The following is a 56,473-nucleotide window of genomic DNA, read 5'->3' as shown; positions in this document are numbered from 1 at the left end:
TCGAGCGCGTCGGCCCAGGCGCGGGTGGCGGTCGCGATACCGGAGAGGCGGCAGAGGAGGTTGAGCGCGCTGCGCTCGGCGGTGAGCAGGTCGCGGGTGTGGGCGGTGACGCTGAGCAGCTTCTGGCCGGCGGCGACGCGGTCGCCGTCCAGGACGTGCCGCTCGACCTCGAACTCCTCCGTGCAGACGAGGGAGAGGACGGCCTCGGCGATGTGCAGCCCGGCGACCGTGCCGCTCTCCCGGGCGGTGAAGTCGGCGGTGGCGACGGCGTCCTCGGGGACGGTCGCGACGGTCGTCACGTCCACGCCGCGGTCGAGGTCCTCCTCTATCGCGACATGGGCGATGTCCTCGACCTGGACGGGGTCGAGACCGGCGTCGGCGAGGAGCTGGGCGAGGGCGGGGTCGAGACCGCACTCCAGGCCGTCCGAGCCGTCGAGGGCGTATCCGTCCTCGCCGCCGCAGCCGCAGTGGTCACCGCAGCCGCCGGTGGTGGCCTCGGCGGGGGCGCCGATCTGGATGAGCGGTACGTCCACGGGCTCGGGGCGCGGACTGACTTCGGGCGTGCTCACGGTTACGGCTCCCTGGGGGCGTTGGCTGGGCGTGGGGCTACGTCGGAATCCGGGGCGACGTGGGAAGGAGGTTCGGCGGGGAGGTACGGGGGGTCGACGGGCGGGAAGGCCGCGGTCGGGGTACGGCGCAGCACCGGGCCGCGGTCGGGGTCGGGGTCGAGCCGGACGACGAGATGGGCACGCCAGTCGGTGTCGGCGCGCTCGGGGTGGTCCTCGCGCCAGTGGCAGCCGCGGGTCTCCTCGCGCGCCAGGGCGGTGGCGACCAGGACCCGCGCGACGCAGAGGAGGTTCGTCGTCTCCCAGGCGTCGACGCCCGGGACGGCGGCCTTGCCGGAGGTCTCGTCGGAGGTCTCGCCGGGGGTCTGGGCAGGGGTCTCGTCGGCCGGGTCGGCGGCCGGGGCGGACTCGGGGCTGAGCGCGTGCTGGGACACGGCCTCCAGGGCCGTCGCGGCGGCCCGGAGGCTCGCGGCCGACCGGAGCACTCCGGCGCCCCGGGACATGACGCGCTGGATGCCGGCGCGGGCCTCGGGGGCGATCAGCGGGAGATGGAGTGTGCCGGCCGGTTCGACGGGGAGGGCGGGGACGGCGGCGGACTCGGCGGGCTCGGCGGGCCCGCGCCGGGCCGGATCCCCGCCGGCCGCGGGCCCGGCCGTCATGCCGCCGGCGACGCCGTCCGCGATGTCGGCGGCGATGCGCTCCGCGAAGACCAGGCCCTCCAGGAGGGAGTTGGAGGCCAGCCGGTTGGCTCCGTGGACCCCCGTGCAGGCTGCCTCGCCGCTCGCGTACAGGCCCGGGACCGTCGTACGGCCGCGCAGGTCCGTACGGATCCCCCCGGAGGCGTAGTGGGCGGCGGGGGCCACCGGGACCGGCTCCGTCACCGGGTCGATCCCGTGGGAGCGGCAGGCGGCGAGGATGGTCGGGAAGCGGGTCTCCCACATCTCCGCGCCGAAGTGCCGCGCGTCGAGATACATGTGCTCGGCGCCCTGCTCCCGCATCCGGCGCATGATCGCCTTGGCGACGATGTCGCGGGGGGCCAGCTCCGCCAGTTCGTGCTGGTCGAGCATGAAGCGGACGCCGTCGGCGTCGACGAGGTGGGCGCCCTCGCCCCGTACCGCCTCCGAGACCAGCGGCTGCTGGCCCTCGGCCCCGGCGCCGAGGAACAGCACCGTCGGGTGGAACTGCACGAACTCCAGATCGGAGACCTCGGCGCCGGCCCGCAGCGCCAGCGCCACGCCGTCGCCGGTGGAGACGGAGGGGTTGGTCGTCGCGGAGAAGACCTGCCCCATCCCGCCGGTGGCGAGGACCACGGCGGGGGCGTGGACGGCGCCCACGCCGTCGTGCTGCCCCTCGCCCATGACATGGAGGGTGACGCCCGACGTACGGCCCTGGTCGTCGGTCAGGAGGTCCAAAACGAGCGCGTTCTCCACGGTGCGGAGCGCGGCGTCGCGGACGGCCCCGACCAGGGCGCGGGAGATCTCGGCGCCGGTCGCGTCGCCGCCCGCGTGGGCGATACGGCGGCGGTGGTGGCCGCCCTCGCGGGTGAGGTGGAGCGCGCCCTCGGCCGAGGTGTCGAAGTGCGCGCCGGTGTCGATGAGGCGCCGTACGGCGGCCGGGCCCTCGGTGACCAGGGTGCGTACCGCCTCCTCGTCGCAGAGCCCGGCGCCGGCGACGAGCGTGTCGTCGAGATGCTGCTCGGGGGTGTCGCCCTCGCCGAGGGCGGCGGCTATGCCGCCCTGCGCCCAGCGCGTGGAGCCGTCGTCCAGCCTGGCCTTGGTGACGACGACGGTACGGAGGCCGGCGGCGGTGCAGCGCAGGGCCGTGGTGAGACCGGCGACGCCGGAGCCGACCACGACCACATCGGCGTCGACGGCCCAGCCGGGCGCGGGGGCGGTCAGCCGTATTCCGGTTCCGGTCGGGCGTCCGGTCACTGGGGGGCTCCGAAGGTCAGGGGGATGTTGTCGATCAGCCGGGTGGTGCCGACCCTCGCGGCGACGGCGAGGACCGCCTCACCGGTGTGGCCGTCGGGGACCTCGGTGAAGTCGGCGGGGTCCACGAGGGCGACGTAGTCGAGCTCCAGCGGCGGCGCGGCGCGGGCCGCCTCGTCGAGGACGGCCCGGGCGGCGGCCCGCACGGCGTCGGCCCCGCAGCCCCGGCCCGGTGCGCCGGGGCCGCCCGCCGCGGTCCCGGCGGGATCCGGCGTGCCCGGCGTACCGGCGGCGGCCACCGCGTGGGCGTCGGCCGCGAGACGGGCCTCGCCGAGGGCGGAGAGACGGGCGGCGCGGGCGCCGGGCGCCGGGGCGGACGCGGCGCGGGCGCGCAGCGCGTGCTGGGCGGCGAGGCGGTCGCGGGCGGCGAACAGGGCCCGGGAGAGCGCCAGTGCGGTACGGCGCTCGGCCACGGACAGGTAGCGGTTACGGCTGGAGAGCGCGAGGCCGTCGTCCTCACGGACCGTCGGTACGCCGACGATCTCGACCGGGAAGTTCAGGTCGCGGGCCATCCGGCGGACCAGAGCGAGCTGTTGGGCGTCCTTGAGGCCGAAGAAGGTGACGTCGGCGCGGGTGAGGTGGAGGAGCTTGGCGACGACGGTGAGCATGCCGTCGAAGTGGCCGGGGCGTGAGGCGCCTTCGAAGTGCTCGCCCATGGGGCCCGCGGAGAGGGTGATCTGGGGGGCGCCGTCGGGGTAGACCTCGTCGGCGCCCGGCGCGAGGACGACATCGGCGCCGGCCTCCCGCGCGACCTTCAGATCGGCGTCGAGGGTGCGCGGATAGCGGTCCAGGTCCTCCCCCGCGCCGAACTGGAGCGGGTTGACGAAGACGGTGACCACGACCAGGCCCTGGGGGCCGACCCGGGTGCGGGCGGCCCGTACGAGCGTCGCGTGGCCTTCGTGGAGCGCCCCCATCGTCAACACGACGCCGATCCGGGCGCCGGGGGCGCGGCGGTCCAGGACGCGGTCGAGTTCCGCGCGCGTGGCGGCGAGTTCGAGGCCCTTGGGGGCCGTGCTCGCGGGATCCATGCGCGCGGGATCCGTGCCCGCGGGCTCTGTGCTCATGGGGTCCGTCTCTCCGGTCTCACTGGTCTCCCCGGCTCGGGCGGGCTCTCCGTCGCGGGCGCTCGTTCCGGCTCGGGCGGGCTCTCCCGTTCGGCCGGGGGTCTCCGTTCGGCCGGGGGTCTCCGTTCGGGCGGGCTTCTCCGTTCGGGCGGGCTCTTCCGCCGTCGGGCCGGCGGGGCTGATCACGCTCATCGGGTGCCTCCCGCGCCGCCGCCGCGGGTGTCCCCGAGGCTCTCGCCGCCCGCGAGCACGTCGAGCAGGTCCTCCGCCAGCTCCGGCTTGAGCAGGCCGTGCGCGAGCGCCCGGTCCGCGGTCGTACGGGCCATCGCGAGGTAGCCCGCGACGGCGCCGGGCGCGTGCGTGCGCAACTCGGCGACATGCGCGGCGACCGTGCCCGCGTCGCCGCGCGCCACGGGTCCGGTCAGGGCCGCGTCGCCGGAGCGCAACGCGTTGTCCAGGGCCGCGCCGAGCAGCGGCCCGAGCATCCGGTCGGGGGCGGCGACTCCGGCCGCGCGGAGCAGCTCCATGGCCTGCGCCACCAGCGTGACCAGGTGATTGGCGCCCAGGGCGAGGGCCGCGTGGTAGAGCGGACGGGCCTCCTCCGCGATCCACTCGGGCTCGCCGCCCATCTCGATGACCAGCGCCTCGGCGGCCAGCCGCAGCTCCTCCGGCGCGGTGACCCCGAACGAGCAGCCCGCCAGCCGCTGGACGTCCACGGAGGTGCCGGTGAAGGTCATCGCGGGGTGCAGGGCCAGCGGCAGGGCGCCGGCCCGCAGCGCGGGGTCGAGGACCTGCGTGCCGTACCGCCCCGAGGTGTGGACGAGGAGCTGTCCCGGCCGTACGGCACCGGTCTCGGCCAGCCCTTCGACCAGCCCGGGCAGCGCGTCGTCGGGAACGGTCAGCAGGACGAGCTCGGCGCGGGCCAGCACCTCGGCCGGGGTGACCAGCGGGACGTCGGGGAGCAGGGCGCCCGCCCGCCGTACGGAGGCGTCCGAGACACCCGAGACGGCGACCGGGCGGTGCCCCGCGAGCTGGAGGGACGCGGCGAGCGCCGGTCCGACGCGGCCCGCCCCGACGACACCGACCGTGAGCCGGGCGGGGCGGTCCCGGGGATCGAAGGACTCTTGAGCTGATGCGTTCACGCGAGGGCCTTCCGTTCCAGTCCGCAGGGGGTACCGGACGATTTCTCGCCATGCTACGCCAGCGTTTCGTACCGGCACCCGAGTTGTCCACAGGCCGTGAGGGATATCCACAGGGCCGGCCGAGGCGGGAGCGGCGTGGGCGATGATCGGCGCATGAACGAGACGAGCGGGACGGCCGGAGCGGCCGAGAAGTCCGGGCGGGTGGCCGAGGAAACCGGCCCCGCGGCCGAGGAGAGCGGTCCTCCGGCCGAGGCGGCGGACGCGGCGGAGGCCGTACGGCGGCGGAGGGTGGCCGCGTGGCGGGCGTCGCGTCGCGCGCTGGCGCGCCCCGCCATGGATCTGCGGCTGGGCGAGCGGCTGGCGGCCCTCGCGGCGGACGCGGGCGAGGTGCACGACCTGGACGAGGACGCGGACCTGTACGGGAACGGGGTCGTCGCCGAGCTGGAGCGGCGGGTGGCCGGGCTGCTCGGCTTCCCGGCCGCCGCGTTCTTCCCCTCGGGGACGATGGCGCAGCAGGTGGCGCTGCGGTGCTGGGCGGGGCGTACGGGCAACCGCACGGTGGCGCTGCATCCGCTGGCCCACCCGGAGGTCCATGAGCGTGACGCGCTGTCGGCCGTGAGCGGGCTGCTCACGGTCCGTCCGACGACGGAGCCGCGGCTGCCGACCGCGCGGGAGATACGGGAGCTGGCCGAGCCCTTCGGGACGCTGATGCTGGAGCTGCCGTTGCGGGACGCGGGCTTCGTCCTCCCTTCCTGGGACGAGCTGACCGCCGTCGTGGCGGCGGCGCGCGAGCGGGACGCGGTGGTGCATTTCGACGGCGCGCGCCTGTGGGAGAGCGCCACGCACTTCGGGCGCCCGCTCGCCGAGGTCGCCGGTCTGGCGGACAGCGTGTACGTGTCCTTCTACAAGTCCCTGGACGGTCTGTCGGGCGCGGCGCTGGCAGGCCCCGAGGAGCTGGTGGAGGAGGCGCGCACCTGGCGCCACCGCTACGGGGGCCAGGTCTTCCAGCAGTTCCCGGCCGCCCTGTCGGCGCTGCTGGGGCTGGAGCGCGAGCTGCCCCGCCTGCCCTCGTACGTCGCGCACGCGCGCGTGGTGGCCGAGGCGCTGGCGGAGAGCCTGGCCGCGGCGCCGGTGCCGTGGTTCCGCGTCCACCCCGAGCCGCCGCACACCCATCAGTTCCAGGTGTGGCTGCCGTACGCGCCCGAGGTGCTGAACGAAGCGGCGGTGCGGCAGGCCGAGGAGACAGAGGTGACGCTGTTCCGTGCCTGGCACCCGGCGCCCGCCGGGCCGCCGGGGGTCGCCTTCACGGAGGTGACCGTGACGCGGCCGGGTCTGGAGTGGTCGGCGGGGGACATACAGGCGGCGGTCGGAGACTTCGTGGACCGCGTGCGGGAGGAACAGGAGAGGCGGGACGAGGAGGTGGGCGGCGGAAAGCGGAACGGGCGGCGGCCGGACGCGGCGGCGTGACGGTCGGTAGCCGCCGGGGCGGCGGCACGGGGCGCCGTCACGGGGCGGCGGCACGGGGTGGCGGCACGGGCAGGCGGCACCAGGCGGCGTACAGGCCGACGTCACCGGGCGCCGTACAGGCCGGCGGCACCGGGCCACGTCACCGGGCGGCGACACAGGTCGGCGTCGGCCGGGCAGCATCACCGGGTGGCGGCGCCCCGTGGTGAGCCCCTGCGGGGCAGGCGCGGGAGCCGGGTGAGCCGGGTGTACCAGGCGGTGTGCGGGGTGGCCCGGTGCGTACGGCGGTACTCCCGGATCGTGCGCACCGTCTCGCGGTCGTACCTGCCGGGCAGTGGTGGGGCGGTCTCGCCCCGACGGGCCGTGCGGTAGCTGTCGAGCATGTGCTGCTGGATGGCGTCCATGCGCCCACCCTGCGCCGGGCGGCGCCCCGCGGGCCCGTCGATTGACGGGCATCGTCAATCGACGGACGGATGGCCACGGAGGGAGGGCAGCATGGGGTCATGAGCGTGTTCATCGATGTCACGGGACTCCCCCAGGAGCGGGTCGCCTTCGGCCCCTCACCACTGGCCGAGCTGGCCGCCGCGCTGCACGCGCTGTCCGAGCCCGCCCACCACGCCCGGCTGCACGGCTGGATCACCACCACACAGGCCGCGCTCAAGCCCGAGCTGGCCGACCGGCTGCATGAGGCGGACTTCATGTGGCGTTCGGCGCGCGCGGACATCCTGCTGCCCGCCACGCCCCGGGAGACGCTCGCGGAGGAGCTCGACGACCTCGACCGGCTGGACGACGAGCGCTATGTCGGGGCGGCCCTGGAGATCTCCTGCGCCGCCCCGAACGCCCGCGAGGAGGACGCGTACTCCCCGCTCACCGACGAGGGCGCCCGGCGGCGCGCCCTGGATCTGGCGGCGGCGCGCGGTCCCGCCCAGGCCGCGTTCGTCCAGCGCATGCTGGCCGATCCGCCCGCCGTCCGGGCCTGGATACGGCGGCTGGTGGAGGACTGCGACGAGGCGTTCTTCGCGGACACCTGGCGGCGGGTGCGGGGCCAGCTCGCCGCCGACGCCCGCCACAAGACGGAGATCCTGCGTCACAAGGGGCTCGCGGAGGCGCTCGCCGCGGTCTCCCCCGCGATGACCCTGGAGGAGGACGGGCCACGGCGGCGGATCGTGGTGGACAAGCTGGCCCACGCCCGTACGACCGCGCAGGGTTCGGGGCTGACGTTCCTGCCCACCGCGTTCGGCCGGCCGCATCTCGTCGCGCTCTACGCGCCGGGGTGGCAGCCCGTCGTGCAGTATCCGGTGGCGAGCCGTGAGCTGGCCGACGTCACCCCGGTGGAGACGGTCAAGCTGCGGCTCGAAGCGGTCGCCCACCCCACGCGCATCCGGCTGTGCCGCAGCCTCTCCCGCGGCGACCACACGACGAGCGAGCTGGCCGACGCCCACGGGATCACGGCGCCCGAGGTCTCCCGCCATCTCGCGGTGCTGCGGAAGGCGGGGCTGCTGACGACGCGGCGGCGCGGACGTTATGTGATGCACCAGCTCGACGTCACCGTGGTGGCCAGGCTCGGCAGCGACTTCCTGGAGGGACTGCTGCGCTGACCCGCGGCGGGTCAGCCCGCCCCGCCGCCCGCCCTGACCAGTCCCGACTCGTAGGCGAGGACGACCACCTGGACCCGGTCGCGCAGCCCGAGCTTGGTGAGGATCCGGCCGACGTGTGTCTTCACGGTCGCCTCGGAGAGCACGAGACGGCCGGCGATCTCACCGTTCGACAGGCCCTGCGCGACCAGCATCATGACCTCGCGCTCCCGGTCGGTCAGCCGCTCCAGTTCCCGGTGCTCCGGCTTGCCGCTGCTGGGCAGCATCGGCGCGAAGCGGTCGAGGAGCCGCCGTGTCGTGGACGGCGCGACGACCGCGTCGCCGCTGTGGACGGCGCGGATCGCGTTCAGCAGTTCGCCCGGCGGCACGTCCTTCAGCATGAAGCCGCTGGCCCCGGCCTTGAGCCCGGAGAAGGCGTACTCGTCGAGGTCGAAGGTGGTGAGTATCAGGACCTTCGGGGCGTCGGGCACGGCGCAGATCCTGCGGGTCGCCTCGACGCCGTCCAGCCGGGGCATCCGTACGTCCATGAGCACGACGTCCACGTCGGTGGAGCGCAGGTTCTCGATCGCCTCGGCGCCGTCCCCGGCCTCCGCGACGACATCCATGTCCGGTTGCGCGGCCAGCACCATACGGAAGCCGGTCCGCAGCAGCACCTGGTCGTCGACGAGCATCACGCGGATCGACATCGGGGGTCCTTGTCCGTAGGGGGCATCAGAGGGTGGCTGGTACGGCGGGTCCGGGAGGAGTCCGGGGTCCCGAGGTCCGGAGGGGGCCGGGGTCCGGGGTCCGGATCGTGCGGAGGGGCCGGGCAGGGCGTCCGCGGCCAGGACTCCGGCCCGGACACTAGTGTGCTGCCTTCAGCGGCAGCAGCGCGCTGATCCGGAAGCCGCCGCCCGGCCTCGGGCCCGCGTCCAGCGTGCCGCCGACCATACCGACCCGCTCCCGCATGCCGATCATCCCGTGGCCCCGTCCGTCGGCACCGCCGTCCTCGTACAGCTCGTGCGCCGCGCCCCGGCCGTCGTCCTCGACGAGCAGGCCGAGCCCGTCGTCGAAGTAGACGAGCCGGACACTGGCCCCGACGTCCGGGCCGCCGTGCTTGCGCGAGTTGGTGAGGGCCTCCTGCACGATGCGGTACGCGGTCAGCTCCACGCCGCTGGGCAGCGGCCTCGGGGTGCCCTCGATCTTGAAGTCCACGGCCAGGCCCGCCGCCCGTACGTTCTCGATCAGGTCCTCGATCTGCCCGACGTCGGGCTGCGGAACGTACTCGCCGCTCTCCTTGGCGTCGCCGGTGCGCAGCACGCCCAGCAGCCGGCGCATCTCCGCGAGCGCCTGCCGTCCCGTGGTCGAAATGGTCTCCAGGGCCTGTTTGGCCTGGTCGGGCGCGGCGTCCAGGACATAGGCGGCGCCGTCCGCCTGGACCACCATCACCGATACGTTGTGCGCGACGACGTCGTGCAGCTCGCGGGCGATCCTGGCGCGTTCGGCGGCGACCGCCACCTTGGCCTGTGCCTCGCGCTCCTTCTCCAGCCGGGTGGCCCGCTCCTCCAGCTGAGCGAAGTAGGCGCTGCGGGTCCGCATCGAGTCGCCCAGCACCCAGGCCAGCACGAACGGCACCGTCAGCACCACGGCGAGGAAGACCCGGCCGGCGATGCCCTCCTCCGTCATCGGCCAGCGGAGCTGGGACAGCGGCGCGGCGAGCAGGCCGCCGACCAGCGCGAGCCGGGGGGCCCAGCGCGGTCCGCCGCGCGCGGCGACGGTGTAGATGACGACCAGCATCGCGAAGTCGGCCGGCCCCGGGGGCACGCCGAGCACGAGTTGTGCGACGCCCACGGCCGCCACCAGCAGCAGCATTCTCTCGGGCGCGCGCCGCCGCAGTGCCACGGCGAGGGACAGCGGTACGGCCACCGCCATCGCGACCAGCCGTCGCTCGACGCCGAGATTCTCCTGGACCGCCCACAACAGCGAGATCCCGAAGAGCAGGACAGCCCAGAAGCTGTCGACGCCCGTCGGGTGTCGGCGGAGAAACTCGTAGAAGCGCTGCACGTAACCCAGCGTAGGGAAGCGGATAAGCCTGAGGGTCAACCGGAGGATCGATCCGGTCGGCGGAAGCGTACTCCCCAAGGTGGAGACTTGGCGCCGTGACGGATGAGACGGGTAAGTCGGCAGGTGAATCGGCGGTCGGGCCACGGGGCGCGAGCCCCCTCCCGGGTGGCCCGGGACCGGTGCGCTGGCGCCCCGCGGCGGAGGCGGCGCTGTACGGCCCCGGGGGCTTCTATCTGCGCCCCGAGGGCCCCGCGGGACACTTCCGTACCTCGGTGCACGCCTCCCCGCTCTTCGCCGCCGCCGTCGCCCGGCTGCTGGTGCGGACCGCGCGGCTGCTCGACCGCGACGAGGTGGCGTTCGTCGATGTCGGCGCGGGCCGGGGCGAGCTGCTGACCGGCGTGCTGGGGGCGGTTCCGGAGGGGCTGACCGTGCACCCGTACGCCGTTGAGCGCGCCCCGCGTCCGCCGGGGCTCGACCCGCGCGTGGAGTGGTGCGCGGAGCCGCCGCCCGGGGTCCACGGGCTCCTCTTCGCCAACGAGTGGCTGGACAATGTGCCGCTCGACATCGCCGGGACGGATCCCGGGGGGACCGTACGGTACGTCCTGGTGCGGCCGGACGGCTCCGAGGAGCTGGGCGGGCCGGTCGGCGGCGCGGACGCGTGCTGGCTCGACCGCTGGTGGCCGCCGGCCGGGCCCGGCACCCGGGCGGAGATCGGCCGCCCCCGCGACGAGGCCTGGGCGGCGGCGGTCGGGTCGCTGGAGCGGGGGCTCGCGGTCGCCGTGGACTACGCGCATGTACGGGGCGCCCGGCCGCCGTTCGGCACGCTCACCGGCTTCCGCGCGGGCCGGGAGGTGGCCCCCGTACCGGACGGGACGGGCGACCTGACCGCACATGTGGCGCTGGACGCGTGCGCGGCCGCCTGCCCGCTGCCCGGCGCCGAGCTGCTCACCCAGCGCGAGGCGCTGCGCCGGCTGGGCGTGCGGGGCGACCGCCCGCCGCTCGCCCTGGCGGTGTCGGACCCGGCGGCGTACGTGCGGGCGCTCGCCGGGGCGGGCGAGGCGGCGGAGCTGACGGCGCGCGGCGGTCTCGGGGACTTCGGCTGGCTGACGCAGCCGGTCGGGATCGCGCCCCGGGACGTGTGGGGGACTTCGCGCCCCTCTGAGAGACTGTCGCCATGACGGAGACCACCCGGACGACGGTCGGCATCGGCGGCGCGGCGGAGAGCACCGACATGGTGCTCAACATCGGTCCGCAGCACCCCTCCACCCACGGGGTGCTCCGGCTGCGCCTGGTGCTCGACGGCGAGGTGATCCAGCACGCGGAGCCGGTGATCGGCTATATGCACCGGGGCGCGGAGAAGCTCTTCGAGGCGCGTGACTACCGGCAGATCGTGATGCTCGCCAACCGCCACGACTGGCTGTCGGCGTTCTCCAACGAGCTGGGTGTGGTGATGGCCGTCGAGCGGATGCTCGGCATGGAGGTCCCCGAGCGCGCCGTCTGGACCAGGACGCTCCTCGCCGAGCTGAACCGGGTCCTCAACCACCTGATGTTCCTCGGCTCGTACCCGCTCGAACTGGGCGGGATCACCCCGGTGTTCTACGCGTTCACGGAGCGCGAGAAGCTCCAGGCGGTGATGGAGGAGATCTCCGGCGGCCGGATGCACTACATGTTCAACCGGGTCGGCGGCCTCAAGGAGGATCTGCCCGCGGGCTGGCCGGGCCGGGTCAGGCAGGCGATCGCCGACGTGCGCTCGCGGATGGACGTGTACGACCGGCTGGTCCTCGGCAACGAGATCTTCCGGGGGCGCACGGGCGGCGTCGGGGCGCTGTCGCGGGAGGCGGTGCACGCGTACGGGGTGTCGGGGCCGATCGCGCGCGCCTCCGGGGTCGACTTCGACCTGCGCCGCGACGAGCCGTACCTGGCGTACGGCGAGCTGGCGGACGTGCTCACGGTGGTGACCCGGGAGGACGGCGACTGCCTGGCCCGTTTCGAGTGCCTGCTGGAGCAGACGCACAACGCGCTGGCGCTGGCCGACGCCTGTCTGGACCGGCTCGCGGAGCTGCCGCCGGGGCCGGTCAACCAGCGGCTGCCGAAGGTGCTGAAGGCGCCGGAGGGCCACACGTACGCCTGGACGGAGAACCCGCTCGGCGTCAACGGCTACTACCTGGTGTCGAAGGGCGAGAAGACCCCGTACCGGCTGAAGCTCCGCTCCGCCTCGTTCAACAACATCCAGGCGCTGACGGAGCTGCTGCCCGGGACACAGGTCGCCGACATGGTGGCGATCCTGGGGTCGCTGTTCTTCGTCGTCGGCGACATCGACAAGTAGCCCGGCGCAGAGGGGTGGGCGGGACGTGACCTGCCCACCCTCGCGTCACGAGCTGATCGCGCCGCGCAGCCCCCTCAGGGGAAGCGGCTCCGTCTCGTCGTGCGCGGTCAGGTCGATGACCTGGCCGACCCCCCGCTCCTCGGTCCTGCGCCGCTCGGCGAGCGCCTCCTCGCCCACCACGTCGGCAAGGTCCTCCCGCGCCACCCGCGCCAGCCGGTCCAGGGGTACGGGGGCGTCCTCCGGGGCGGGGATGTCCGCCGGTACGGGGGCGTCCGCCTCGGCGGCCGGGGCCCGCGCGGGGTCCGGGGCCTCCGGCTCCTCGCCCGGGGCCGTCCCCGCGCCGGTTCCGGTGCTCGTACCCGTACCGGCACCGGTACCGGTGCCCTCCGGGTCCGCGGGCTTGTCGCCATTCTGGTCGTGCTGGTCGTGCTGGCCCTCGACGTGCGCGCACTGGGCGCCGAAGAAGTCGAAACCGCCCTCGGGGCGCCGCGCGGGCCGGCCCGCCGGGGAGTACGGGACGATCGCGGAGGCGACCGGTACGCGGGGAGCGGAAGGCGCGAGGGCGGCGGACGACGGGCGGCTGTGCTGCTCGGCCCCGGCGGCCGCCGCGTGCTTCCCCTGCGGCTCCTCCTCCGCCTCGGCGGCGCGCTCCGCCAGATCGCGGGCGCGGGCCGCCTCGACGGTCCGCTTCACCTGCTGGGCCACGCCGTTGCGCGTCAGCTCGTCCAGGGCGCGCGCCGCGCCGACGTACGCGGCCTTGCCCGGCCCACTGCTCGCGGCGGTCAGCGCCTTGGGCTCGGCCGCCGCCTCCAGGGCGAGCTGACGCCGCCCCTCCAGCGCGGTGGCCCGCTCCGTCTCGGCCGTGGCGTACCGGCGCAGCAGCGCGGCGTGCTCGCCGCGCAGGCCCGCCAGTTCGATCCGCTTGGAGCGGAGCTTGGCCTCCAGCTTGGCGCGCACCTCGCGCGACTCCTCGACGTCGGCCTCCAGCTCGGCCGTACGCTCCTCGGTCTTCCAGTGGTCGCTCTCCCGGCCGCGTGTCAGCTCGGCGACACGGCGGCCCGCGTTCCGGTCCCAGCTCCGCATGAAGACCGCGCCGCCGACCGCGGCGGCGGCCGCCGCCGCGGTCAGTCCACGGAGCACCAGGGGATCCGCGAAGAGCCAGGCACCCGCGGCGCAGAGGACCGCGGCTCCGGCGACCGCCGTCGGCGGCAGAAGCTTGTGGAGAGGTGGGGAATGGCGGTGGCGTCCACGTGGCATGGCCTGAAATTTACCGTGCGTGGAGGCCGATTGGGGAACCGGTCGGACAATCTTTCTCCGCCTGTTGTCGGCCCTCCGCCCCCTTACCTCCCGTGCGTCTCCTGTTTCCTCTACAGAACTCCGTTTTGCCGGTTGCCGCTTACCCCGCGTTTACCGATCACGCGGCGCGCTTCGGCTACTTCTTGACCAGACCTTTGGACTCCAGATACTCCTTGGCCACGTCCTCGGGCTTGGCGCGCTCGGCGTCGACCTTGAGGTTCAACTGCGCGAGATCCGCGGTCGTCAGGGCGTCCGTCAGCTTGCCGAGGGCATCGGCTATCTCCTGCGCACCGGCGTCCTTGGCATTGAGCACCGGCAGTACGTTGTCCGCGTTCTGGAGCTTCTTGTCGTCCTCCAGCACCACGAGTCCGTAACTGTCGAGCGTGCCGTCGGTGGTGGAGCTGAGGGCCATCTGGTCGACGCCGTCCTTGACCGCCTGCTTGGACTGCGGCGTGCCGACTCCCTTGGGGTCGATGCCCGCCACGTCGATGCCGTAGGTCTTCTTGAGTCCCGGCGCGCAGAAGGGCCGTACCTCGCACTCGTCGCCTGCGGCGATCTTGACTTTGATCTTGGATTTTCCAAGATCGGAAAGGGTCTTGAGGTTGTTCTTGTCCGCGAATTCCTTGCTGACCGCGAAGGCGTTCTGGTCCACGGCCCGACCGGCGGGGAGCACCTTCAGCCCACGCGGCTCGGCGAGCTTCTTCAGCTCGGCGACGGTCGCGGCGGCGTCGCTGGAGGCGAGGGGCTTCTCCTGCGCCGCGTCGGCCCCGTTGACCTTGGCGTTGAGGAATTCGGTGATCGTCGCGGCGTATTCGGGCACCACATCGATCTCGCCCTTCTCCAGGGACGGTTCGTACAGCTCACGGTTCTTCACGGTCGTGACGGACGTGGCGTAGCCGGCGTCGCCCAGGATCTGGGCGTACAGCTCCGCCAGCACCTTGGACTCCGTGAAGGCGGCGGCGCCGACGACGAGGGAGCCCTTCTTCCCCGACCCGGCCGCCGCGTCGGATCCGGAACCGGAGTCGGTGCCGCTCTTGTTCTTCTCCAGGCTGTCACCGCCGCACGCGGCGAGTGACACGGTCAGCGCGGCGACGGCCAGTACGGCGCTCGCGAAACGCGAGGTTCTGCTCATGATGGTCCACTCTCCAAAGGGGCGAAAAGCCTGTCTCACACGGTCGTCGTCGCACCGTGGTCGGTCGCACGGTCGGGCGTGCGCGCGGGGGTCCCGCCGTCGGCGGGGGTGCCGGCGTCCGGGTCGGCCGGGGTTCCGGCGAGGGACGGCGCCGGGTCGATCAGCCGGTCCAGCGCCACCAGCGCGCCCTCCACGAGCAGCGCCAGGAGGGCGACGAGGAGCGCGCCCGCGACCACCTGCCCGGTGTCGTACGTGTTGAACCCCGCGGTGATGATTCGGCCGAGCCCACCCTGGCCCACCATCGCGGCGATGGTGGCCGTGGCCACCACCTGGACGGCGGCCGACCGGAGCCCGGTCATGATCATCGGGTAGGCGAGGGGCAGCTCCACGCGGACGAAGACCTGGCGCCCGGACATCCCCATGCCCCGCGCCGCCTCCACCACCGCGGGATCCACCTCGCGCATGCCCACATAGGCGTTGGTCAGCAGGGGCGGCACCGCGAAGAGCACCAGCGCGATGATCGTGGGCACCGAGCCCGAGTTGCGCAGCGGCGAGACCATGAAGAGCGCGAGCACGGCGAAGACGGGCACCGCCCGCCCCACGTTGGAGATGTTGATCGCGAGCGCGCCGCCCTTGCCGAGGTGTCCCAGCAGAAGGGCCAGCGGCAGGGCTATCGCGCAGGCGATCGCCAGCGCGACCCCGCTGACGACGACATGCTCCTCCAGCCGGTGCCACACCCCGCCGTCGCCCGACCAGTTGGCGCCCGCCGTCAGCCAGCCCCACGCGTCCCCGAGGACACCCATGGTCACCCCACCGCCTTCGCCGCGCGCGTGCGTATGCGGGTCCAGGGCGTCAGTGCCCGCTGGACCCCGAGCAGCAGCAGGTCGGCGGTGACGGCGAGCAGCACGCACAGCACGGACGCCGTCAGGACCTGGGCCTTGAAGAAGCTCTGCAAGGCGTCCTCGATGAGATTGCCGAGCCCGCCGCGCCCCACGATCGAGCCGACCGTCGTCAGCGCGACCGTCGACACCGTGGCGATCCGCACACCGGCCATGAGCGCGGGCAGCGCGAGCGGCAGCTCGACCTCCCACAGCAGCCGGCCCGGTCCGTATCCCATCCCGCGGGCCGCTTCCCTGGCCTCTTCGGGCACCGATGCCAGCCCCGCCATGATGTTCCGGACGAGAATGGTCAGCGAATAGAGCACCAGGCCCGTGATCACCAGACCGGCCGAGAGCCCGAAGAGCGGCAGCAGCAGCGAGAACATCGCGAGCGAGGGAATCGTGTAGAGCAGGGTCGTCAGGCCCAGTACGGGGGCGGTGAACGACGGCCTGCTACGCGCGAGCAGCGCGAGCGGAAAAGCGACCAGCACTCCGATGACGACCGAGACGACCGTGATCCACACGTGCTGGACCGTGGCGTCGATCAACTCCTGGCTACGGGAGCGCAGATATTCTCCGCAGATCCAGTCGTTCGCCGCCAGGCATCCTTGCGTACCCATCCACCCCCGCCTCCCCCGTCCGGCCGCGCGCACACGCGCCGGCCTCCACAACCTCCAACTCCGGCGACCCTATCCCCGACCTCTGACATTCGCGGAAGCCCGCCACATTCCAGCAACATTGCCTTCACACAACGCGCCGCACAATGGGGAACCATGATCCGATTCGAGCATGTCACCAAGCGGTACCCGGACGGCACCACCGCGGTGGACGATCTCTCCTTCGAGGTCTCCGAAGGCGAACTGGTCACGCTCGTCGGACCTTCCGGCTGCGGCAAGACCACGACCATGAAAATGGTCAACCGCCTCATCGAACCGTCGGAGGGGCGGATATTCCTCGACGGGGACGACATATCCGCGATCGATCCGGTCAGCCTCCGGCGCCGTATCGGCTATGTCATCCAGCAGGTCGGCCTCTTTCCGCACAAGACGGTCCTGGAGAACACCGCGACCGTCCCGCATCTCCTCGGCTGGCAGCGCGCCAAGGGCCGGGCGCGCGCCGCCGAACTCCTCGACCTGGTCGGACTGGACCCGTCCGTCTACGGCGACCGCTACCCCGAGCAACTCTCGGGCGGCCAGCGCCAGCGCGTCGGGGTGGCCCGCGCCCTCGCCGCCGACCCGCCCGTCCTGCTGATGGACGAGCCGTTCGGCGCGGTCGACCCCGTCGTGCGCGACCACCTCCAGAGCGAGTTCCTCAGGCTCCAGGCGGCCGTGCGCAAGACCGTGCTGTTCGTCACGCACGACATCGAGGAGGCCGTCCGGCTCGGCGACCGTATCGCCGTCTACGGACAGGGCAGGATCGAGCAGTTCGACGCCCCGGCGGCGGTGCTCGGCGCCCCGGCCACCCCGTACGTCGCGGACTTCGTCGGCGCGGACCGCGGCCTGAAGCGGCTCTCGGTCACCCCCATCGAGGAGGGCGACCTCGAACAGCCGCCCGTCGTCCATCTCGACGACCCGCTCGCCCGCGCCGCGGCGAAGCTGGCCGAGCAGGGCGCGCGCTGGGCCGTCGTCCTGGACTCCGACGACAACCTGCACGGCTGGCTCGCCGCCGAACAGGCCACCCGGGCCGCCGGCGGTCGCCCGGCCGCCCCGGGAGCGGCGGGGACCGTACGGGAGCACGCCCGCCGGATGGAGGCGTGGCTGCCGGTCGGCGCCTCGCTCAAGCAGGCGTTCGCCACGATGCTCCAGCACGACGCCGGATGGATAGCGGTCATCGACCGGGAGGAGACCGGGCGGTTCCTCGGGGTCCTCACCCCGGCGCGGCTGCACGAGGCGCTGCGCCGGTCGATCGACGCGGACGCGCAGGCCATCGACCGTACGGAGGTCGAGCTGGAGACCGTCAGCAAGCTCGTCGCACCGTGAGGAGCCGCCCCGGCCCGCGGAGGAGCCGCCCCGGTCCCCGGAGGAGCCGCCTCGGTCCGCGCTGAGCCCGCTCAGTTCGCGCTGAGCCTGCCGGACATCCACTCCAGGGCGGGCGGGATCTCCCGGCGCCAGGTGTTGAAGTTGTGCGCGCCGCTCCCGAGGATGATCGACGACACCTGCGCGGGCGCCTTGACCTTCCGGATGAACCGCTCGGTGTCCTGAAGGTTCCGCTCGCCCTTCCGGGAGCTGGTGACGAGCAGCGACGAGTCGCCCTGGCGCACATGGTCCAGGCTCCACAGCAGGTCGGCGCGGTCCCGCAGCCGCTGGTCGCCGTGGAAGAGATCGCCGGTCGTCGGGTCCTCCGCCGCCTTGTAGTAGGCGGAGAGCCCGGCGCCCACCGAGTACTGCTCCGGGTGGTGCAGGGCGATCTTCAGCGCGCAGTAACCGCCGGTGGAGTTGCCGATGATGCCCCAGTTGCGGGGCGCGGCCTTGACCCGGTACGTCGCCGAGACGGCCCGGGGCAGGTCCGCGCCGAGGAACGTCTCGGTCTGCGGGCCGCCGGGCACGTCGACGCACTCGGTGTCGCGCGGCGGCGCCACGGTGGGCCGCAGCATCACCAGGATCATCGGCTGCATCGAGCCGCGCCTGGCGAGCTGCCAGGCGGTCGTCGGGTAGTTCAGGCCCTTGATCAGGTTCTCGGCCACGCCCGGGTAGCCGGTGAGCACCACCGCGGCCGGGAACGTCTGCTTCGCGAACTGCGGCTGGAAGTACTCGGGCGGCAGATAGACGTACGCGGTGGAGTCGATCCCCGACACCGCGCCCGCCACGGCGACCTTCTGGATCTCCCCCGCCACCGCCGGCCGGACCGCGCCGGGCACGGCCGTGCGCTGCGTGTCCATGATCGTCACATGCCTGCCGTCCGCCACCGCGTGGCCGACCACGGAACCCAGCTCCTGCTCCTGGCCGAAGAGATCTCCCCAGGTGCCGTAGAACAGGAAGTACTGGTTGGCCGCCAGCCCCACCGCGGTGAAGATCGCCACCTGGGTGGCGAAGGTGAGGCCGATCCTGCCGAGCACGGCCCGCGCCGTACGCCGCGACAGCCGCGGCCAGAGCCAGATGGTCGCGACGAACAGCGCCACGGCCAGCAGGACGGCCAGGGCCAGGACTTTACGACTGGTGAGACCCATGTCGACCGAGCTTTCTTCGTCGAGATTTTCCCGGATGCAGAGGAACCCTCCCCCCGAAAGCCCCGTCCTAGAGAGCGCAAAATGTCCGGGCCCGCGAAGAAGAAGCGGACTCGGGCCCACTCTCTCTCGCGGAGCCATGGGAAGCGATGTCTGTGACGCTAGATGGGGATAAATCAGGATCGGTTCCGGATCGGGCGGGGCAGTCCACCGGAGCGCCCTCCAACAAGTCACCGCGCCGCCTGCTCCGCGGTCCGCACCCCGAGTCCGTTCCCTGGCTCGTCGGCACGGCCTGTGCCTTCATCGGTCTCGTCGACATCGCCGCGGGCGTCTTCCCGCGCTTCCGCCACAGCCGGATGCACTCCCTCGCCGAGGTGCTGCCGGGGGCGCTCGGCCCCTTCGCCGCCGCGCTCTCACTGAGCGCCGGCGTACTCCTGCTGCTGCTCGCGCACGGGCTCAAACGGCGCAAGCGCCGCGCCTGGCGGGCCACCGTGTTCCTGCTGCCGGTGGGCACCGTCGCCCAGTTCGGCTACCGGCACTCCCTCATCGGCGCCCTGCTCTCGCTGGGGCTGCTCGCCCTGGTGGTGCGCCACCGCGGGGAGTTCGCCGCCCTGCCCGACCCGCGCAGCCGCTGGCGGGCGCTGGCGAACTTCGTCGTGATGGGCGCGGGGTCCATCGGCCTCGGCCTGGTCATCGTCAGCGTCCACCCGCACCGCACCATCGGTAACCCCGGCCTGTCGGAACGGCTCGAACACGTGCTGTACGGGCTGTTCGGCGTCGACGGCCCCATCGACTACCGGGGGATGGTCAGCGGTACGGTCGGCTACTCCCTCGGCGCGCTCGGCCTGCTCACCGCGCTCACCACCGCCTATCTCGCCTTCCGGCCCGCGCACCCGGTCGCGCACCTCACCGCGGACGACGAGCGGCGGCTGCGCGCCCTGCTCGACCGGCACGGCGGCCGCGACTCGCTGGGCCACTTCGCGCTCCGCCGCGACAAGGGCGTGGTCTTCTCGCCCAGCGGCAAGGCGGCCGTCTGCTACCGCGTGGTCTCCGGGGTGATGCTCGCCAGCGGCGACCCCATCGGCGACGTGGAGGCGTGGCCCGGCGCCATCGAACGCTTCATGGACGAGGCGAAGGCCCACTCCTGGACCCCGGCCGTGATGGGGTGCAGCGAGACCGGCGGCGCGGTCTGGACCCGCGAGACGGGGCTCGACGCGCTGGAGCTGGGCGACGAAGCGGTGGTGGACGTGCCGGATTTCTCCCTGCGCGGCCGCGCGATGCGCAACGTACGCCAGATGGTGACGCGCATCGAGCGGGCCGGCTACGTCACCCGGGTACGGCGCGTCGGTGACCTCTCCGGCGACGAGGTGGAGCGGATCCGCGAGGCCGCCGACGACTGGCGCGGTACGGACACGGAGCGCGGCTTCTCCATGGCGCTGGGCCGGATCGGCGACCCCGCCGACCGCGACTCGGTGATCGCCACCGCGCACCGGCCGGACGAGGAGGCGCCGGGCCCGTACGGCGACCTGAAGGCCGTGCTCCACTTCGTCCCGTGGGGGACGGACGGGATGTCCCTGGACCTGATGCGCCGCGACCGCTCCGCCGACCCCGGCATGAACGAGCTGCTGATCGTCGCCGCGCTGGCCGCCGCGCCCGCGCTGGGCGTGGTGCGGGTCTCACTCAACTTCGCGATGTTCCGCTCGGCCCTGGCCCGCGGCGAACGCCTGGGCGCGGGCCCCGTCCTGCGCGGCTGGCGCGGGCTGCTGGTCTTCCTCTCGCGCTGGTTCCAGATCGAGTCGCTGTACCGCTTCAACGCCAAGTTCCAGCCGCGCTGGGAGCCGCGTTACGTGGTCTTCCGCTCCCCCGGCGACCTGCCGCGGATCGGGTTCGCCGCGATGCAGGCGGAGGGCTTCGTGACGCTGTCGCTCCCGCGCCCGCTGCGCCGCCTCGGCCGCATCAGGCGCCACCCGCCCGGCGACGGCCGTGCTCCGGAGGGCCGCCCGGCCGGCGGCATCCCGGCCGACGGCCGTCCCACCGGCTCCGCCGTCCCGCCCCGGGGTCCGTACGACGCGGAACGTCCCCGGGTGGCCTCCGAGCCGGCCGGGTCGGGGCGGGTCCCCGGACCTCCCTCGACGCCGTAGGGGCCCCGGCGGACCGGGACCCCTCGGGGGACCGTCAGAACATCACCGGGGACTGCGGCTGCGCCTGCCGCCGCTGTCATAGCCGTCGTCGTAGTGGTCGTCCGTATTCTGCGACCGGATACGGTACGTCCTGCGACGGGAGGACGATCCGGCGTGACGGTCCTGCGTGGTCTCCCGGTGGTCGTAGCCGTCCTCCTCGCGGTACATCTCGTCAGGGCCCTCGTCGTAGATCTCCCTGCCCCGCGGCACAGCGTTGCGGTTCTGCATTCCGTAGCGCTGGTTGTGCGTGGCGGGATGGGGATAGTTGCCCGGATGTGGCGTGGTGACGCTGGTGGAGTAGTCGGGACGGCCGGCGCGTTCCGGCAGCCGGTTGGCGTCCCTGACAAGACGCTGGGTCGAGTAGCCACTCGTTCCGCGGGGCACACTCGGCATCTGCATGTGCAGGTTGGCGTGGGGAGCGAGATTGCCGATACGGTCCGCGCTGCGCGCCGGGTCGCTGATGTCGAAGTCCGGCAGCACGGGCGTGCCCGTGCGATGCATGTCGTCGAGGTTGCCCGGGGCCTGCCCGTAACTGACGGGCCGGGCGTCGAACGTGGTGACGGCCATGGACCCTGCGCGGCCTGGGTCACGGCGCATGATCCCGCGGGCCCCGGAGAGATCGCCCTCGGACATCAGCAGGGTGTCCCGGCCTTCGAGGTTCTCCTCGGGCGGCCGGCGGCGACCCGGCGGATGCATTCCGCCGTGGGTGGCCCGGATCCCCCTGATCTCGTGCGGATACACCCGCACCTCCTCGCCCCGCACCCGGAAGATCTCCTCGCGCCCGTTGCTGGACGCGCGCACGTACGTGCCGATCTCCGGCCTGCCGTTCAAGTCGAGCTCGAACCGCTGCCCGATATCCCCCGGGTACATCTTCCTGCCGCCCGGCGCGCGCTGGATCTGCATCCGCTGCACCGAGACCGCCCCCGCGGGCGCGGCGGGCCGGAGCTGCCCGTCCGCCACGGCGCGGGATGTGTTCCGGTTGCCCGCCTGGCTCTGCAGCGCCCTCATCCGGCCGGCCTGACCGGTGCCGGAGACGGGACGGGCGACGTCCCGCTCACCCGCCTGCCGATTGACCTGCGATCTGCTCGCGTACACGGCGCCCCTCCCACCAAGCGAACATGGAATCCGGACAACGTTACTCGGCGACTCCGCGCGGGGGAATGACCGGCGGGGCAACAGGAGGGGCGGAATGGTGCCGCGCGCTGTGCCCTCGCGGCACCACCGCCCCGGCGGATCCCACGTATTCCGGACGGAAGGCTCGGACTCAGTAGGGTCGGGCATATGAGTACGTTGCGTGGACGCGGCACGGTCCAAGGGCTGCCGGAGTGGGACCGGTGTGCCGTAATGGGGGTCATCAATGTGACGCCCGACTCCTTCTCCGACGGCGGCCGCTGGTTCGACACCACCGCCGCCGTCAAACGCGGCCTGGATCTCGTCGCCGCGGGCGCCGACCTGGTCGACGTCGGCGGCGAGTCGACGCGGCCCGGCGCGACACGGGTCGACGAGGACGAGGAGCTGCGGCGCGTCGTCCCCGTCGTGCGGGGCCTGGCGTCCGAGGGCGTCACCGTCTCCGTCGACACGATGCGCGCCTCCGTCGCCGAGCGGGCCGTCGCCGCGGGCGCGGCGCTGGTCAACGACGTCAGCGGCGGGCTCGCCGACCCGGCGATGGTGCCCGCGGTCGCCGCCGCCGAGGTGCCGTTCGTCGTGATGCACTGGCGCGGTTTCAGCGAGGAGATGAACAGCCGCGCGGTCTACGAGGACGTCGTCGCCGAGGTCCTCGCCGAACTGCGCGCACGGATGGACGCGGTGGTCGCGGGCGGTATCGCCCCCGAGCGCCTCGTGGTCGACCCCGGGCTCGGCTTCGCCAAGCGGGCCGAGCACGACCTGGAGCTCCTCTCCCACCTCCCCGAGCTGCGCTCGCTGGGCAGGCCGCTGCTGGTCGCCGCCTCCCGTAAACGGTTCCTCGGCCATGTCCTCGCGGGCGGTGACGGCGCCCCGCCGCCCGCCCGGGAGCGCGACGCCGCCACCGCCGCGGTCTCCGCGATCGCCGCCCACCGGGGCGCCTGGGCGGTCCGGGTCCACGAGGTACGGGCGACCGCCGACGCGGTCCGGGTGGCGCGCGCCGTCGAAGGAGCCCACGGCCCGGCCCGGGAGGACCGCGGGGCCGGGGCCGAGCGATGACCGCGCGGAGGGAGAGCGGGATGCCGGACGACGGCGGGCCCACCGACAGCGAGCGGGTCGAGCAGGCCAACACGACGTTCTACGAGGCGATGGAACGCGGCGACATCGAAGCCCTGTCGGGGCTCTGGCTGGACGGCGAGGACTCCGTCGTCTCCTGCGTCCACCCGGGCTGGCCGGTGCTGAGCGGGCGCGGTGACGTGCTGCGCTCGTACGCCCTGATCATGGCGAACACCGAGTACATTCAGTTCTTCCTCACCGATGTCGAGGTCTCCGTGAGCGCCGACACCGCCCTGGTGACCTGCACCGAGAACATCCTCAGCGGCGGCCCCGCCGAGGACGGCAACGAGCTGGGACCGCTGGTGGGCCAGCTCGTCGTCGCGACGAACGTGTTCCGGCGCACACCGGAGGGGTGGAAGATCTGGTCGCACCACGGTTCACCCGTTCTGACCGAAACCGAAGAGGACGGCGAGAACGGCGGGGGCGGCGGGAACGGCGACAACGGCGACACCATGGACGACGTGCCACCCGCGTGAGTGGGTAAGGGGTGCGTGTGGATTGACCGCGAGAACCCGCGGGTAGGGGCGCCTACCAGTTGTGCGGCGCCCTTCCCCGTCACCCCGCGGGGCGGGGCTGTCGGTGCCCGCAGGTAGATTCAAATGTGGGCACAGGGCCGCACCCGTTCGCGACCGGGTGCCCCGACGACAAACGACAGCAGGAGTGATTCGCGTGGATCGTGTCGCGCTGCGCGGCCTCAAGGCCCGCGGGCACCATGGCGTCTTCCCCCGGGAGCGCGAGGAGGGGCAGACCTTCATCGTGGATCTGGTGCTCGGCCTCGACACCCGGCCCGCGGCGGCCGACGACGACCTGGCGAAGACCGTCCATTACGGCATCGTGGCGGAGGAGGTCGTGGAGGTCGTCCAGGGAGAGCCCGTCGACCTGATCGAGACCCTGGCGGAACGCATCGCCCAGAGCTGCCTGAAACACGACGGCGTCCAGGAGGTCGAGGTGGTCGTGCACAAACCGGACGCCCCGATCACCGTGCCCTTCGACGACGTGACCATCACCATCACCCGGAGTCGAGTATGAGTCTGTTTCCATCGAACGGGCCGCAGAGCGACCCCACGGTCCAGCCGGTGCCCGCCTCCGTGGTCGCCCAGGTGGACGCCGCGGACAGCACACTGTCCAACCCGCAGCGGGCCGTGGTGGCCCTCGGCTCCAACCTCGGGAACCGGCTGGAGACCATCCAGGGCGCCATCGACGCCCTGGAGGACACCCCCGGCGTCCGGGTCAAGGCGGTCTCCCCGGTGTACGAGACGGAGCCCTGGGGCGTCGACGCCGGCTCCCAGCCGTCGTACTTCAACGCGGTGGTGGTCATCAAGACGACGCTGCCGCCGTCCTCGCTGCTGGAGCGCGGCCAGGCCATCGAGGAGGCCTTCGACCGGGTCCGTGACGAGCGCTGGGGGCCGCGCACGATCGACGTGGACATCCTGACGTACGCGGACGTCGTCTCGGACGACCCGCGGCTCACCCTCCCGCACCCCCGCGCCCACCAGCGCGCCTTCGTCCTCGCCCCGTGGCACGACGTGGATCCGGAGGCACAGGTCCCGGGCCTTGGCCCGGTGGCCGACCTGCTGACCGATGTCGGCCAGGAGGGTGTGCAGCCCCGCTCCGACCTGGAACTGCGCCTGCCCGAATAGTCGTACGGGGCGGCCCGTTAGGCTCTGCGAGACGGGCCGGCTCGTGCGGGTCCGGGTCGGGGCGGGCCGGTTCGGGGCGGATCGGGTCGGCGGAGCGAAGTGAAGGGCGGCTTTCTCGGTGAAGCAGTTGCGGATCGGCGTCCTCGCCGGGCTGTTCGTGGTGGCTGGCGTGCTCTCCTGGGCGGCCGCCCGCCTCTGGGACGCGTTCGGCACCCTGCCGAGCGTGCCGCTCGCGGCGCCCATCGTGCTCGCCGCGATCGCCGCGGTCCTCGCCGCGACGGCCCTCTCCCTGCGCTCCCGGCTCAAGGCCCAGCGGGAGCGCCGCCCCGGCGCGCGGGGCGTCGATCCGCTGATGGCGGCCCGCGCCGTGGTCTTCGGCCAGGCGAGCGCGCTGGTCGCGGCCCTGGTCTCCGGGCTGTACGGGGGTACGGGCGTCTTCCTGCTCGGCTCCCTCGACATCCCCGCCCGCCGCGACCAGGCGATCTACGCGGCCTTCTCCGTACTGGCGGGCATCGCGGTGATCGTCGCGGCGTTCTTCCTCGAACGGGTCTGCAAACTCCCGGAGGACGGCAACGGCGAGAACCACAAGAACGGCCCCGCCCCGGCCGGGCCCGCCTGACCCGGACCCCGGGCCGCGGCAGCGCCCGCTAGCGGGCCAGGATCAGGCTCATCGCCTCGGCGCGGGTCGCCGGATCGCGGAGCTGGCCGCGTACGGCCGAGGTGATGGTCTTCGCGCCCGGCTTCCGTACGCCACGCATCGACATGCACATGTGCTCGCACTCGATGACCACGATCACCCCGCGTGGCTCCAGGATCTCCATCACGGACTCGGCGATCTGCGTCGTCAGCCGCTCCTGGACCTGCGGCCTGCGGGCGTAGACGTCCACGAGGCGGGCCAGCTTCGACAGTCCGGTGATCTTGCCGTCCGTCGACGGGATGTAGCCGACGTGCGCGACCCCGACGAACGGGACGAGATGGTGCTCACACGTGGACGTCACCTCGATGTCCTTGACCATGACCATCTCGTCGTGGCCCAGGTCGAACGTGGTCGTCAGCACGTCCTCGGGGTTCTGCCACAGCCCCGCGAATATCTCCTTGTACGCGCGGGCCACCCGGCCCGGGGTGGCCCGCAGCCCCTCGCGGTCCGGGTCCTCCCCGACCGCGATCAGCAGCTCGCGCACGGCATTCTCGGCCCGCTTCTCGTCGAACTCGCGGACCAGGTTCTCCCCGTCCAGCGTCACCGGGTCGGTCATGTGTGCCTCGTTCCTGTGCCGTCCTCGTGTGCGGTCATACGAATGCCGCGCCCCCACAGGCTAAAACCTGGGGGACGCGGCATCCATTCCGGGCCCTCGGACGGCCCGGTCCGCTGTCAGCTCTCCGGACGTTCCTCCGGAACCGCCTCGGTGGGCGTCTCGCCGGAAGTCACGGCGGGCATCCCGCCGTTGGACCCCGAGGCGCCGTTGGTCAGCGCCAGCTCCTTGGGCGAGAGCACCGGCGGACGCGTCGACGGGGTACGCCTCGACGAGCCGGTCCACGCCGGACGGGACGGGCGCTTCACGATGGTCGAGAAGATCTCCGCGATCTGCTCCTTGTTGAGCGTCTCCTTCTCCAGGAGCGCCAGGACCAGATTGTCGAGTACGTCACGGTTCTCGACCAGGATCTCCCACGCCTCGTTGTGCGCGGTCTCGATGAGCTTCTTGACCTCTTCGTCGACGAGCGCGGCGACCTCTTCCGAGTAGTCGCGCTGGTGCGCCATCTCCCGGCCGAGGAACGGTTCGGTGTTGTCGCCGCCGAACTTGATCGCGCCGAGCCGCTCGGTCATGCCGTACTGCGTGACCATCGCCCGCGCCGTGGCCGTCGCCTTCTCGATGTCGTTGGCCGCGCCGGTGGTCGGGTCGTGGAAGACCAGCTCCTCCGCCGCGCGCCCGCCCATCATGTAGGCGAGTTGGTCGAGCATCTCGTTGCGCGTGGTCGAGTACTTGTCCTCGTCGGGCAGGACCATGGTGTAGCCCAGGGCCCGGCCGCGGGACAGGATCGTGATCTTGTGCACCGGGTCGGAGTTCGGAGACGCCGCGGCGACCAGGGCGTGACCGCCCTCGTGGTACGCGGTGATCTTCTTTTCCTTCTCGGACATGATCCGGGTCCGCTTCTGCGGGCCCGCCACGACGCGGTCGATCGCCTCGTCCAGGGCGTGGTTGTCGACGAGCTTCGCGTCACCACGCGCCGTCAGGAGCGCGGCCTCGTTCAGCACGTTCGCCAGGTCGGCACCGGTGAAGCCGGGCGTACGACGGGCGACGGCGCCCAGGTCGACGTCCGGGGCGACCGGCTTGCCCTTCTGGTGGACCTTGAGGATCTCCAGACGGCCCTGCATGTCCGGGCGGTCCACGGCGATCTGCCGGTCGAACCGGCCCGGGCGCAGCAGCGCCGGGTCGAGGATGTCCGGCCGGTTGGTGGCGGCGATCAGGATGACGCCGCCCTTCACGTCGAAGCCGTCCATCTCCACCAGGAGCTGGTTCAGCGTCTGCTCGCGCTCGTCGTGCCCGCCGCCGAGGCCCGCGCCGCGGTGCCGGCCGACGGCGTCGATCTCGTCGACGAAGACGATCGCCGGGGCGTTCGCCTTGGCCTGCTCGAAGAGGTCGCGCACCCGGGAGGCGCCGACACCGACGAACATCTCGACGAAGTCGGAGCCCGAGATCGAGTAGAACGGCACTCCGGCCTCGCCGGCGACGGCGCGGGCCAGCAGCGTCTTGCCCGTACCGGGCGGGCCGTAGAGCAGCACACCCTTCGGGATCTTGGCGCCGACGGCCTGGAACTTCGCCGGTTCCTGGAGGAATTCCTTGATCTCGTGGAGTTCCTCGACCGCCTCGTCGGACCCCGCCACGTCGGCGAAGGTCGTCTTCGGGGTGTCCTTGGTGATGAGCTTGGCCTTGGACTTCCCGAACTGCATGACGCGCGATCCGCCGCCCTGCATCTGATTCATCAGGAACAGGAAGACCACGACGATCAGCACGAAGGGCAGCAGCGAGAACAGCACCGAGAGGAACGGGCTCTGCTTCGAAGGCGAGACCGTGTAGCCCTTGGTGATGTCACCGTTCTGGAACTTCGTTTGGAGCGTTGCGGCCAGCGAGGATCCCTGATTGCCGATGTAGCTGGCCTGGATCTTGTCGCTGCCCTTGACCTTCAGGCCGTCCTTGAGGTCGACCTTGATGATCTGGTCGTCGCCGGTGGTCAGTTTGACCTGCTCGGCCTGGTTCTTGTCGATCGCCTGGACGACCTCACCGGTGTCCACCGTCTTGTAGCCGCCCGAAGAGCCGACGACCTGCATCAACACGACCACGGCGAGGACGGCCAGCACGATCCACATGACCGGCCCACGGAAGTATCGCTTCACGTCCATCCATACGGAGCGAAGTCGCCCCGTCCCTCCTGCCCGTAGGTAAATGCTGCTGTGAGAAAAGACTGTTCCTGGGAAGGTACCCCAGCATCATGGCCCGCGACCGCACGGGACGGCTGACGAACCCGTCTTCCCCTGCTCCAACGGCGCGCGCCGGGGAGAGGTTCCCGGCGGCGTTCGCCGCGGCCCGTCCCAGGTCCCGTGTCAGCCGCCGTAGACATGTGGTGCGAGAGTGCCGACAAAGGGAATGTTGCGGTACTTCTCCGCGTAATCCAGGCCGTATCCGACGACGAACTCATTGGGAATGTCGAAGCCGATCCACTTGACGTCGATCGCGACCTTTGCGGCATCCGGCTTACGGAGCAGGGTGCAGACCTCCAGCGAGGCCGGCTCCCGCGAACCGAGGTTGGAGAGCAGCCACGACAGCGTCAGTCCCGAGTCGATGATGTCCTCGACGATCAGGACGTGCCGGCCCTTGATGTCCGTGTCCAGGTCCTTGAGGATCCGGACCACGCCCGAGGACTGGGTGCCCGCCCCGTACGAGGAGACGGCCATCCAGTCCATCGTCACGGGGGTGGACAGGGCCCGCGCCAAGTCCGCCATGACCATCACGGCGCCCTTGAGGACACCGACGAGAAGCAGATCCTTGCCTGCGTACTCCGCGTCGATCTTCGCGGCCAGTTCGGCCAGCTTCGCGTCGATCTCTTCCTTGGTGATGAGCACCGACTGGAGGTCGCTGCCCATGTCCTTGTCGTCCACCCGCATCACTTTCGTTGTCGGCCAGGGGTCCGGGGCCGGACGGAAGTGCTCGAACATGTCCTGGCGGCCCGGGAGACACAGCCGTAGTGCATCAGCGCTTCAGCCCTGCCGGATGACCAGTCTGCCACCCTGCCTCCTGGCCTCCACGCGGCCGGGCAGATTGATGGCTCCCTGGCCGCGCCAACCCGTGATCAGGCGGTCGACCTCTTCGATGTGACGGGCGAACAGCGAACCGGCCGGGGCGCCCGCGGCGATGGCCGCCCGGCGCAGCACCCGGCGGCGGACGGCGGGCGGCAGCGCGTACAGCCCCGCGCAGGCGAGCTGTCCCGTCTCGTCCCGTACGGTCCCCTCCGCGTCGGCGGCCCAGGCGTCGAGGGCATCGGCGTCGTCGCGGGAGAGCTGTGCGGTACGGGCGAGGGCCTCGACGACGCCCTTGCCGAGGGCCTTCTCCAGGGCCGGCAGTCCTTCGTGGCGCAGCCGGGAGCGGGTGTAGGCGGGGTCGGCGTTGTGCGGGTCGTCCCAGACGGGGATGGACTGGACCAGGCAGGCCTTGCGGGCGGTCTGCCGGTCGAGGTGGAGGAAGGGGCGCCGGTAGCGTCCGGCCGTCCCCGAGACGGCCGCCATGCCGGACAGGGAGCGGATGCCGGAGCCCCTGGCGAGGCCGAGGAGGACGGTCTCCGCCTGGTCGTCCCGGGTGTGGCCGAGGAGGACGGCGGCGGCGCGATGGCGTTCGGCGGCGTCGTCGAGGGCGGCGTAGCGCGCGTCCCTGGCGGCGGCCTCGGGGCCGCCCGCGCGCCGTCCGCCGCCTCCCGCGTTCGGGGCGCTGTGCGCCACCCTCGTCGATTCGAGTCCCACGGTGACGGCGACGGACTCGACGGGGTCGAGGCGCATGGCGCGGAGCCGGGCGACGACCTCGGCGGCGCGGAGGTCGGAGCCGGCCTGGAGGCCGTGGTCGACGGTGACGGCGCCCGCCCGTACACGGAGCTTGGGCGCCTCGAAGGCGAGGGCGGAGGCGAGCGCCATGGAGTCGGCGCCGCCGGAGCAGGCGACGAGCACGAGCGGGTACGCGTCGTCGTCGAGGGGGGAGTGCGGGGTCGGGGAGGCGTGCGGGGTCGGGGAGGCGTGCGGGAGCGAGGAAGCGTGCGGGAGCGGGGAGGCGTGCGAGGTGGCGGAGAGGAGTTCGGCGTGGTCGGTGAGGACCTCGTGAAGTACGCGGCGGACCGCCAGGCGTATCGCCGCGACCGCAGGATGGGGACCCATATCCGGTGCCCTTCGTGATGTTATTTGGGGGGTGCCTCGGTCGGAGTAAGGACGGAGAACGTCACTCAGAGTGCGTCGATGGTGACAGAACCGAGCCATTACCCGAGCATTGCACGCCTATCCCTCACCCACGGTCCCTCGGATGGGTGATACGTGAGGCGTCCTCCTGCCACATGTCAGCTCCCGCTCACGAATCCGCCTTACGGTGCACCCGCGCGACCCAGTCCGCGGGTTTGGCGATCTCCGCCTTGGTGGGGAGGGTGTTCGGCGAGGTCCAGACCCGGTTGAAGCCGTCCATGCCGACCTGGTCGACCACGGCCCGTACGAACCGCTCCCCGTCGCGGTACTGGCGGAGCTTGGCGTCGAGGCCGAGCAGCTTGCGCAGCGCGAGGTCGAGCCGGCTGGCGCCGCGGGCCCTGCGCTGCTGGAACTTCTCGCGGATCTCGGCGACGGAGGGCACGACCTGCGGCCCCACGCCGTCCATCACGAAGTCGGCGTGGCCCTCCAGGAGGGACATCACGGCGGTGAGCCGGCCCAGGATCTCGCGCTGGCCCGGGGTCTGCACCAGCTCGACGATGCTCCTGCCGTCCTCGTCCCGCTCGCCCTCGGGACGGCCGCCCGCGAGGGACTGGGCGGCTTCGCGCAGCCGCTCGACGACAGTCATCGGGTCGACGTCGGTCTGGTCGAGGAACGACTGGATCTCGCCCTGGAGGTGGTCGCGCAGCCAGGGCACGCCGGTGAACTGCGTGCGGTGGGTCTCCTCGTGGAGCGCGACCCAGAGCCTGAAGTCGTGCGGGTCGACGTCCAGTTCCCGTTCGACGTGGACGATGTTGGGGGCGACGAGCAGCAGCCGGCCGCCGTCCGCGGCCGCCGGGAGATCGCGGGTGGCGGGCGCGAACGTCTCGTACTGGCCGAGGACCCGGGAGGACATGAAGGAGAGCAGCATGCCCACCTCGACGCCGGTCACCTTGCCGCCGACCGCGCCGATGACGGCGCCGCCGGGACCGCCGGGGCGGCGCTCCAGCATCTTCTCGAACAGCGGCTTCAGCAGCTCGCGGAAGCCGGCCACGTTGGCCTTGATCCAGCCGGCCCGGTCGACGACCAGGACGGGGGTGTCCGGTGGCTCGTGTCCCTCGGGGATCAGTTTCGTGTACCCGCGAACGTGGTCCTCGGCCGCCTTGGCGTGCCGCCGCAGCTCCGCGACGATCTCGCGCGCCTCGTCGCGGGTGACCTCGGGTCCCGGCCTCGCGAGGCGGGTCGCGGTGGCCACCGCGAGGTTCCAGTCGACCATCTCTGCACCACCGATGCTCGTCATGCGTCAACCGTACGTGGTCGGCCCGGAGAGCGGTGAGGTGTAGGGCGCCCGGTTCTTCCCTTGGTTCGTCCCCTAGGGGACGGGCGGCCGCCCGGCTAGGGGGCCGCCGATTCCCTGGCGGGGAGCGGTGCCGGCGGCTCCGAGGCGGCCGTACGCGGGACCAGCGCGGCGGAGAGCCGGTCCAGGGCCGTCTGGGCGGTGTCGGGGGCTTGTGTCCGCCCGGCCAGGAAGGCGAAGGCGAGGAGCCTGCCGTCGCCGTCGACGACCGTGCCGGCCAGGGCGTTCACGCCGGTGAGCGTGCCCGTCTTGGCCCGGACGAGCCCGGCGGCGGGCGAGGCGTCCCCGTACCGGCTCCTGAGGGTGCCGGTGAACCCGGCGACCGGCAGCCCGGTGAGGACGGGGCGCAGCTCCGGGTGGTGCGGGTCGGCGGCGCGGGTCAGCAGGGCGGTGAGCAGCGCGGCGCTGGCCTTGTCCTTGCGGTTCAGTCCGCTGCCGTCGGCGAAGCGCGTCCCCTTGAGGGGCAGCCGGAGCCGTGCGAGCTCCGCCGTGACGGCCCGGCCCGCGCCCGCGAAGCTCGCGGGTTCGCCGGCGGCGATCGCGGTCTGCCGGGCGAGGGATTCCGCGATGTCGTTGTCGGACTCGGTCAGCGCGCGTTCGACGAGGTCGGACAGGGGCGCGGAGAAGGTGCGCGCGATCCGTTCCGAACCCTTGGCGGCCCTGCCCGCGGAGGGCGGCTCGGCGGTGCGGACGCCCCGGTCGCGCAGCAGGCTCGCGAAGGTCCGGGCGGCGTCGCCCGCCGGGTTGCCGCTGCGGGGCGCGGGGCCGGTCGTGGACGCGTCGAGCCGCCCCTGTCCGGCCATCAGGGGGACCACGGGAGCGATGTTGTCGTTGGGGCCGATGGGGTGTTCGCGGGGGCCCGTGTAGAGCGAGGTGTCGTAGCGCAGCTCGACCTTGGTCACGCCGCTGTCGCGCAGCGCCCGGGCGGTGTCGCCGGCGAGGGCGGCCAGCCGCTTCCGGTCGAGGGTGGCGTCCCCGCCGCCGACCAGGGTGAGCCGGCGCCGGTCCTGGGTGGCCAGGACGAGGGTGGGGATGCGGTGGTCGGGGCCGAGCGCGGAGAGCGCGGCGGCCGTGGTCGCGATCTTGACCGTGGAGGCCGGGGTCATCGGGGTGGCGGCGCCCCTGCCGTACAGGACCTCGCCGGTGGCCGTGTCGACGACGGAGGCCGTACGGGAGGGGCCGAGCGCGTCCGCGTCGAGCAGCCTGCCGAGCGTCCGGCCGAAGTCGGGGGAGGCCGTCCCGCGCGCGGCCTCGGGGCGCGTGGACCGCGGGTGCGCGGACTCGGGGTGCGCGGTGCCGGAGCGGCCGGTGCCGGGACGGGTGGTGTCGGGGGCGGCGAGCGCGTTGAGCACTCCGGCGGCGCTGGGGGCGGGCGCGGGCGTGCGCGGCGCGGACGGACCGTGATGTGCGCCACCCGCGCGGCCCTGTGCGACCGCCCACTCCCGCTCGGCCTTACGCTGTCCGGAGTCCCAGGGGCCCGCCGCCACCACCGCCACGGCGGCGAGGGCGAGACCGATCGCGGCGGAACCCGCCGTGACCTGCCATGCTTTCGGCTCAACCACGGCTGACCAGCCCCTTTCGCGATCACACTGCTGCGTGGGGGACACTTAACCACTGCGCCTCGCCCCGAGCATGCCAGCCCGGCCAGTAACGGCCTGTCAGGCCGGGGGTGAGGGCCGGTAACCGCAGCACCACCCGGACATTGTGTTGATCATGGAGGAGCCACCCGTGGAGTTCGACGTCACCATCGAGATCCCTAAGGGTTCGCGGAACAAGTACGAGGTGGACCACGAGACCGGTCGGATCCGCCTTGACCGTCGTCTCTTCACCTCGACCAGCTACCCGGCGGACTACGGATTCGTCGAGAACACCCTGGGCGAGGACGGCGACCCGCTGGACGCCCTGGTCATCCTGGACGAGCCGACCTTCCCCGGGTGTCTCATCAAGTGCCGCGCCATCGGCATGTTCCGGATGACGGACGAGGCCGGCGGCGACGACAAGCTGCTGTGCGTCCCGGCCTCCGACCCCCGGGTGGAGCACCTGCGCGACATCCACCACGTCTCGGAGTTCGACCGCCTGGAGATCCAGCACTTCTTCGAGGTCTACAAGGACCTGGAGCCCGGCAAGTCCGTCGAGGGCGCCGACTGGGTCGGCCGCGCCGAGGCCGAGGCCGAGATCGAGGCGTCGTACAAGCGCCTGGAGGCGCAGGGCGGCGCGCACTGACGCGGCGTTCCACCGTGTGACCGGCGGACAACCGCCGGGCGGACGACGGGCGGCGTACCCCTCGGGGGGTGCGCCGCCCGTCCGCGTGTGCCCGCCCGCTTCCCGTGCCCATACTGAGCGGACAGCGGACAGCAGGCCGTGGGCCACGGACAGCGGGCCGTGGGCCGTGGGCCGGTCGGCCGGCCCTCCGGAGGGGTATGAGGCGCCGTACGTGCCGTACGCCGGAACCCGTACACCGGAAACCGTATGCCGCCCAGGACGAGCGGTCCGGCGACGAGTGGGTACGAGACAGCGGTACGACGAACAGCGGTACGACAACCAGCGGTACGACAGGGAGTGAGGACGCAGACCGTGGTGGCCGAGCCGGACCGGTCCGAGGACCGTAAGCCTCCGTCGGACGAGGCACACAGCGCGTTCACCCCGCCGCTCGGGGTGGGACAGCCGCCGGTCCCCGAGGACGACCATCCGACGTCGGAGTTCGCGCTTCCCGACGGCACCACGACCGAGCCGCCCGCAGAGCCCGAGGGCTCCGCGTTCGACCTGCCGGGCGGGACCCGCCCCCAGCCGGGGGCGGGCGCGGGGGCGGGACTGAGCGGGAGCACGGCGTTCACACCGGCGCACGGGGTGCCGATGCTCGCGCTGAGCCGGGAGGCCCCCTGGCAGGACCGGATGCGGACGCTGCTGCGGATGCCGGTCGGGGACCGCCCCGTACCGGAGATTGTGCAGCGCCACGACGACCAGGGGCCCGCCGTCCCGCGCGTCCTCGACCTGACGCTGCGCATCGGCGAGCTGCTGCTCGCGGGCGGTGAGGGCGCCGAGGACGTCGAGGCCGCGATGTTCGCGGTCAGCCGGGCGTACGGGCTGGACCGCTGCGAGCCGACCGTCACCTTCACCCTGCTGTCGATCTCGCACCAGCCGTCGCTGGTGGAGGACCCGGTCACGGCGAGCAGGACCGTACGGCGGCGGGGCACCGACTACACCCGGCTGTCGGCCGTCTACACGCTCATCGACGACATCACCACCGAGGACACGGACACCACGCTGGAGGAGTCGTACCGGCGGCTCGCGGAGATCCGCCGCAACCGGCACCCGTACCCCGGCTGGGCACTGACCGTGGCGAGCGGGCTGCTGGCCGGTTCCGCCTCGGTCCTGGTCGGCGGCAGTGTGCTGGTGTTCGTGGTCGCGGCGCTCGGCGCGATGCTCGGCGACCGGCTGGCGTGGCTCTGCGCCGGGCGCGGGCTGCCGGAGTTCTACCAGTTCGTGGTGGCGGCGATGCCGCCCGCCGCGATGGGGGTGGCGCTGACCCTGCTCGGCCCGCACGTGCCCTGGGAGGGCCGCCCCTCGGCGGTGATCACCGGTGGTCTCTTCGCGCTGCTCCCGGGGCGGGCGCTGGTGGCCGGCGTCCAGGACGGGCTGACGGGGTACTACATCACGGCGGCGGCGCGGCTGCTGGAGGTCATGTACTTCTTCATCGCGATCGTCATCGGCGTCCTGCTCGTGCTCTATCTCGGCGTCCAGCTCCACGCCGAGCTGAACCCGGAGGCGGCGCTGCACGCCGACGTACGGCCGGTGGCACAGACCCTGGCGGCGGTGACGCTGAGTCTCGCCTTCGCGATCCTGCTCCAGCAGGAACGTTCCACCGTGCTGATGGTCTCGCTCAACGGCGGCGTCGCCTGGGTCGTGTACGCGGCGATGCACGACATCGGCCGGATCTCCCCGGTGGCCGCCACGGCGGTCGCGGCCGGGGTGGTGGGCCTGTTCGGACAGCTCTTCTCGCGCTACCAGTTCGCCTCGGCTCTGCCGTACGTCACGGCGGCGATCGGACCGCTGCTGCCGGGTTCCGCGACCTACTTCGGTCTGCTGGGCTTCGCGCAGAACGAACTGGACCGCGGGCTCGCCTCGCTCTCCAAGGCGGTGGCGCTGGCGCTGGCGATCGCGGTGGGGGTGAACCTCGGCGGGGAGATCTCGCGGCTGTTCCTCAAGGTGCCGGGCTCGGGCCGGGCGTCGAGCCGCCGCGCGGCCAAGCGGACGCGCGGCTTCTAGTACGAGGAGCGGCTGACGGACCGGCCGAGGACCGGCTAGCGGTGCTGTTCGACCGCCTCGACGAGCCGGGGGTCCACGGCCAGCGCGTGCAGCGTCTCCCACGGCAGGCCGCCCGTCACCTCGGGAGCACCCGCGCCCGACGGATAGCCCGTTCCGTCGAGGCCCCCGTCGGTCCCGTCGCCCCCGTCGCCCTGCGGATTCGCCGGGGTCGACCCGTCGGTGGCAGCCCGGCTCGGATCGTCCCGCGGTGACCGGGTGGCGTCGGAGGACTGCGGGGCGCCGCCCGCGAGGATCTGGACGGTCCAGCCGTCGGCGGTCAGCCGGGTGATCCCCATGGCAGGGGGGAGCCCGGGGGCGTCGACGTAGTAGGCGAGTACGTCACCGTCGGGGCTTCCCGGCCCGTTGGTCTTCCCTTTCCCGCTGTTCGGGTCGGCGGTGCCGGTGGTGCCGTCCGTGGCATCGGTGCCGTTCGGGTCGCTCTGTACCGGGCGGCAGTTCTTGACGGAGCCGTCCCATGGCGTGCCGACCGGGGTGCCACCGGCGGTCCGGCACGCGGCCGCCGTGTCGCGCGCCCCCGCCGCGTCGGCCGTCTCCGCGGTCCTGGTGACGGACACGTACATCCAAACCGCGTCCCCCTCCGGCCGGACCAGCCGGAGGTAGCCACCGGGAACCGGCGGCTCCCGCGGCGTCCACGTCTCCAGGGTGCCCAGGTCCCGTACGAGGGGCCGCAGCGACGCGAGCGGGGGGAACCGGCTCTCCCCCGCTCCCGAGGACCCCGACGCGGCGGGCTCCACGGGCCCGTGGAAGGAGCCCAGCAGCGAGGGCAGCGTGGCCGCTCCGCCCGCCAGGACCACCACGGCCGCCGCGGCGCCCAGCGCCGTACCGATCCGGCGCCGCCGCCTGAGCCGCCGCCCCCGGACGATCGCGCCCGGCACCAGATCCGGCATCGGCGGCTCCGCCCCGACGCTCAGCCGCTCCAGCGCCCGCACGACCTCGTTCTCGCTTGTCTCCCCGGTCATCCTCACCACTCCCCCGTCGTGTCGCCGGTACGGTGCGACGCCCCCGCCAGCGGTGTGTCGCCCAGGATGCGGCGCAGCGCGGCCAGGCCCCGGGAGGTCTGGCTCTTCACCGTCCCCGTCCCGCACCCCAGCGCCGCCGCGGTCTCCTCCACGCTCCGGTCCTCCCAGAATCTCAGCACCAGGACCGCCCGGCTGCGGGGCGGCACCTGGCGCAGCGCCGCCAGCAGCGTCATCCGCAGATCCGGGTCGTGCGCGGGGGCCACCACGTCGTACTCCCGCGCCGACGGACGCTCCCACCAGCGGCGCCGCCGGGTCTCGTCGACGAACGTCCGGTAGAGCACCGTACGGGCGTAGGCGTCCGGGGACTCCGTCCGGCTCACCCGGCGCCAGACGGCGTACAGCTTGGCCAGCGTGTGCTGCACCAGGTCCTCGGACAGGTGCCAGTCGCCGCACAGCAGGTACGCCGTCCGGCGCAGCTGGGCCTGGCGGCTGCGGGCGAACTCGTCGAACGTGACGCCCCGCTGCTCAAGGGTCAGAGACACCGGCCGTCACCATCACCGTCGGGCGGCGGGATAAGGGTCATGTCCTCCGGACGGGACGGGGTCCAGGAAGGGTTGTCAGGCCCGGCGAGAAATTTTCCGCCACGGAACGCCTCCCCCGGCACGGGCCCCTCCCTCCGTCCTCCGTGTGTGGCCCCTCCTCCTTGAACGGCCGTCAGGTGGCGCGCAGCGCGTCGACCGGCTCCATTCCGGCGGCCCGCAGCGACGGATAGAGCCCGGCGAGCAGTCCGACCAGCGCCCCGGCCACCGGAGCGCCCAGCGCCGGGGCCAGATCCAGCACCGGCGTCCACTCCTGGGCCGCCGCCACCGCGACCACCACCACGATCCCCAGCACCGAGCCGATCGTCCCACCGAGCAGTCCGATGGTCGTCGACTCCAGCAGGAACTGGCCGGCCACCTGGCGCCGGGACGCGCCCAGCGCGCGCCGCAGGCCGATCTCCCCGGTCCGTTCCATCACGGTCACCAGGGTCACGTTCGCGATGCCGATCGCCCCCACCACCAGCGAGACCAGCCCGAGCACCAGGAACATTCCGTCGACGTCGCCGCGCACCGCGCCGCGGGCCTTCGTCAGATCCGGTGGCGCGGTCACCGCGAGGGAGTCCTGGTGTCCGGGTGCCAGCGCGATCGGCGCCTGCCGGGCCACCTGTTCGGCCGCACCGAGCGAGGTGTTCACCAGCACCCGGGTGACCGTCGTCAGGTCCAGCCGCTCCGCGGCCGTCGTGGGCGGCAGGAGCACGGCGGTGGAGAGCCGCTCCTCCCGCCGTACGGAGCCGAGGATCCCGATCACGGTGTACGACTGGCCCTCGATGAAGACCGCCGGGGCACCGTCGACCCGCTGGACGCCGAGCAGCCGCGCCGCCTGGTCGCCGAGGACCGCGACCCGGTCGCGCCGGGTGATGTTGCCCTCGTCGTAGAAGCGCCCGGCGGTCATCCGGCCGCGCACGGCCGCCGGCAGCTCCGCCGAGGCGGCGACGACCGCGAGGCCCTGGCCGGAGACGCCTCCGGGCGACGTGATGTCGTTGGCCCTGACCTGGACGTTGGAGGTGGCGCTGGAGTCGGCGAGAGCGGCGGCGGACTCCACCCCGGCCAGCCGTCGCACCGCGTCGGTGCCCGACCACTCCACCAGCGGTACGGGGTCGGGCCCGGGCGGCGGGGGCGGCACCGTCACGGTGACCGAGGTCGCGGCCAGCGCGCTGAACCGGCCTTCGATCTGGTTGCCCGCCGTGGCCGCCACGCCGATGGTGATGACCAGTGTGGCGATCCCGAGAACGGTGCCCAGAGTGGTCAGCGCCGACCGTACGGGCCGGGCCAGCACCCCCGAGAGCGCCTCGGTCCACAGGTCACGCGGATCCATCCGGGGGCGTTCCGCCCGTGCCCGACCCCGGCGGGCGGCCCTCCGTACCGTGGTCACCCGGCCTCCCTCGTGAGGCGGCCGTCGGTGATCCGGACCCGTACCCCGGCCCGGCGGCTCACCTCCTCCTCGTGGGTGATCACCACCAGGGTCATCCCCTGCGCGCGCAGCTCGTCGAAGAGCTCCAGCACCGAGAGCGTGTTCTCGCTGTCCAGGTTCCCGGTCGGCTCGTCGCAGAGCAGCAGCGCCGGGTCGCTCATCAACGCGCGTGCCATGGCGACCCGCTGGCGCTCCCCGCCGGAGAGCCGGTCGGGCCGGAAGCCGACGCGGTGCCCGAGCCCCACCCGATCCAGCGCCTCACGGGCCCGCGCCCGGCGGCCGCGCCGGTCCCGCCCGGGGCGTGGCCTGCGGTAGGTCTCGGCGAGCATCACGTTCTCGTCCACGGTCCGGTACGGCAGGAGGTGGAACGCCTGGAAGACGAACCCGATCCGGCCGCCCCTCAGCGCCGTACGTTCGAGGTCGCCGAGGCCGGTGGTCTCCACGCCGTCCAGCCGGTACGAACCGGAGGTGGGCCGGTCCAGCAGCCCCAGCGTGTTGAGCAGGGTCGACTTGCCGGATCCGGACGGCCCGACGATCGACACATGCTCCCCGCGACGCACGGTCAGGTCGACTCCGCGCAGCGCGTACACGGGCGGGTCGGTGGGGAAGGAGCGTGTCACGCCGGTCAGTTCGACGACCGGATCGGGGTGCGCCGGCGGGGTGCCCGTCACGCGCCCACCACCACCAGATCGCCCTTCTTCAGCTCCCCGCCCCCACTCGGCGCCACCTCGACCAGCCCGTCCGCCGCGATGCCCACCGTGACGGGCACCTCCGTGACCCGGCCGGAGCGCTGTACCCGTACCCGGGCCTGACCGTCCGCCGAGGTGTGGACGGCCGCGACGGGGACGGCGAGGACCGTGCCCTTCGACGCGCCGACCTTGATGGTCGTCTTCACCGATCCGCCGGCGCGGTCGCCGAGCGCGCCGCCCGCGGGCACGGTGATCCGCAGCTGGACCGGAGCCGACGGATCGACCGGCTCGGCTTCCCCGCCCTGGTTCTGCTGCCCCTGACCTTGCCCCTGGCCTTGCCCCTGCTCCGGCCCTTGCTCCTGGTCCGGGTCCTCGTTCTTCGAGGACGTCCCGCCGTCTCCGGCTCCGTCGCCGACCGCTTCCAGCTTGCCCACCGCCTTCTTGCCGTCCGGGGTCTCCACCGCCACCGCGAGCCCGGGCCGCAGCAGTGGGGCGTCCGCCCCGGGGACGACCGCCCGGACCAGCAGCTCGGAGCTGGTGACCGTACCGATGTCCCCCGTCGCGGCGTCCCCGGAGCTCACCGCCGCCTTGTCGAGCCGGGCGGGCAGTTCCGGCAGGAAGACGACCTCCCCGGACGGGATCTTCGTGCCGTACGAGGCCTCGAAGTCGCTCAGCGCGCCGTTGGCGGCGTCCAGCGCCTCCTGCGCGGCCTTCCGTTCCAGCTTCCTGACCCGCTCGGTGGAGCCGCCGGTCCGCTCCCCTCCGACGCCCTCGGCCTCGCCGGAGTTGTCGCCGCCGCTGCCGTTGCCTTCCCCGCTGCTGCCGCCTTCGCCGCTGCCGCTGTTGAGCAGCGTCACCTGCGCGCCGGTCACCGCCTGCCGCAGCTCGGCGAGCCGCCGGCGGTCGGCCGCGGTCGGCCCGTGGGCCGGATACCCCTTGCTCTTGTACCAGCGGGTGACCGCCGAGGCCGTCCCCGACCGGTAGGTGCCGCTGACCGCCCCCGGCTCGAAGCCGATCCGCCGCAGCGCCTGCTGAAGCTGGGTCACGTCGTCGCCGGTGGTACCCGGTGCGATCGTGCGGTACATCGGGACGGTCCCCTTCAGGACGAGTACGGGACGGCCGCTCACCGCCATCAGTACGTCGCCCTCCTTGAGCACCGTCCCGGCGACGGGCGCCTTGGTGACGCGCTGCTCGGTGCCCTCCTCCTCGGGGCCGCCCGCGGAGCCGACCGGGCCCGCCAGCCTGAGGGGCCGGGGCGAGCCGTACTCCAGCGAGCCCGACGCCACCACGGTCGCGGTGAGGGGACGCTCCTCGACGGCCACGGTCACCGGCCCCGCCGCCGGGGGCTTGTGGGCGGCGGCCACATCGGCGGGCGACCGTACCTGCGTACCGGCGAACCAGCCGCCCGCGCCGACCAGGACGACCACCCCGATGAGCGCTCCCAGCTTCCTGCGGTTGGCGGCGCCCGCCTCCGTACGTACGGAACCGTCCGCCCTGCCCCGGCGCCCGTGCCCGGCGCTCACCCCCGCCCCTCGGAGTGGGGGTTCGCCTTGAGCTTGGGGAAGTAGGCCGCCCGGAACTTCCTGCCGCACTTCAGGTCCTGCATGGCGGCGTCGACCTCCTCGGCGAAGAGGGACTTCAGCCGGTCCGCGGCCAGACCGGCCGTGCCGTCGGCGGGCATCCTGGCGCTGAGACCGAACTTGACCGTGTCGACGATGCCGGTCGGCTGGGTGGTCTCGGGCCTCAGCCCCTCCCCGGTCAGGCAGGAGGCGTACGCCTGCGCGAGCCCGACCAGCTCGGGGTCGCCGTTGAGCCGCTGCCCCGCGCGCGTGTTCTCCTCGTCCTTGGCGTTCTGCTCCTCGGTGAGCTCGGCTGCGCTCTTCTCCGGCCCGTACACGGCCGTGTCGGCCTCCTTCGTACAGCCGGTCTCCTCGGGCGGGGTCGTGTCGCCGGCGGCCAGGGCGCCGGGCTGACCCAGCGCCTTGAAGTAGGCGCTCTCCTGCGCGGGGGTGAGCGTGGCGCGGTAGGCGCTGTTGGGGTTGGCCAGCTTCTTCTCCTCGGCCGCGCTGTTCGGGGCCTGGGGGTCGTCGGGGTAGACGGCGCCCGCGTAGAGGCCGAAGCCGTACTTCTGCCGGTACTGCCTGGCCAGCTCGTAGTCGCGCCCGTCGAGCGCCTTCGAGGACTCGGACTCGTCCAGGACGTACGGGGTGTAGGTGAAGCCCTGCTTCTTCATGCAGGCCGCGACGGCGTTCTCGACGAGGTACCGCTGCTTGGTCTCCTGGTCGGCGCCCGCGGGGACGGCGAGTTCACCGCTGCCCGACCCGGAGGACGCGTCGGCGCCGGTGCTGGCGGTGGCGCCGGAACGGGACCCGGAAGCGGAGCTCGCGGAGTCGGCGCCCGCACCGCCGCAGGCGGCGAGGAGGGGCAGCAGGCCGACCGCCAGGACGGTGACCGCGAAGGACCGCGTTTTCTCTGTCATGCCGGGTAGAGCGCATCGACCCGGCCGGTGGGTTGTCAGGCTCCCCGGAAAAACCTGGGCGGCCCTTCCCGTCCGGACACGACAGAGCCCCGGCCCCAGCCCCGTGCGGAGCTGGGGCCGGGGCCCGGTGGAGGTGTGTCAGTGCCTGCCGTGCCGGCCGTGCGGGTCGCCGGGGCCGTCGGGCGCGTCGTCGGGCGCGCCGGGCCCCCGGTGCTGGTGGGGTGTCTGGTACGGGCCGGGATCCTGATACGCCCCGGGGGCGGCCTGGTAGGGGCCGGGGGCCGGATAGCCGCCCTGCTGACCTTGCTGACCTTGCTGGCCCTGCTGTCCTTGCTGGTACGGGTTGGGGTTCTGGTGCATCTGCGGGTTCTGCGTGTTCTGGGCGTTCGGGTACCCGCCGGGGCCCTGATATCCGCCCTGCTGCTCCTGGTAGCCGCCGGGCGTCTGGTACGGGTGGGGGTTCTGCTGAGCGCCGGGGGTCTGGTACCCGCCAGGGGTCTGGTACGGGCCGGGCGCCTGGCCGTAGCCGCCCTGGGCCTGGTAGCCGCCGGCGGGCTGATACGCGCCGGGAGCCTGCTGACCGTAACCACCCGGCTCCTGTGCCGGAGCCTGGGTCTGCGGCGCGCCACCCGCGCCACCCGGGCCGCTCGGGCGCTCGGCGCCGGAAATCTTCGGGAACCGCATCGTCTCCGCGCCGGGCGTACCGGGGGCGGGGGCGCCGTACCCCTGCATGGCCTCGGTGCCGGGGCCGACCAGGCCGTCGTCGACCGCGGGCTCCTGGCCCGCCGACTTCTTGGAGTGCGAGCGTGCGCGCAGGACCTCGATCACGATCGGCAGCACCGAGATCACCACGATCAGGATGAGGATCATCTCGATGTTCTCGTGCACGAAGTCGATCTTGCCGAGCGCCGCGCCCAGCAGCGTGACGCCCGCGCCCCAGAGTATGCCGCCGATGATGTTGAAGGTGATGAACGAGCGGTAGTTCATCCGGCTCACACCGGCGATGATCGGCGTGAACGTACGCACGACGGGCACGAAGCGGGCCAGGACCAGCGACTTGGGGCCGTACTTCTCGAAGAAGTCGTGCGCCTTCTCGACGTTCTCCTGCTTGAAGAGCTTGGAGTCGGGACGCTTGAAGAGCGCGGGGCCGACCTTCCGGCCGAAGAGATACCCGACCTGGTCACCGGCGATCGCCGCGAGCACGATCAGCAAGCAGACCAGCCAGAGGGGCGTCTTCAGGGTGCCGGCCGTGACCAGCAGGCCCGTGGTGAAGAGCAGCGAGTCACCCGGCAGGAAGAAGCCGATGAGAAGACCGGACTCGGCGAAGACGATGACCAGGACACCGATCAGCCCGAAGGTCCCGATCAGATAGTCCGGGTCCAGCCAGCTTGGTCCGAGCGCAAGGGTGGTCACGGGTTCCGGACTCCTGAGTCTTTGGTCGGTCGATCGGCGATTCGGCATGGTCGGCCGCGCACAAGCTATCAACGGCCGGCCGCTCCCCCGGGTTCCACCCAGCGTCCAGCAAATGCGCTCGGGATGCACACCGGGCAGACGGGTACAAAGCTGTGCGTGACACGGCCCGTACGGGGTCCGGCAAGGGACGCCGGAGCCGGTCGGGAGGCACCGGAGGCAGCGGAGGTGGGCGCGTGGCCGATGACGCGGCGCCCGACGCCCCCGCTCCCGACCCCGCTCCAGGCCCGGCCTCCGGCCCGGTTCCCGCCTCGCTCTCCGCCCGCGCCCTGCTGCCCCTGGTCGTGCCTTCCCTGGTGGTCGGGGTGGTCGCCGCGCTGGTGCTGCTGGGCGTGAGCGCGCTCGCGGGGCAGCTGGAGGGCGTCCTCTGGGGGACGCTGCCCGACGCCCTCGGCATCGGGCGCTACTCGGCGCTCTGGATGATCGTGATGCTCACGGCCGTCGGACTGGCGGTGGGCGTCGTCGTACGGCAGGTGTACGGGCACGCCGGGCCCGACCCGGCGACCACCGGGCTGGTCGACGCGCCGCTGGCCCCCGGGGTCCTGCCGGGGCTGCTGGTCGTCACGGTGCTCGCGCTGGCCGGCGGGGTCAGCCTCGGCCCGGAGAACCCGATCACCGCCACCAACATCGCCCTCGCGTACTGGCTCGGCCGCAAGGCCGCGCCGCGTGCCCCGGCCGCGCTCTGGGTCTCGCTCGGCGCGGCGGGCACGATCGGGGCGCTCTTCGGCACCCCGGTGGCCGCCGCGCTGATCCTCACCGAGACGCTCGCCGCGCGGCCGGGCCCCGGCTCGCTGTGGGACAAGCTGTTCGGCCCGCTGGTCGCGGCCGGTGCGGGCGGGCTGACCACCGTACTGATCGCGCGCCCGACCTTCGACCTGAACCTGCCGCCGTACCCCGGCACCCACTGGAGCGACCTGCTGGCCGCCCTGGTGATCACCCCGCTCGCCGCGGCGCTGGGCATGGCGGCGGTGTGGGTCTTCCCGTACGTCCACGCCCTCTTCCGGCGGATCGGGCGCCCGGTGTTCGCCCTGACCGCGGGCGGGCTGGCGCTGGGGCTGCTGGGGGCGCTCGGCGGCCGGCTCACGCTCTTCAAGGGCCTCGACGAGGTGAAGACCCTGGCGAGCGACCCCGACGGCTGGTCGGCCGGATCGTTCGCGCTGATGACGGTGGTGAAGCTGGCCGCCCTGGTCACCGCCGCGGCCTGCGGCTTCCGGGGCGGCCGGATCTTCCCCTCGATCTTCGTCGGGGTCGCGTTCGGTCTGTGCGCGCACGCCCTCGTCCCGGCCGTCAACCTCACCGTGGGGGTCGTCAGCGGCGTGCTCGGCATCCTGCTCGCCCTCACCCGGCAGGGGTGGCTCAGCCTGTTCACGGCGGCGGTCCTCGTCTCCGACACCGCCGTGCTGCCGCTGCTCTGCGTGGCCGTGCTGCCCGCCTGGCTGCTCGTCACGGGACGTGCCCAGATGCAGCTCCACGAGGACGGGACGCCGTTGCGGTGACCGGCGGACCGGCCCGGTCCGCCGACAGGCGGCGTACGGCCCCCGTCCGTATTCTCGCGAAGGGGGCCGTACGCACGTACCCACCCCCACACCCCGAGGAGATCCGCCGATGCCACTCCACCGAGGCGCGGACAGGGCAGCCGACGTACCCGAGAAGGAACTCGCCGAGCTGCGGCGGCTGTCGCTCAACCCGTTCTACGGGGAGGCGGATCCCGTCAGCGAGATGACCTCGGCGCCGCCCACCCACCGGCTGCCCGAGGGGCCGACCCCGCCGCACACGGCCTATCAGCTCGTCCACGACGAGCTGATGCTCGACGGCAACTCGCGGCTCAACCTGGCGACCTTCGTCACCACCTGGATGGAGCCGCAGGCCGCGGTGCTGATGTCGGAGTGCCGGGACAAGAACATGATCGACAAGGACGAGTACCCGCGCACCGCCGAACTGGAGCGGCGCTGCGTCGCGATGCTCGCCGATCTGTGGAACGCCCCGGACCCGGCGGCCTCCGTCGGCTGCTCGACCACCGGGTCGAGCGAGGCGTGCATGCTCGCCGGGCTGGCGCTCAAGCGCCGCTGGGCCGGGCGGAACGCGGCACGCTATCCGGCGACCGCCCGGCCCAATCTGGTCATGGGTGTCAACGTCCAGGTCTGCTGGGAGAAGTTCTGCACCTTCTGGGAGGTCGAGGCGCGGCTGGTGCCGATGGAGGGCGACCGCTTCCACCTCGATCCGCAGGCCGCCACCGACCTCTGCGACGAGGACACCATCGGCGTCGTGGCCGTCCTGGGCTCCACCTTCGACGGCTCGTACGAACCGGTCGCCGAGCTGTGCGCCGCGCTGGACGCGCTCCAGGAGCGTACGGGGCTCGACATCCCCGTCCATGTCGACGGGGCGTCGGGCGCGATGATCGCGCCCTTCCTCGACGAGGACCTGGTCTGGGACTTCCGGCTGCCGCGGGTCTCCTCCATCAACACCTCTGGGCACAAGTACGGCCTGGTCTACCCGGGTGTCGGCTGGGCGCTGTGGCGTTCGTCCGCCGAACTCCCCGAGGAACTGGTCTTCCGCGTCAACTACCTGGGCGGTGACATGCCCACCTTCGCGCTGAACTTCTCCCGGCCGGGCGCGCAGGTCGTCGCGCAGTACTACACCTTTCTGCGGCTGGGCAAGGACGGCTACCGCGCCGTCCAGCAGACCGCGCGGTCCATCGCCACCAGCCTCGCCGCGCGCATCGAGCGGCTGGGCGACTTCCAGTTGCTCACCCGGGGGGACCAACTGCCCGTGTTCGCCTTCACCACCGCTCCCGACGTGAAGAACTTCGATGTCTTCGACGTCTCGCGGCGGCTGCGCGAACACGGCTGGCTGGTTCCCGCGTACACCTTCCCCGCCCACCGCGAGGACCTTTCCGTGCTGCGCGTGGTCTGCCGCAACGGCTTCTCCGCGGACCTGGCCGCGCTGCTGGTGGCCGATCTGAAGCGGATCCTGCCGGAACTGCGCGCGCAGGAACGGCCGCTGGACCGCGACAGATCGGCCGCCACCGCCTTCCACCACTGACGGTCCGGGTACGGGGCGGCCGGCCGCCGGCCGCCCCGCGCCCGGCGCACGTTCAGCGGCTCAGCCGGCCGAATCTCCGTACCGCGAGCGGGAAGAAGACCGCGAGCAGCACCACCGGCCACAGGACCGCCAGCGCCCCCGCGTGCTCCGCCGCCCAGGAGCCGGTCGCGGCGGCCGCTCCTCCGTCCGGGGCGCCGAACAGTCCCCGTACCGCCGTGGCCGTCGCCGACATCGGGTTCCACTCCACCATCGCGCCCAGCCAGCCCGGCATCGACTCCGGCGTAGCGATCGCGTTGGAGAGGAAGCCGATCGGCCAGACCAGGATCTGCACCGCCTGCACCATCTCGGGGCGGCCCGCCACCAGGGCGAGCTGGATGCCGATCCACAGCATTGCGAACCGGAACAGGAGCAGCAGTCCGACGGCGGCCAGGAAGTCCACGGGGCCGCCGTGCCAGCGCCAGCCGATCGCGTACCCGACCCCGATCAGCATGCCCAGGCCGAGCGCCGACTGGAGCATGTCCGCGACGCTCCGGCCCACCAGGACCGCCGAGGACGCCATCGGCATCGAGCGGAACCGGTCCACCACGCCCTTGTTGAGGTCCTGGGTGACGGCCAGCATCGTCGATTCGAGACCGAAGGCCATGGTCAGGGCGAGCATGCCGGGCACGAGGAACGCGACGTACTCCCCCTCGATCCCGCGTCCGCCGCCGATCAGGAAGCCGAACATCAGCAGCAGCATCACCGGGAAGACCAGCCCGACGACAACCTGGACCGGCCGGCGCGCCCAGCGGGCGAGTTCGCGCCGGGTCATGGTCCAGGAGTCGGCGAGCGCCCAGCCGAGCCCACCGCCCCCAGCGGCCCCGGGGCCCTTCGCGGACACCGCCTCAGGGGTCACCGCACTCATGCCCGCACCCCCGTCCGCGCCGCCCGCTCCCGCTCCTGCTCCTGCTCCTGCTCCGACGGACCCCGCGCCCCGTCGTCCTCACCGGTCAGCCTGAGGAAGACCTCGTCCAGCGTGGGCCTGCGCAGCGCGATGTCCTCCGCCTCGACGCCCTCCGCGTGCAGGGCCCGTACGGTCGCGGTGAGCGCGGCCGTACGGTCGGCGACGGGGGCGCTCAGCAGCCTCCGGTCGGCGTCCGTACGGACCGACGCCGTGCCGGCCGTACGGGCCAGCAGCCGCGCCCCGTCCGCGAGCCGGTCCGCGTCCCGCAGGACGACATCGATCCGGTCCCCGCCGATCCTGGCCTTCAGCTCGTCCGTCGTGCCCTCCTCGACGACCCGGCCGTGATCCACCAGCGAGATCCGGTCGGCGAGCTGATCGGCCTCCTCCAGGTACTGCGTCGTGAGCAGTACGGTCGTCCCGCCGCCGACCAGCGAGCGCACCGCGCTCCACACCTCCGCCCGGCCGCGCGGGTCGAGCCCGGTCGTCGGCTCGTCGAGGAAGAGCACCTCCGGCTCGGTGATCAGGGACGCGGCCAGGTCGAGCCGGCGCCGCATCCCTCCGCTGTACTCCTCGACCGCCTTGCGCCCGGTCTCCCGCAGCCCGAAACGCGCCAGCAGCTCATCGGCGCGCGCCCCCGCGCGCCGGGCGCCGAGGTGGTACAGGCGGCCGAACATCTCCAGGTTCTGCCGCCCGCTCAGGTCCTCGTCCAGCGCCGCGTGCTGGCCGAGCAGCCCGATCCGGCGCCGTACCTCGCGCCCCCGTGTCCGCACGTCGTGGCCCGCGACCCGGACCACTCCCTCGTCGGGCCGCAGCAGCGTGCTCAGCACGCGTACGGCCGTGGTCTTGCCCGCGCCGTTCGGGCCGAGCACTCCGTGCACCGTCCCGCGCCGCACGCGCAGGTCGAACCCGTCGAGGGCGCGCTTCGCGCCGTAGCGCTTCCGCACCCCTTCCGCGACGATCACGTCCGTCCCGCCCGCCATGCCGCCCGTTGCATCGGTCAATGCCGTTCGCCTCCAGCCGCTCACCCGTTACGCGCCACTCAGGGCAGGTAATCAAACTTGACTACACCCACCGAAGGGAAGGTAACCCCGGCCCCCTCATTAGTCAAACTTGATTAGAGAAGGTCGCCCTCATCGGGGATCCCCGTCGCGTACGGGTTCTCCTCGCCCTTCCTCAGCACGCCGACGAACGGCGCGCCCTCCCCCGCGAAGGAGTACGCGCCCCCCTCGATCCGCTTGATCAGGCCGCGTGTCCACTCCGCGCCCGAGTCCGCCGAGTGGACCCAGAAGTTCATGATCTCGCCGATGTGGCCGAGCTGCTCGGGGCCGTCCTCCGGGACATAGGTCTCCGTCACCGCCGCGCGCCACGCCTCGATCGCGCGGACCCGCTCCCTCAGCAGCTCGACCACCTCGGCGCGCGGCAGGTCGAGCATGCAGCCGAGCCCGGCGGACAGGACGTCCATCTTCTGGTCGTACGTGGTCAGCGCGGCGCGCAGCAGCCTGAAGTACTCCGCGTCGCCGGCGTCCGTGATCTCGTACTCGGTCCTGGGCGGACCGCCCGCCGTGCTCGGCGCGACCTCGTGCGCCAGCAGGCTGCCCTGCTTCGCCAGTTGCTTCAGCGCGTGGTAGATCGAGCCGGGCTTGGCGTTGGACCACTCGTGGGCGCCCCAGTACTCCAGGTCGTTGCGGATCTGGTAGCCGTGGGCCCGCCCGTGCTGGCGGACCGCGGCGAGCACGAGCAAACGGATCGCTGACATGGGGCCAGGTTATGACGCCCCCACGGCGGCCCCGGGCGCGGCTCAGCCCTCCCGGCTCTCTCCGTGTTCCAGCGCGACCAGCTCGAACGCGGTCTTCCCGTCGAGCGTCTCCCGGATGATGTCCGCGTGGCCCGCGTGCCGGGACATCTCCGTGATCAGCCGCAGCAGCAGCCAGCGCATCGACACCCGCTCGTCCGGCGGGAACCAGGGGTCATTGGGGAGCGGGAACGTCTCGTCCAGGGTGTCGAGACCCCGGATGAACTCCTCCGTCTCCCCCGCGACCCGCCGCCAGTACGCCAGCCGGCCCTCGACCGTCTCGTCGCCGACGAGCCGGAAACTGTCCAACCAGGCGTCCCGCGTCATCGGCACCTCCGGCGCGACCTGCCGGGCCCGCGCGAGCCAGCTCTGCTCGACCTCGGACACGTGCTTCAGGATCCCGGAGAGCGACAGCTCGCTCGCGCTCGGCGCCTCGGCCGCCCGCTTGTCGTCGAGGCCGAGCAGCGCCCTGCGGATGCCGCCGCGCTCGGCCTCCAGGAAGGCCAGGAGCGCCCCGCGCTCGTCGCCGGGATTCTCCGCGTTCACATGGGTGACCATGGGGTGCCGCCTCTCGTCGTACGGTGCTGTGCCGGTCCGTCCGTCCCGGACCGGCACGTACGACGCTACGAGGCATGGAGGACAGCTCCTGTCCTCGATGACACGCGACGCGGGAAGTTCAGAGAGGGAACTCCGTGCGGCCGTGCTGCACCGAGATCCACTTCAGGGTGGTGAACGCCTCCACCGTGGAGTCCCCGTTGAGCCTGCCGAGTCCCGAGGACTTCTCCCCGCCGAAGGCCACCATCGGATCGTCCTGCACGGTCGCGCCGTTGACGTGCATCATCCCCGTGACGATGCGCTGCGCGAACGAGACACCCCGCTCGACGTTGGCCGTGTGCACGGCGCCGCTCAGCCCGTACGGGGTGTTGTTGGCGATCCGTACGGCCTCCTCCTCGCCGTCGAACGGGATGAGTACCGCCACCGGCCCGAAGATCTCCTGGCGCAGCAGCGACGAGTCCTCCGGCAGCCCGGTCAGCACCGTCGGCTCCACGAGATTGCCCCGCGTCCGCCCCCGTACGAGCGCCGTCGCGCCCTCCGCGAGCGCCTGGTCCACCAGCGCCGTCAGGGCGTCCGCCTGGAAGGTGTTGATGACCGGGCCGATCTGGGTCTCGGGATCGCGCGGGTCGCCGGTCCTGAGCGCCGCCACCCGGGCCACGAACTTCTCCGTGAACGCCCGCTCGACGCTCCGGTCCACGAGGATCCGGTTGGCGGCCATGCAGACCTGGCCCTGGTACGAGAACCTGCTGGCGACCGCCGCGTCCACCGCGTAGTCGAGACCCTCGTCGTCCAGGTCGTCGAGGACCACGAGGGCGCTGTTGCCGCTCAGTTCCAGCACGGTCCGCTTGAAGTGGCCGGCCGCGACGGCGCTGACATGCCGGCCCACCCGGTCCGAGCCCGCGAACGAGATCACCTTCGGGACGGGGTGCTCGATCAGCGCGTCGCCGATCTCCGCGATGTCCGTGACGACGACGTTGAGCAGCCCGGCCGGCAGCTCCGCGTCCTCGAAGAGCTTGGCCACCAGGCCGCCCCCGGTGACCGGCGCGTTCTGGTTCGGCTTGATCACGACGGCGTTGCCGAGCGCCAGCGCGGGCGCCACCGACCTGATCGTTATCAGGAAGGGGAAGTTGAAGGGGCTGATCACACCGACGACACCCACCGGCAGCCGGTAGACGCGGTTCTCCCGGCCGTCGACCGGGGACGGCAGGATCCGGCCCTCCGGGCGCAGCGAGAGCTGTATGGCCTCGCGCAGGAACTCGCGCGCCGCGCCGACCTCGTACCGCGCCTTGAGCCGGGTGCCGCCCAGCTCGTCGACGATCGCCTCGACGATGTCGTCCTCGCGCTCCTCGACCAGTCTGAGCACCCGCTCGAAGACCGGCCTGCGCTGGTACGGGTTGGTGGCGGCCCACAGGCGCTGCGCGCGCTCGGCGGCGCGGTACGCCTCGTCGACCTCCAGGGACGTCGCGACCGTGATGGCCGCGAGCTTCTCGCCGTTGTACGGGTTGAAGTCGATGATGTCCCACGAGCCGCTGCCGGTCCGCCACTCGCCGTCGATGTACTGGTGGGCCAGGTCGGTGAAGTAGGACATGCGATCCCTTACGGTGCGATCCCTTACGGCAGGCGCGAACTCCTGATGTGATGTCATCGTACTGATGTATTCAGATCAGTTGGAGCAGTCCGCGAAGGACATCGCGGCTCTCTTCCGGCCCCGGGCTGTCGGCCTGTAGCCGCTCCATCACGCGTTCGTACTGAGCCACCTCCTCGCCCTTGTCCAGATAGAGCGCGCTGGTGAGCTGTTCCAGGAAGACGACGTCGGAGAGATCGGACTCCGGGAAGCTCAGCATGGTGAAGGCGCCGCTCTCGCCGGCGTGACCGCCGAAGCTGAACGGCATCACCTGGAGCGTGATGTTCGGCTGCTCGGAGATCTCGATGAGGTGCTTGAGCTGTCCCTGCATGACGGCGCGGTCGCCGTAGGGCCGTCTCAGCGCCGCCTCGTCGAGCACGGCGTGGAAGCGGGGCGCCCGCTCGGAGACGAGGGCCTTCTGCCGCTCCAGCCGCAGGGCCACCCGGCGCTCGACCTCGGCGCAGGGCGCGTCCGGCTGGCCGCGGGTGACGACGGCGTGCGCGTACGCCTCGGTCTGGAGCAGCCCGTGCACGAACTGCACCTCGTAGATGCGGATGAGGGAGGCGGCGCCTTCGAGACCGATGTACGTCTGGAACCAGCCGGGCAGCACATCGCCGAAGCTGTGCCACCATCCCGCGACATTGGCCTCCCGGGCGAGGCCGAGAAGGGCCGCGCGCTCGCCCTCTTCGGCGACCCCGTAGAGAGTCAGCAGGTCCTCGATGTCCCTGGCCTTGAAGCTCACCCGTCCCAACTCCATACGGCTGATCTTGGACTCGGATGCACGGATCGAGTAGCCCGCGGCCTCACGTGTGATGCCGCGCGATTCGCGCAGCCGTCTCAGTTGTGAGCCCAGCAGGATGCGCCGCACCACGGAACCGCCCGATTCGGCTGCGGTCACGTCTCCAACCCTCCCCATCGCATGTGGTTCTGCTCGGAGCACCCCCGGAACTCCAAGTGCCGGATTCTGCCATCAAAACGCTTCGCCCCGTACTCATTCGATTACTGAAATAAGAAGGCTTTGCGGAGAGGGCGAAACTGGTCACAGGAAGAAATGAGCCATAACCGTCATGTTAGGGGTGAAGCTGGGCACGTGCACGTGCATCTGCTCTTGCATCTGTCGTACGCATTCGGAACCATGGGCCCCGCGCACCTGCGTGCTGGATCGTGTTTGACGCGTTGTGCCGCTGAACCACCCGCAGTATCGCTACGGCCGCGAACCCCGGGAGTGCTCGCATGGGGATGAATGGATCGACCATGCTGGAGCCCTTGAGGCAAGGGCTCCCCCCGATCGATCCCGCAGGAGCGGCCGGCACGGCCTCGTGCGCCCTGCCCGCCCGGTACGAGGCGGTGCGCGGGGCCCGGCAGTTCACCCGGACCACACTCTCCCAGTGGGAGCTGAGCGAGCGGTTCGACGACGTCGCCCTGGTCGTCTCCGAACTGGTCACGAACGCGCTGCGGCACGCACTGCCCGCCGACACCCCGCGCGAGCCGCACGAGCCCCCCGTACGCCTGCATCTGATGCGGTGGTCGTCGCGGCTGGTGTGCGCGGTACGGGACCCCAGCCTCATGAGCCCCGCGACACGGGACGCGGACGAGGACTGCGCGGCGGAGTCCGGGCGGGGGCTCTTCCTGGTGGAGTCGTTCAGCGACACGTGGGGGTGGCACCCGCTGGCCGGGTCGCTGCACGGCAAGGTGGTCTGGGCCCTGTTCCAGCTACCGGCCGACCGGGCCTGACGTGGGCCTGGGGCCGGACCGGCCGATCCCATTGGCCGAAAACCATCGCCGATAAGTCAGATCCCATGATCAAAATACCGGATGGTCTAGACCTGACCCTCGATTATTCGGCCATACTGCAACAGAAAATGGCGCGTTCTGATCGCACCGATGCGCGACGAGCCGCCGACCGAAGGTGCAACCGTCGGTAACAGGCCATGGGGGCCAGGGGCCCTCAGGCGCCCGCCACGAGATGGTCGAACTCGCCCGCCTTGACGCCGATGAGCATCGACTCGATCTCGGCGAGCGTGTAGACGAGCGCGGGTCCGTCAGGGTGGCGTGAGTTGCGTACCGCCACCTCGCCGCTCGGCAGCTTCGCGAACTCCACGCAGGATCCCTGGGAGTTGCTGTGCCTGCTCTTCTGCCAGACGACTCCGTGAAGCTCTGTGGCCGTTATGCCGTTGTACACGTGGTGCACAGGTCGCTCCCCGAGTTGCAAGGTGCAGGTGTCAACTGTCTCGGATCATAGCTGTGTTTCATGTGCCGATGCATGAGCAGATGCACGTGCACGCGGGGTGGCCCCTCGGTTACAGATGCCCTCGTGAACACCCGCGCCCGCGTGCGGAGACGTACATCCCCCTTCTATGGAGAGAGACGCGAAACAGGGCCGTAAGGATCCCTCTTCCTGCCCAGTCTCCAGGTATTGGTCCAGTCCGCCGCACCAGGGCCACCTCTGACACCGGCTACCCCGGTCCGTACCGAAGACTCCAGGAGTCGCACAGCCGCTCGATCCCGTCCCGGTCCGGGGCGGACGCCGCACACACGGGATTCCTGCGCGGGGTGCGCAAGTCGCCCTGGTAGCTTGGCGCGGTCTGCTACCGACTAGGGGGACATGAACGTGCACCAGCTCGTACGAACCGGCGCCGCTGCGGCCGGGCTCGTCGTCGCACTCGCGCTCACGGGGTGCGGCAGTGACAGTGACAAGGGCGACTCGGACAAGGAGACCGGCGCCACCGCGCCGAGCGACAGTGGATCGAGTCCCGCCTCCGGCTCGGGCTCGGACGCGGACGCCGCGAGTGTCGAGGGAACGTGGGCCGGCCTGACCGACGGCAAGTCGGTGGCGCTGGCCGTCGCCTCCGGGAAGGTCGCGCTCGTCGCCGCCGAACACGTCTGCCAGGGCGCGGTGGAGGAGATGAGCGGTGCGCCGATGTTCGCGCTGAAGTGCGGCGACGGCGACACCGAGCGCACGATGGGCTCGATCGAGTCCAACGACGGCAAGACGCTGGTCATCTCCTGGACCGGTGGCACGAAGGACACGTTGAAGAAGACGGCGTCCGACGCGCTGCCCACCAACCTGCCGACCGACCTCCCGTCGGGTCTGCCGACCGAGCTTCCGACCGGCTGACGGCACACCGGCCGCGGGCAGTTGGCCGGGACGGCCGCCGGATCAGGCCGACGGGCCCTGCTCCGGCGCTCGGGCCGCGGATCCCCCAGGGGACCGCGGCCCGCCGCTGTCCCCCTCCAGGGCCGCCGACAGTTCCTCCAGCGCTTCGAGCAGCCGGCCGGCCGCGCCCCGTACGACCTGGTCGGGTACGCCCTCACCGTCCCAGCGCGCCAGCTCGTCGCGGAGCGTGTCCCAGCGCGGAACCCGCCCTTCCCGTACGGCCTTCGCGCCCGCTTCCGTGGTCTCCCGCAGCACCTCGGCGAGCCCGGCGGCCGCCGGTACGGGCGTGACGCCGCGCCCCGGAAGGTGCGCCTCCATCAGCATGGCGACCCGCGCGAACTGGGCGAGGGCGTACTCCGCCCGGTCGGCCGTGGTGCGCGACAGGCCCCGGTGCCGCACCGGTTCGTGCGCGGCCCGCTCCTCGGACGTGTGCCAGGCGACCCGCGCCGTACGCGTCGCGAGGAGGGTCTCGCGCACCTCGCGCCCTTCGGGTCCCCCGCGGTCGCCGGGCCGGGCGTAGTGGCCGACGACCGCCGCGGCGTACCGCCCGTCCGTGAGCAGCCAGTCGGCGAGGCGGGCGCGCAGCCGCGGGGTCTCCCAGGCGGGGAAGACCGCGTACGCGATCATCGCGAGCAGCCCGCCGAGGAAGGTGAGCAGGGCCCGTTCCCGTACGGTCTGCGAGACGCCGGCCCCCGCCATGCCGAGCAGGAAGACGACATAGGCGGAGACGAAGACCTGGCTGATCGCGTAGCCCGTGCGCAGCAGCAGATACATCAGGCCGGCGCTGACGACGGCGAACGCGGCGGAGACGTAACCGCCCGGATGGGCCGCCTGGACGATGCCGGTGGCCAGCGCGACGCCGACGAGGGTGCCGCCGAAGCGGGCCACGGAACGCCCGTACGTCTGGGCGAAGTCGGGGCGCATCACCATGACGACGGTCATGGGCGCCCAGTAGCCGTGCCCGAGCGGCAACGCGGCGCCGAGGACGTCCCCCGCACAGGTGACGGCCGTGACGCGCACCGCGTGACGCAGGATCGGCGAGTCGCGGTGCAGCTCGCCCCGTATGTCGCGCAGGACGAGCGGGAGGAGCCGCAGCAGCCCGGGGCGGTCGCGGTACGCGGTGACGTGGTCGCCGCCGCCGGAATCCGGGCCGGGCTCCGCGCCCGGAACCGCGCCCCGGGGCGCGGGAGGTGCGGCAGGTGAGGTCGGTTCCACGGCGACGACGTCGGTCTCGACCACGTCGTGGAGCAGGTCGAGCAGCGGGACCAGCCGGGCGGCGGCGCGCCGTGCCGGGCCCGTGAGCAGCGCCTCGGTGTCGGGGCTGCGCAGAGCGGCGACCGCGGCGGGCGCGAGATGGACCGGCGTGCCGTGGCGTACGGCGCGCGCGGTGGAGTCCAGTACGGAACCGGTCGCGGCGAGGAGTTCCCGCACCCGGTCCCGCTCCGGGCCCTCGGCCGCGCCGCCCACCTCCGGATCGGCGAGCGAGGCGAGTACGGGCCTGATCCGCTCGGCGAGCCCGCGGGCGCCGTGCAGTTCGGCCGGGCGCCGGCGCGCCTGCCAGGCGGTGACGGCGGCGGCGCTGCGCGCCGTCATCAGGGGTTCCGGGTCGAACGGGGCGGTCGGGTCCTGGCGCAGCCGGCGGGCGTAGTCGCCCAGCGCGGCGAGGGCGTCGGCGAGCGCGTCGCGCTGGAGTCCCCAGGGTCTGACGGGGAAGAGCACGATCATTCCGGCCTGGACGAGACCGCCGGCGGCGATCACGGCCGCGTGGCCCGCCGCGGTCGCGACGGAGGTCGGCAGCGTGACCGTCACCAGCATGATCGCGACATTGGAGGACGCGATGACCCCGGCGGTCGGCCCGGCCGTCCAGGCGAGCCCGGCGAGAAAGGTCCAGAGCGCGAGCAGGACGAGGAACAGCCCGGAGTGGGCA

50 protein-coding genes and 1 pseudogene (2 of these 51 only partly in view) are annotated in these 56,473 nt (G+C 72.6%); 17 read left to right on the top strand and 34 right to left on the bottom strand.

Translation table 11 applies throughout. The annotated features are described in order from the left end of the window. From nadC to ACFTZC_RS26485, 4 genes are all read right to left on the bottom strand, one after another. Window positions 1-569, bottom strand: partial view of a carboxylating nicotinate-nucleotide diphosphorylase gene (nadC, locus tag ACFTZC_RS26500; protein ID WP_382893805.1) — the 5' portion only. The gene continues 493 nt to the left of window position 1, outside the view; the window shows 569 of its 1,062 coding nt (coding positions 1-569); its start codon is at window positions 567-569; the stop codon falls past the left edge of the window. 2 nt (window positions 570-571) lie between these two features. Continuing rightward, window positions 572-2,497 (bottom strand): L-aspartate oxidase, encoded by a 1,926-nt coding sequence (locus ACFTZC_RS26495; protein WP_382893803.1) that lies wholly within the window; start codon window positions 2,495-2,497, stop codon window positions 572-574. Further along, complete coding sequence (panC, locus tag ACFTZC_RS26490; protein ID WP_382893801.1) at window positions 2,494-3,618, bottom strand: pantoate--beta-alanine ligase; 1,125 nt, start codon at window positions 3,616-3,618, stop codon at window positions 2,494-2,496. Before panC ends, ACFTZC_RS26495 begins: the two co-directional genes overlap by 4 nt. Before the next feature lie 188 nt (window positions 3,619-3,806). Continuing rightward, window positions 3,807-4,760, bottom strand: a complete 954-nt coding sequence (locus tag ACFTZC_RS26485; protein WP_382893799.1) for a Rossmann-like and DUF2520 domain-containing protein — start codon at window positions 4,758-4,760, stop codon at window positions 3,807-3,809. Between the two features lie 153 nt (window positions 4,761-4,913). Between ACFTZC_RS26485 and ACFTZC_RS26480 the strand changes: the two genes are divergently transcribed. Next, the gene (locus tag ACFTZC_RS26480; protein WP_382893797.1) at window positions 4,914-6,227 is read left to right on the top strand and encodes a threonine aldolase family protein; all 1,314 of its coding nucleotides are present in this window, start codon (window positions 4,914-4,916) and stop codon (window positions 6,225-6,227) included. Between the two features lie 179 nt (window positions 6,228-6,406). Here ACFTZC_RS26480 and ACFTZC_RS26475 read toward each other — a convergent pair whose 3' ends face one another. Next, window positions 6,407-6,628, bottom strand: coding sequence for a hypothetical protein (locus tag ACFTZC_RS26475; protein WP_382893796.1), 222 nt, complete (start codon window positions 6,626-6,628; stop codon window positions 6,407-6,409). Between the two features lie 99 nt (window positions 6,629-6,727). Between ACFTZC_RS26475 and ACFTZC_RS26470 the strand changes: the two genes are divergently transcribed. Next, window positions 6,728-7,822, top strand: a complete 1,095-nt coding sequence (locus tag ACFTZC_RS26470; protein WP_382893794.1) for a DUF5937 family protein — start codon at window positions 6,728-6,730, stop codon at window positions 7,820-7,822. Window positions 7,823-7,833: 11 nt separating this feature from the next. Here ACFTZC_RS26470 and ACFTZC_RS26465 read toward each other — a convergent pair whose 3' ends face one another. Together ACFTZC_RS26465 and ACFTZC_RS26460 are read right to left on the bottom strand one after the other, a co-directional pair. Beyond that, window positions 7,834-8,505: a response regulator transcription factor gene (locus tag ACFTZC_RS26465; RefSeq protein WP_365806135.1), complete on the bottom strand. Its 672-nt coding sequence runs from the start codon at window positions 8,503-8,505 to the stop codon at window positions 7,834-7,836. 157 nt (window positions 8,506-8,662) lie between these two features. After that, window positions 8,663-9,862: a histidine kinase gene (locus ACFTZC_RS26460; protein ID WP_382893792.1), complete on the bottom strand. Its 1,200-nt coding sequence runs from the start codon at window positions 9,860-9,862 to the stop codon at window positions 8,663-8,665. A 179-nt stretch (window positions 9,863-10,041) separates the two neighbouring features. On the opposite strand from ACFTZC_RS26460, the gene ACFTZC_RS26455 reads away from it, so the two are divergent. Both ACFTZC_RS26455 and ACFTZC_RS26450 read left to right on the top strand, forming a co-directional pair. Beyond that, a complete protein-coding gene (locus ACFTZC_RS26455; protein WP_382893790.1) occupies window positions 10,042-11,040 on the top strand; it encodes an SAM-dependent methyltransferase in 999 nt (332 codons plus the stop codon). Then, window positions 11,037-12,188 carry an NADH-quinone oxidoreductase subunit D gene (locus ACFTZC_RS26450; protein WP_382893788.1) on the top strand — a complete coding sequence of 384 codons (1,152 nt, stop codon included), beginning with the start codon at window positions 11,037-11,039 and terminating at the stop codon, window positions 12,186-12,188. Before ACFTZC_RS26455 ends, ACFTZC_RS26450 begins: the two co-directional genes overlap by 4 nt. Before the next feature lie 45 nt (window positions 12,189-12,233). On the opposite strand, the gene ACFTZC_RS26445 is transcribed toward ACFTZC_RS26450, so the two are convergent. The 4 genes from ACFTZC_RS26445 to ACFTZC_RS26430 all read right to left on the bottom strand — a co-directional run bounded on the left by ACFTZC_RS26445 (window position 12,234) and on the right by ACFTZC_RS26430 (window position 16,114). Beyond that, the gene (locus ACFTZC_RS26445) at window positions 12,234-13,445 is read right to left on the bottom strand and encodes a hypothetical protein (protein WP_382893786.1); all 1,212 of its coding nucleotides are present in this window, start codon (window positions 13,443-13,445) and stop codon (window positions 12,234-12,236) included. A gap of 175 nt (window positions 13,446-13,620) precedes the next feature. Further along, window positions 13,621-14,616 (bottom strand): ABC transporter substrate-binding protein, encoded by a 996-nt coding sequence (locus ACFTZC_RS26440; protein WP_382893784.1) that lies wholly within the window; start codon window positions 14,614-14,616, stop codon window positions 13,621-13,623. Window positions 14,617-14,651: 35 nt separating this feature from the next. Next, a complete protein-coding gene (locus ACFTZC_RS26435) occupies window positions 14,652-15,419 on the bottom strand; it encodes an ABC transporter permease (RefSeq protein WP_382893864.1) in 768 nt (255 codons plus the stop codon). 2 nt (window positions 15,420-15,421) lie between these two features. Then, window positions 15,422-16,114, bottom strand: coding sequence for an ABC transporter permease (locus tag ACFTZC_RS26430; protein ID WP_382893782.1), 693 nt, complete (start codon window positions 16,112-16,114; stop codon window positions 15,422-15,424). Between the two features lie 153 nt (window positions 16,115-16,267). On the opposite strand from ACFTZC_RS26430, the gene ACFTZC_RS26425 reads away from it, so the two are divergent. After that, a complete protein-coding gene (locus ACFTZC_RS26425; protein ID WP_382893780.1) occupies window positions 16,268-17,473 on the top strand; it encodes an ABC transporter ATP-binding protein in 1,206 nt (401 codons plus the stop codon). Window positions 17,474-17,544: 71 nt separating this feature from the next. On the opposite strand, the gene ACFTZC_RS26420 is transcribed toward ACFTZC_RS26425, so the two are convergent. Further along, complete coding sequence (locus ACFTZC_RS26420; RefSeq protein ID WP_382893778.1) at window positions 17,545-18,660, bottom strand: alpha/beta hydrolase; 1,116 nt, start codon at window positions 18,658-18,660, stop codon at window positions 17,545-17,547. A gap of 146 nt (window positions 18,661-18,806) precedes the next feature. On the opposite strand from ACFTZC_RS26420, the pseudogene ACFTZC_RS26415 reads away from it, so the two are divergent. Continuing rightward, window positions 18,807-20,624, top strand: a pseudogene (locus tag ACFTZC_RS26415) (phosphatidylglycerol lysyltransferase domain-containing protein); the annotation flags it as partial. Between the two features lie 216 nt (window positions 20,625-20,840). Here ACFTZC_RS26415 and ACFTZC_RS26410 read toward each other — a convergent pair. After that, complete coding sequence (locus ACFTZC_RS26410) at window positions 20,841-21,932, bottom strand: hypothetical protein (RefSeq protein WP_382893776.1); 1,092 nt, start codon at window positions 21,930-21,932, stop codon at window positions 20,841-20,843. 186 nt (window positions 21,933-22,118) lie between these two features. Here ACFTZC_RS26410 and folP point away from each other — a divergent pair, with 186 nt between their 5' ends. From folP to ACFTZC_RS26385, 5 genes are all read left to right on the top strand, one after another. Further along, window positions 22,119-23,018 carry a dihydropteroate synthase gene (gene folP, locus ACFTZC_RS26405; protein ID WP_382893774.1) on the top strand — a complete coding sequence of 300 codons (900 nt, stop codon included), beginning with the start codon at window positions 22,119-22,121 and terminating at the stop codon, window positions 23,016-23,018. Window positions 23,019-23,038: 20 nt separating this feature from the next. Then, a complete protein-coding gene (locus tag ACFTZC_RS26400) occupies window positions 23,039-23,551 on the top strand; it encodes a nuclear transport factor 2 family protein (RefSeq protein ID WP_382893772.1) in 513 nt (170 codons plus the stop codon). Between the two features lie 193 nt (window positions 23,552-23,744). Beyond that, complete coding sequence (gene folB, locus ACFTZC_RS26395) at window positions 23,745-24,104, top strand: dihydroneopterin aldolase (RefSeq protein WP_365806154.1); 360 nt, start codon at window positions 23,745-23,747, stop codon at window positions 24,102-24,104. Then, a complete protein-coding gene (gene folK / locus ACFTZC_RS26390) occupies window positions 24,101-24,715 on the top strand; it encodes a 2-amino-4-hydroxy-6-hydroxymethyldihydropteridine diphosphokinase (protein ID WP_382893770.1) in 615 nt (204 codons plus the stop codon). The genes folB and folK overlap by 4 nt, the downstream gene beginning before the upstream one ends. A gap of 118 nt (window positions 24,716-24,833) precedes the next feature. After that, window positions 24,834-25,334 (top strand): DUF3180 domain-containing protein, encoded by a 501-nt coding sequence (locus ACFTZC_RS26385; protein ID WP_382893768.1) that lies wholly within the window; start codon window positions 24,834-24,836, stop codon window positions 25,332-25,334. Window positions 25,335-25,362: 28 nt separating this feature from the next. Here the strand turns inward: ACFTZC_RS26385 and folE are convergent, their stop codons facing one another. The 6 genes from folE to dacB form a co-directional block, all read right to left on the bottom strand. Continuing rightward, entirely contained in the window at window positions 25,363-25,968 is a 606-nt protein-coding gene (folE, locus tag ACFTZC_RS26380; RefSeq protein ID WP_382893766.1) for a GTP cyclohydrolase I FolE, read from the bottom strand. Between the two features lie 116 nt (window positions 25,969-26,084). Beyond that, complete coding sequence (gene ftsH, locus ACFTZC_RS26375) at window positions 26,085-28,112, bottom strand: ATP-dependent zinc metalloprotease FtsH (RefSeq protein WP_382893764.1); 2,028 nt, start codon at window positions 28,110-28,112, stop codon at window positions 26,085-26,087. Between the two features lie 201 nt (window positions 28,113-28,313). Further along, the gene (hpt, locus tag ACFTZC_RS26370; RefSeq protein WP_365806162.1) at window positions 28,314-28,874 is read right to left on the bottom strand and encodes a hypoxanthine phosphoribosyltransferase; all 561 of its coding nucleotides are present in this window, start codon (window positions 28,872-28,874) and stop codon (window positions 28,314-28,316) included. A gap of 93 nt (window positions 28,875-28,967) precedes the next feature. Further along, window positions 28,968-30,128, bottom strand: coding sequence for a tRNA lysidine(34) synthetase TilS (tilS, locus tag ACFTZC_RS26365; RefSeq protein ID WP_382893762.1), 1,161 nt, complete (start codon window positions 30,126-30,128; stop codon window positions 28,968-28,970). Window positions 30,129-30,315: 187 nt separating this feature from the next. Continuing rightward, window positions 30,316-31,443 (bottom strand): zinc-dependent metalloprotease, encoded by a 1,128-nt coding sequence (locus tag ACFTZC_RS26360; protein ID WP_382893760.1) that lies wholly within the window; start codon window positions 31,441-31,443, stop codon window positions 30,316-30,318. 95 nt (window positions 31,444-31,538) lie between these two features. Continuing rightward, window positions 31,539-33,062 carry a D-alanyl-D-alanine carboxypeptidase/D-alanyl-D-alanine-endopeptidase gene (dacB, locus tag ACFTZC_RS26355; protein ID WP_382893759.1) on the bottom strand — a complete coding sequence of 508 codons (1,524 nt, stop codon included), beginning with the start codon at window positions 33,060-33,062 and terminating at the stop codon, window positions 31,539-31,541. A gap of 166 nt (window positions 33,063-33,228) precedes the next feature. On the opposite strand from dacB, the gene ACFTZC_RS26350 reads away from it, so the two are divergent. Beyond that, window positions 33,229-33,723, top strand: coding sequence for an inorganic diphosphatase (locus tag ACFTZC_RS26350; protein ID WP_003968257.1), 495 nt, complete (start codon window positions 33,229-33,231; stop codon window positions 33,721-33,723). A gap of 351 nt (window positions 33,724-34,074) precedes the next feature. After that, window positions 34,075-35,766, top strand: a complete 1,692-nt coding sequence (locus ACFTZC_RS26345; protein WP_382893862.1) for a threonine/serine exporter ThrE family protein — start codon at window positions 34,075-34,077, stop codon at window positions 35,764-35,766. 35 nt (window positions 35,767-35,801) lie between these two features. Here the strand turns inward: ACFTZC_RS26345 and ACFTZC_RS26340 are convergent, their stop codons facing one another. The 7 genes from ACFTZC_RS26340 to ACFTZC_RS26310 form a co-directional block, all read right to left on the bottom strand. Beyond that, window positions 35,802-36,785, bottom strand: coding sequence for a hypothetical protein (locus ACFTZC_RS26340; RefSeq protein ID WP_382893758.1), 984 nt, complete (start codon window positions 36,783-36,785; stop codon window positions 35,802-35,804). Between the two features lie 2 nt (window positions 36,786-36,787). Continuing rightward, entirely contained in the window at window positions 36,788-37,327 is a 540-nt protein-coding gene (locus ACFTZC_RS26335) for a SigE family RNA polymerase sigma factor (protein ID WP_382893756.1), read from the bottom strand. Window positions 37,328-37,499: 172 nt separating this feature from the next. Beyond that, the gene (locus ACFTZC_RS26330) at window positions 37,500-38,699 is read right to left on the bottom strand and encodes an ABC transporter permease (RefSeq protein ID WP_382893754.1); all 1,200 of its coding nucleotides are present in this window, start codon (window positions 38,697-38,699) and stop codon (window positions 37,500-37,502) included. Between the two features lie 53 nt (window positions 38,700-38,752). Further along, window positions 38,753-39,466: an ABC transporter ATP-binding protein gene (locus tag ACFTZC_RS26325; RefSeq protein ID WP_382893752.1), complete on the bottom strand. Its 714-nt coding sequence runs from the start codon at window positions 39,464-39,466 to the stop codon at window positions 38,753-38,755. Continuing rightward, the gene (locus tag ACFTZC_RS26320) at window positions 39,463-41,007 is read right to left on the bottom strand and encodes a peptidoglycan-binding protein (RefSeq protein WP_382893750.1); all 1,545 of its coding nucleotides are present in this window, start codon (window positions 41,005-41,007) and stop codon (window positions 39,463-39,465) included. The genes ACFTZC_RS26325 and ACFTZC_RS26320 overlap by 4 nt, the downstream gene beginning before the upstream one ends. Then, the gene (locus tag ACFTZC_RS26315; RefSeq protein WP_382893748.1) at window positions 41,004-41,963 is read right to left on the bottom strand and encodes a hypothetical protein; all 960 of its coding nucleotides are present in this window, start codon (window positions 41,961-41,963) and stop codon (window positions 41,004-41,006) included. Before ACFTZC_RS26315 ends, ACFTZC_RS26320 begins: the two co-directional genes overlap by 4 nt. 138 nt (window positions 41,964-42,101) lie before the next feature. Further along, window positions 42,102-43,376, bottom strand: coding sequence for a DedA family protein (locus ACFTZC_RS26310; RefSeq protein ID WP_382893746.1), 1,275 nt, complete (start codon window positions 43,374-43,376; stop codon window positions 42,102-42,104). Window positions 43,377-43,609: 233 nt separating this feature from the next. Here ACFTZC_RS26310 and ACFTZC_RS26305 point away from each other — a divergent pair, with 233 nt between their 5' ends. Together ACFTZC_RS26305 and ACFTZC_RS26300 are read left to right on the top strand one after the other, a co-directional pair. Further along, window positions 43,610-44,929, top strand: coding sequence for an ion channel protein (locus ACFTZC_RS26305; protein WP_382893744.1), 1,320 nt, complete (start codon window positions 43,610-43,612; stop codon window positions 44,927-44,929). Window positions 44,930-45,038: 109 nt separating this feature from the next. Beyond that, window positions 45,039-46,475: a glutamate decarboxylase gene (locus ACFTZC_RS26300; protein ID WP_382893742.1), complete on the top strand. Its 1,437-nt coding sequence runs from the start codon at window positions 45,039-45,041 to the stop codon at window positions 46,473-46,475. A 52-nt stretch (window positions 46,476-46,527) separates the two neighbouring features. Here ACFTZC_RS26300 and ACFTZC_RS26295 read toward each other — a convergent pair whose 3' ends face one another. The 6 genes from ACFTZC_RS26295 to ACFTZC_RS26270 form a co-directional block, all read right to left on the bottom strand. Continuing rightward, complete coding sequence (locus ACFTZC_RS26295) at window positions 46,528-47,379, bottom strand: ABC transporter permease (RefSeq protein ID WP_382893740.1); 852 nt, start codon at window positions 47,377-47,379, stop codon at window positions 46,528-46,530. Next, window positions 47,376-48,398 (bottom strand): ATP-binding cassette domain-containing protein, encoded by a 1,023-nt coding sequence (locus tag ACFTZC_RS26290; protein WP_382893860.1) that lies wholly within the window; start codon window positions 48,396-48,398, stop codon window positions 47,376-47,378. The genes ACFTZC_RS26295 and ACFTZC_RS26290 overlap by 4 nt, the downstream gene beginning before the upstream one ends. Window positions 48,399-48,532: 134 nt before the next feature. Beyond that, window positions 48,533-49,174 (bottom strand): PadR family transcriptional regulator, encoded by a 642-nt coding sequence (locus ACFTZC_RS26285; RefSeq protein ID WP_382893739.1) that lies wholly within the window; start codon window positions 49,172-49,174, stop codon window positions 48,533-48,535. Between the two features lie 42 nt (window positions 49,175-49,216). Further along, window positions 49,217-49,768 carry a DinB family protein gene (locus ACFTZC_RS26280; RefSeq protein WP_382893737.1) on the bottom strand — a complete coding sequence of 184 codons (552 nt, stop codon included), beginning with the start codon at window positions 49,766-49,768 and terminating at the stop codon, window positions 49,217-49,219. A 118-nt stretch (window positions 49,769-49,886) separates the two neighbouring features. Continuing rightward, window positions 49,887-51,353, bottom strand: coding sequence for an aldehyde dehydrogenase family protein (locus ACFTZC_RS26275; protein ID WP_382893735.1), 1,467 nt, complete (start codon window positions 51,351-51,353; stop codon window positions 49,887-49,889). Between the two features lie 70 nt (window positions 51,354-51,423). Beyond that, complete coding sequence (locus ACFTZC_RS26270) at window positions 51,424-52,305, bottom strand: helix-turn-helix domain-containing protein (protein WP_382893733.1); 882 nt, start codon at window positions 52,303-52,305, stop codon at window positions 51,424-51,426. Between the two features lie 317 nt (window positions 52,306-52,622). Here ACFTZC_RS26270 and ACFTZC_RS26265 point away from each other — a divergent pair, with 317 nt between their 5' ends. Continuing rightward, complete coding sequence (locus ACFTZC_RS26265; RefSeq protein WP_382893731.1) at window positions 52,623-53,123, top strand: ATP-binding protein; 501 nt, start codon at window positions 52,623-52,625, stop codon at window positions 53,121-53,123. A gap of 214 nt (window positions 53,124-53,337) precedes the next feature. On the opposite strand, the gene ACFTZC_RS26260 is transcribed toward ACFTZC_RS26265, so the two are convergent. Then, complete coding sequence (locus ACFTZC_RS26260) at window positions 53,338-53,580, bottom strand: DUF397 domain-containing protein (protein WP_382893729.1); 243 nt, start codon at window positions 53,578-53,580, stop codon at window positions 53,338-53,340. A gap of 414 nt (window positions 53,581-53,994) precedes the next feature. On the opposite strand from ACFTZC_RS26260, the gene ACFTZC_RS26255 reads away from it, so the two are divergent. Next, entirely contained in the window at window positions 53,995-54,507 is a 513-nt protein-coding gene (locus ACFTZC_RS26255) for a hypothetical protein (RefSeq protein ID WP_382893727.1), read from the top strand. A gap of 42 nt (window positions 54,508-54,549) precedes the next feature. Here ACFTZC_RS26255 and ACFTZC_RS26250 read toward each other — a convergent pair whose 3' ends face one another. Next, window positions 54,550-56,473: the 3' portion of an FUSC family protein gene (locus ACFTZC_RS26250; protein ID WP_382893725.1), read on the bottom strand. Its footprint extends 281 nt past the window's final position; 1,924 of the gene's 2,205 nt are visible here — the last part of the coding sequence; its start codon lies off the right edge, out of view; it ends in the stop codon at window positions 54,550-54,552.

The sequence above is a fragment of the Streptomyces sp. NPDC056987 genome (assembly GCF_042673865.1).
Classification (GTDB): domain Bacteria; phylum Actinomycetota; class Actinomycetes; order Streptomycetales; family Streptomycetaceae; genus Streptomyces.
Note: the sequence above shows the minus strand (reverse complement) of the source record. Positions and strands in the feature narration are given on the sequence as shown.

Bases quoted from the DNA above. Each gene is read 5' to 3' on its own strand.
- panC (WP_382893801.1), bottom strand. From the start codon at position 3,618: ATGAGCACAGAGCCCGCGGGCACGGATCCCGCGCGCATGGATCCCGCG.
- ACFTZC_RS26480 (WP_382893797.1), top strand. From the start codon at position 4,914: ATGAACGAGACGAGCGGGACGGCCGGAGCGGCCGAGAAGTCCGGGCGG.
- ACFTZC_RS26475 (WP_382893796.1), bottom strand. From the start codon at position 6,628: ATGGACGCCATCCAGCAGCACATGCTCGACAGCTACCGCACGGCCCGT.
- ACFTZC_RS26470 (WP_382893794.1), top strand. From the start codon at position 6,728: ATGAGCGTGTTCATCGATGTCACGGGACTCCCCCAGGAGCGGGTCGCC.
- ACFTZC_RS26465 (WP_365806135.1), bottom strand. From the start codon at position 8,505: ATGTCGATCCGCGTGATGCTCGTCGACGACCAGGTGCTGCTGCGGACC.
- ACFTZC_RS26450 (WP_382893788.1), top strand. From the start codon at position 11,037: ATGACGGAGACCACCCGGACGACGGTCGGCATCGGCGGCGCGGCGGAG.
- ACFTZC_RS26445 (WP_382893786.1), bottom strand. From the start codon at position 13,445: ATGCCACGTGGACGCCACCGCCATTCCCCACCTCTCCACAAGCTTCTG.
- ACFTZC_RS26440 (WP_382893784.1), bottom strand. From the start codon at position 14,616: ATGAGCAGAACCTCGCGTTTCGCGAGCGCCGTACTGGCCGTCGCCGCG.
- ACFTZC_RS26435 (WP_382893864.1), bottom strand. From the start codon at position 15,419: ATGGGTGTCCTCGGGGACGCGTGGGGCTGGCTGACGGCGGGCGCCAAC.
- ACFTZC_RS26430 (WP_382893782.1), bottom strand. From the start codon at position 16,114: ATGGGTACGCAAGGATGCCTGGCGGCGAACGACTGGATCTGCGGAGAA.
- ACFTZC_RS26425 (WP_382893780.1), top strand. From the start codon at position 16,268: ATGATCCGATTCGAGCATGTCACCAAGCGGTACCCGGACGGCACCACC.
- ACFTZC_RS26420 (WP_382893778.1), bottom strand. From the start codon at position 18,660: ATGGGTCTCACCAGTCGTAAAGTCCTGGCCCTGGCCGTCCTGCTGGCC.
- folP (WP_382893774.1), top strand. From the start codon at position 22,119: ATGAGTACGTTGCGTGGACGCGGCACGGTCCAAGGGCTGCCGGAGTGG.
- ACFTZC_RS26400 (WP_382893772.1), top strand. From the start codon at position 23,039: ATGCCGGACGACGGCGGGCCCACCGACAGCGAGCGGGTCGAGCAGGCC.
- folK (WP_382893770.1), top strand. From the start codon at position 24,101: ATGAGTCTGTTTCCATCGAACGGGCCGCAGAGCGACCCCACGGTCCAG.
- folE (WP_382893766.1), bottom strand. From the start codon at position 25,968: ATGACCGACCCGGTGACGCTGGACGGGGAGAACCTGGTCCGCGAGTTC.
- ftsH (WP_382893764.1), bottom strand. From the start codon at position 28,112: ATGGACGTGAAGCGATACTTCCGTGGGCCGGTCATGTGGATCGTGCTG.
- hpt (WP_365806162.1), bottom strand. From the start codon at position 28,874: ATGCGGGTGGACGACAAGGACATGGGCAGCGACCTCCAGTCGGTGCTC.
- tilS (WP_382893762.1), bottom strand. From the start codon at position 30,128: ATGGGTCCCCATCCTGCGGTCGCGGCGATACGCCTGGCGGTCCGCCGC.
- ACFTZC_RS26360 (WP_382893760.1), bottom strand. From the start codon at position 31,443: ATGACGAGCATCGGTGGTGCAGAGATGGTCGACTGGAACCTCGCGGTG.
- ACFTZC_RS26340 (WP_382893758.1), bottom strand. From the start codon at position 36,785: ATGACCGGGGAGACAAGCGAGAACGAGGTCGTGCGGGCGCTGGAGCGG.
- ACFTZC_RS26330 (WP_382893754.1), bottom strand. From the start codon at position 38,699: ATGGATCCGCGTGACCTGTGGACCGAGGCGCTCTCGGGGGTGCTGGCC.
- ACFTZC_RS26315 (WP_382893748.1), bottom strand. From the start codon at position 41,963: ATGACAGAGAAAACGCGGTCCTTCGCGGTCACCGTCCTGGCGGTCGGC.
- ACFTZC_RS26300 (WP_382893742.1), top strand. From the start codon at position 45,039: ATGCCACTCCACCGAGGCGCGGACAGGGCAGCCGACGTACCCGAGAAG.
- ACFTZC_RS26295 (WP_382893740.1), bottom strand. From the start codon at position 47,379: ATGAGTGCGGTGACCCCTGAGGCGGTGTCCGCGAAGGGCCCCGGGGCC.
- ACFTZC_RS26290 (WP_382893860.1), bottom strand. From the start codon at position 48,398: ATGGCGGGCGGGACGGACGTGATCGTCGCGGAAGGGGTGCGGAAGCGC.
- ACFTZC_RS26285 (WP_382893739.1), bottom strand. From the start codon at position 49,174: ATGTCAGCGATCCGTTTGCTCGTGCTCGCCGCGGTCCGCCAGCACGGG.
- ACFTZC_RS26280 (WP_382893737.1), bottom strand. From the start codon at position 49,768: ATGGTCACCCATGTGAACGCGGAGAATCCCGGCGACGAGCGCGGGGCG.
- ACFTZC_RS26275 (WP_382893735.1), bottom strand. From the start codon at position 51,353: ATGTCCTACTTCACCGACCTGGCCCACCAGTACATCGACGGCGAGTGG.
- ACFTZC_RS26270 (WP_382893733.1), bottom strand. From the start codon at position 52,305: ATGGGGAGGGTTGGAGACGTGACCGCAGCCGAATCGGGCGGTTCCGTG.
- ACFTZC_RS26265 (WP_382893731.1), top strand. From the start codon at position 52,623: ATGGGGATGAATGGATCGACCATGCTGGAGCCCTTGAGGCAAGGGCTC.
- ACFTZC_RS26255 (WP_382893727.1), top strand. From the start codon at position 53,995: ATGAACGTGCACCAGCTCGTACGAACCGGCGCCGCTGCGGCCGGGCTC.